Source organism: Cloacibacillus sp. (genome assembly GCA_036655895.1).
In the GTDB taxonomy this organism is placed as follows: Bacteria; Synergistota; Synergistia; order Synergistales; family Synergistaceae; genus JAVVPF01.
The window spans coordinates 1-52,830 of sequence record JAVVPF010000022.1 but is presented as its reverse complement, the minus strand read 5'-3'; the positions used below and the strand labels follow the sequence as shown (position 1 = coordinate 52,830).

Genomic DNA, 52,830 nt, shown 5'->3' with positions numbered 1-52,830 from the left:
GGAGAGTAGATCGGCGCCGAGATTAATTAAAAAAAGAGAGTTGAGACTTCGGTCTTGGCTCTCTTTTTTGTTGGCAGACAGTCTGCGCGTTTAGAAGTTTTGAAAGCCGCCGCACTTAAATAGCATTCATCTTGCGCTCAAAAAGTCTTGCAAAATGATGGGGTTGCTGATACACTTACTTCGTGAACAATAGTATTTAAAAATATTATGATGTAGTCTGTATGGTGCATAGTCAGGTGACGTGAGTTTTATGGGATATTTGGGCAGTGTAAAATTTTTCAGGCATCTTATTTTAACGATATTACTAGTGGCTGCGAGCGTTTTATGTTATTTTAGCGTTCGTGTTTATTTTTATAAAGGGGACGACCGGGCTCCCGCAAAAGAGGCGCCTATACAAAAACGTACCGACGCTGTAGATACGCCGTCTGATACACAGAAGCCTGCCGCGTCCAAAGCAACCTATTTTCCATACAAAAATAAATATGCAAAGCTTTATGCGGTTCCCGATGAGGAAAAGGAACTTGACAACAACGACGTGTATTTGACCTTTGACGATGGTCCGTCAAAGCATACCGGAGCGTTTCTTGATATTTTGAAAAAGCATAACATCCACGCCACCTTTTTCGTAGTGGGGACGAACGTTGAAAAATATCCGGACATTATCCGCAGGATGCACAAAGAGGGGCATACTATAGCGGTTCATACGTACAGCCACCGCTATAAGGAGATATATTCGAGCGTTGACGCTTATTTGAGCGACTTTGCCAAGGTAAATAACGCAATTTATTCGCTGACTGGCAAACAAAGCGGGCTTTTCCGTTTCCCGGGAGGCAGTATCAATGTATTCAATTACAGGATATACGAGGAGCTTACGGCTGAAATGCTGCGCAGGGGGTTCCGGTTTTTCGACTGGAACGTATCCGCGGGAGATGCCGCAAAGAGGGTGCTACGCGCCAATATTGTCTCGAATGTAGCGGATAATGTCAGCCGAAGGCATCCGAACGTCGTATTGATGCACGATACCTCCGAGCTGTCGCTGAGCGCGCTGGACGCTATCGTTGTTTCACTGAAGGCAAAAAACTATGTCTTTAAGCCATTGAAATCAAGTTGCAGGCCTCTTACTTTTACAAAATAAAGGAGTAGTTATTATGGATTATATGCGGAATTTCAAAACGGCGCTGGGAGAGATCTTCCCTTTAAAAAAGAATGACGACGAGCAGTCGGTACAGCCGATGGTGATCGAAGAAAGAACGGTTGCAGAACCTGTTATAATACCTCGTCCGGAGAGAAAAGAGGTCCGCAAGTCGGAGGTTTCCGTAATATCAGAGGGGACCTGCATCGTGGGAGAGCTTCTTTCAAGCGGCGATATCGACATGAGGGGCGAGATCACAGGAAATATCTCCACCAAGGGCAACGTCGTGCTCGCCGGCAACATCAAGGGCAACGTCTCAGGTGAGAACATAGAACTGAGATCCTGCACTGTAAGCGGCGACCTTACCGCGAACGGAACGATAAAGGTCAACAAGGGAACAGAGGTCATAGGCTCTCTCTCCGCGAAGGAGCTTTTTATAGACGGCAAGGTCAAGGGCGACATTTTCTCCGCGACGGACGTCTATTTCAAGCAGAGCGCGTTCGTTCTCGGCAATGTTACGACTAACACGATCGCAATCGAAAAGGGCGGCATCATCTGCGGCGAGGTCTGCATCAGCAAGGTCGAAAAGGCTGAGGGTATGTTCTCCGACTGCGCGCGAGCCGGCAACCAGAAATTTGCTAAAGCTGCAAACGAGGGTTAAGTCTTTAAAGTATGGACCACAACAAGCATAAAGAAGTATTTTTTAAAATTTTCAATAGGATAATAAAAGAGGGATGGCGGGCAGACAAAGCCGCCTCCTTCTTTGCTTTTGCAATGAGGACGACGGGGTTGCGCCAAGACGTCTCGCGTAGAAACATAGAACTTATTTTTCCAACAAAGCCTAAATTTAGGAAAAAACAGATACTCCGGCGTTCGTATGACAATCTTGTCTGGAATCTGCTGGAGTACGCGGCGTGGCAGAACGACCCTGGGCTTTTAGACAGCATGGCCGTAGATATAAAAATGCGCGAAGAGCTGGACGCGGCGCTTGCCTCGGGCAGAAAGGTGATCGCCGTCTCCGCTCGTATGGGCAACTGGGCTTTTCTCAGCGCCTGGCTCAAAAGAAATTACGGCGCGGGCTGCTCGTTCCACCGACACGGCGAGATAGAAAAATATACGCCGCAAGGGCTGGCCGCCTATCTGGAAAAAGAGCTGGAGGGCCGTGAGATACTGCTGGTCGCCGGAGACAGACGCGCGGTGCGCGAAGGGGCGAAAGTCTCCTTCCTGGGGCAAGAGACATCTACTACGACGCTGCCGGCGCGCTGCGCGCTGGCGGCCGACGCATCGGTGGTTCCCGTCACCTGCACGCGGGCGGCGCCTTACAAGGCTAAGATATCTTTTGGCTGTGCGATGGAGCCGCCGCGTGAAAATACTCCAGAGGCGGCGCTTGAACTGACTCAGGCGATATGCCTCGAACTTGAAAAACGAATAATATTGGAGCCGGAACAGTGGCTATGGCAGCAGAATCGTTTTGAAGAGATAATAAAGGCGTACCGGCAGTAGCGGTACGCCTTTTTAAGTTATCGCATGCGCGGTGTGAGGCGCGGGCCGGTCTTTATGCCAGCCTGCGCCATTTGTATTGGGCGAAGGCGGCTCCCGCGAGCACGAAGAGGACGACGGCGCGAAAACCGACGACGGGGGTGGTGAAGGCGCTTATGTATGACGTTGCAAGGGGCACCAGCGCGAAGTCAAGCGCCGTGAAAAACCACATCAGAGCTATCGCCTGAGGCTGCACTCTTTTTGGCGCGTTGTCCGAGACGAGCGCCAGATGCAGCGGGAAACCAAATCCCATGCCGACGCCGAAGAGAAGGCCTAGGGCCATCAGCGAGGCGCGGCTGGGGTGGATGGAGGCAAAGAGCAGCATCAGCGACATTCCCGCTATTATCGGCACGGAGAGTTTTTTGCGCGGGTAGCGGTCGAGTACTTTGCCGAAAAAGAGGCGCACGGCAACGCCTATGACGGCGTTTGTCGAGAGAAAGTATGAGGCCATGAGGCCGTAGCTGCTGGTCATTGAGGCCATAAAGGCGGAGGCCGCGTCCGTCAGCGAAAAGAGAAACATCGAAAAGAGCGCAAGCGACAGCCCCGGTATCTTGAAGCAGTCGGCGATGCCCTTGAAGATGTTGCCGTTGTTTTTTGGAGTTTCAAGCGCGACGTCTTCCGTCTTCAGCACAAAGACGGTTAGGAGGGCCATTGCGGCCGCAAGGGACATAGGAATCAGGATATAGGATGTGAAATGCCCGTGCGATAAAAGCCAGTCCGCAAGCGGCACTACGGTCATCATCGGAGCGAGGCCGCCCGCCATGATGAGGGAAAAGGCAAAGCCGCGCTCTTTCTCATCGAAGGCGAGCGACTGATAGGTGGCAAGCGCTATCTGAGAGAAGGCGGTGCCTGCGCCGAGCATAAAACGGGCGGCAAAGGCGCAGACGAACGAGTTGCCGGCAAATACTATCCAAAGCGAGGCCGCCACCGTAAGTACGCCTCCTATTGCGAAAAGCCGTTTGAATCCGCTGCGCACCAGAAGGTTTCCTAAAAGCAGGCGGAAAATGAGCGTGGCAAAATAAAAGGCAGAGACGAGCAGCCCGGACTGAGCCTGCGTGAAACCTGCGTTTGCGTAATAGATGGGCAGCAGGTAGGAGACGTTGGAGTAGCCGAACATAAAGAAAAATCCCAGGGCGAGCAGCACTATTTTTTTGCGTTTGCTCTGTCTTCCAGAATCGCTGTCAATCACGGCACCACCCCTGCGGCTGCGGCCGTATAAAAGGTTCGTCATCATTGATGCGGGCGCCTCGCCTTCCAGTCGTTGACGGCGGTGAGGAAGGCGTCACCATAGCGCTCCAGCTTTGCCGCGCCGACGCCGGGAACCTCGAGAAATTCCTGGTCGGTCGAAGGCAGCATGTCACAGATGGCGGTGAGCGTCCTGTCGGAGAAGACGACATAGGGCGGCACGGAGTCCTCGTCCGCTATCGCCTTGCGAAGCTGGCGCAGCTCCTCAAAGAGATCGCTGTTTATCACTTCCGCGCTCTTTGTGTGTTTTTTGAGCTTTTCTTCCTTTGCCGCCTTTTCTTCTGTGCGGCGCATGACAAGCGGCGCAGCGTTGCGAAGAAATGGCATTGTGCGTTCCGTGAAGGCGAGCACGGGGAAGTCTCCGTTTTCAGTTTGCAGATAATCTTCGGCCACGAGGAAATTCACCATGTCGCGGACGTTCTGCTGGCTTCTGTCCTTCAACAGGCCGTAGGTGGAGATGGCGTTGAAGCCGAGTTTTTTAATATCTTCGCGTTTTGAGCCGCGCAGCACGTTCACCAGCATGGAGGCGCCGTATTTGCCGCCTCCCGTGGCCTCCGCCATCCTGTAGACGCAGGAGAGTATCTTCTGGGCCTCCACAGTGACGTCAACCATCTCGCGCGTCTCGGTGCAGTTGCCGCAGGCGGCGCATTTTTCTGGTACGTCGCTCTCTCCGAAATATTTTAATATATACCCCCGAAGGCAATCAGCCGTATGACAGTAATCGACCATCGCCTGAAGCTTGCGCCGCGCGGCTGGCCGTGCCTCCTCCGGGCTCTGCTGAATAAAAAAGCGCGCCGTCATGACGTCCTTCTGGCTGAAAAAAAGTATGCAGTCCGAGGGCAGCCCGTCGCGCCCTGCGCGCCCCGCCTCCTGATAATAGGCGTCTATGTTCGACGGCATGTTGTAATGCAGCACGTAGCGCACGTTGGACTTGTCTATGCCCATTCCAAAGGCGTTCGTGGCCACTATCACGGAGGCTTTGTCGTAGATGAATTTTTCCTGGTTTATACGGCGCTCCTCGTCGGCAAGACCTGCGTGGTAGCGCACCGCGTTTATCTTGTGCGCGCGAAGCCGTTCGCAGACGGCCTCAACGTTTTTGCGCGTCGAGCAATAGATTATGCCCGATACGTTCGGGTACTGCGATACGTACTGCATCATTGCCGAGTTTTTGTCCGCGGGGTGGTCGACGTGGAAGAATAAGTTTTCGCGGTCAAACCCGGTAGTGAGCAGAAAAGGGTCGCGCAGCGCAAGCTGACGCACTATGTCCAGGCTCACCTCAGGAGTCGCTGTTGCAGTGAAGGCGGCGACCGGCGGCCTTTTGGGAAGCGAGGCTATCACAGGCGCGATGTTCAGGTATGAGGGCCGGAAGTCGTGTCCCCACTGCGAGACGCAGTGCGCCTCGTCCACTATGATGAGGCTTATCGAAATGGAGCGCAGAAACTCGCCGAAGCCCTCTCCCTCAAGACGTTCCGGCGCTACGTACAGAAGGCGTATCTCGCCCGCGCGGACGCGGCGGAAGATGTCGGCCGACTGCTCCCATTCCATAGAACTGTTTATTGAGGCTGCGCGCACGCCGTTTTGCAGCAGCGCGTCTACCTGATCCTTCATGAGCGAGATGAGCGGGGAGATGACGACGGAGAGGCCTCCCGCCATTATAGCGGGGATCTGATAACAGAGCGACTTTCCAGCTCCGGTGGGCATGACGCCCAACGCGTCGCGTCCGCCGGCCACCGCTTCTATTATCTCTGCCTGGCCTTTTCGAAAAAAGCTGTAGCCGAATACTTTTTTTAAAACTATAAGCGGATCTGCTGCCATAAAAACATTCCCTTCCCGTCATACACGGAAAAAGTATAACATGTCCGCCGTTTCGTGAATCAAAATTCGCGCGGGCGCGGGTAAATAGAGCTTTACAGTTGGGGCGAAAGAGCCGACGTTCGTCTAACGGTTGTTTTCAAAAAGGTCGAGCAGCGAGAAGCCGTCTATGTTGTCTATGCCGACGTCGCCGTGGTGTACGCGCAGACGTTTGTACCGCGCCTCCGCGCCGTCCGGCGTCACGTCTGCCGCGTAGAATGTAAGGCCGCCCTCTTTTGCGAGGCAGAGTATCGCGCTGTTGCGCGCCTCTTTGCGCCATTTGAGCTTATCTGAGTTTTTTGCCATGAGGAAGTTTGAAAGGCCAAGGCCGTTTTCGGTTTTGAAGCTGGGCGAGGCCGTCTCTATTTCAAAGACCTTGCCGTTCATGAAGATTATTTTAAATTCGCGCGAGGGGTCGTTTATGTTGTAGCTCCATATCTCAACAGGATTTTCCGCTATTATAGATTTTCCGCCGACATGGCCGAACTCCTTGCGGTCGGGGCCGCGGCTTTCCATTGCGGCCTTCACTTCGTCTTTTGTTGAATCAAGCAGCACCGAACCAAGCGATTTGCCGGGCACGATCACGAGCCGCGGGTTCGTCGGCGCGCCAAGCATCACCTTCGCGGCGTGTATGGCGTGCAGAGGCGCCTTGTCGTCGGGCGCGAGCTTCGCCGCGAGCGAAAATGCGTCTATCGCCTCTTTATAGGCGCCTATGCGAAGCAGCTCTTTGCCGCTTGCCATTTTCTTTTCAGGCTCTTTATATATCTGCGAGAGGCGCGACAAGGCATGAGCCGCTTCGGGGATGTCGCCCGCCTTTTCCGCGGCTTGCGCAGTGAGGTTCCATATCTCGGCGTCTTTGTTGCGGCGTTTCGCCGCCTCTTTGAGCCATTTCAGCGCCTTTTCATATTCGCCGTTTTCCATGTAGAGCCAGCCTACGCGCGTCATCGCCTTGACGTCGTTTTTCGCGGTCTTTAGATGCTCTTCGTAATAGGAGATGGCGGCGCGCCTGTCTCCGCGCTCTTCGCGGCAGTTTCCTATCTTGAAGAGGATGTCGCGGCGCTCGGGGCGTATGCGCATTATTTTTTTGTAGAGCTCCTCCGCCTTCGCGTATTCCTTTTGGTTGAAGAGCGCTTCGGCGCGCAGATAATATTTTTCCGGCAGCACGTTGACACGGTAATACCACCAGCCGCCGCCGCCGAAGGCGGCAAGCAGCGCTATGGCTATGCCTATGAAGACGCAGCGCGGCACCTTGCGGCGCGGCGGCGTTTTTGCGCTCCACTCGCGTTCCTCGTCCGTCATTCCCTGCTGGTCGTGGGGGACGGTCTCGGGGCATTTTATCTCTCCGACGTTGTTGTCGGTAGTTTCATCTATTGTTTTTATTTCTTTATCGTCATTACTCATGAAAACAGGCCCTCTTCGCTGATCTATTTATAATTGCCTTACGGCATCATATCTCACTATAGAATTTTATCAGATATATGCCTTTTTGCTATGGCCGATTTTCAAAAAAAAGTATATCCTTATACGGTAACGTCAATCTAGAATATTTTTATATAAAACGATACGGTATATAGAAAGCACGGAGGGAATGTGCGTGGAATTGAATTTTCAGGAAATAACATTAGCGGAGGCGCCCAGATATGTAAAACACTGGGAGATGTGTTCGCAGCTCGCGTCGGATTACTGTTTCCCCGTTATATGGAGCCTCGGGGCCGATTTCGGCACACAGTTGGCCTATGACGAGACGACGGATCTATATTGGCTGCACCAGAGCAAGGTAGGGCTTTCAGACCTGGCTCCCGTCGGCAACTGGATGCGCGACGACTGGCCGCGTATACTCCGCGAGCGCTACGGGCATGAGATAACGCTGTCGCTGGTGCCGGAGGAGCTCGCCAATATATGGAGCGCGGAGCTTGCGGACTGCGCCACAGTTCAGGTCGTGGATGACCGCGGCACGTGGGAATACCTCTATGACATCAGGCAGCTCGCCTCTCTCGCCGGCAATAAATATATGAAGAAGCGCAACCGCGTCAACCAGTTCCGCAAAAACTACGATTATATCTATCAGCCGATTACGGAACAGCTCCTTCCCGAGATAGTCGACTTTCAGTACTCGTGGTGTCAGGTGAACCACTGCGGGACGACGATGGGGCTGATGCAGGAAAACCACGGCATACAAAAGATACTGCAAAACTGGTACCGGATACCGAACCTCTGCGGCGGCGCGATAACGCTTGACGGCAATATAATCGCATATACGATAGGAGAGCTTGCCGGCAGCACGCTCGTCGTGCATTACGAAAAGGCGAGCCTCGAATACGGCGCCGCCTATCAGGTGATAAACAAGGAATTTCTCTCGCACATGGTGGAGGAGCACCCGGAGCTTCAAATCGTAAACAGGGAGGAGGACATGAACGACGCCGGGCTGCGCGCGGCTAAAATGTCCTACATGCCGGTAGGCTTCATCAAAGAGTGTCAGGTGAGGATAATTTTCGACAGTTGAGCGAGTGTCATAGCGCGTAAAATATGTTAGAATCACAAAGATAAAAACTTTAATAAAAACGGAGGATTAACATGATGAAAATGTTGGCGCTTAGCGCAATGGTTGCGGCCGCGGTGATCATGCCGCTCGCCTCTCCCCAGACGGACGGAGCGGAGCCCGCGGAAGCGGCTGCAAAACGCGAAGTGGCGGTCTTTGATACAAACTACGGCACATTCAAGATCGAACTTTACAACGACCTCGCCCCCAAGACGGTGAAGAACTTCGTAGACCTTGCGAAGAAGGGCTATTACAACGGTCTTTCATTCCACCGCGTCATCGACCAGTTCATGATCCAGGGCGGCGACCCCAAGGGCAACGGAACCGGCGGCCCCGGATATGTCATTCCCGACGAGTTTGGCAAGGGCCTCAAACACGACAAGCCCGGCATACTCTCAATGGCGAACGCAGGCCCGAACACAGGCGGCTCGCAGTTCTTCATCACGCTTGTCCCCACGCCGTGGCTTGACGGCAAGCACGCCATCTTCGGCCATGTCGTCTCCGGCATGGACGTAGTTGAGAAAATCGGCAAAGTGGACACCGACTCGATGGACAGGCCCCTCAAAAAGGTAATCGTAGAGAAGGTCGTCATAAACTAACACAATAAAGCGGCAGCGTTTTTTAAAAAAGCCGGTGGCGGGGGAGTGATGCACAGCGTGCACATCCCCCGCCTTTGTGTTAAAATGACAAGATGAAGTTTAATGTCTGCCACTTTACACGAAATGGGGTAAATAACTTGAGTATAGAGATACGATTCAAAGAGATGCTCCCATACAGGACAGAAAAACCCATCACCGCGAAAAATCTGCTTCAGCGGGTAGATTTCCCCAACAAGGGAGATGTAATGGCCTGCCGCGTCAACAGGGTGCAGCGCCCGCTTTCGTGGGAGATAGTGATGGATTCGTTTGTGGAATTTATAACCATCGAAAGCATCGAGGGCATAGAAGTCTACCTCAAAACATTATCGTTCATGCTGACGTCGTCTGCGTCGCTGCTTAAAAAAATAAGGCTGAACCTCACTCAGTCCATGCTCTATTCATATTTTTACGAGTCCCCGGACGGAGAGATATCAAGCGAGGAATGTGAAGAGCTGGCGGCCGAGATGCGCCGTATGGTGGAGGGCGCAGTGCCGATAACGCGCGAGGTCTTCCCGATAGACGTAGCGCGCGCTATAATGCACGAGCAGGGCTATTTCGACAAAGAAGAGCTGCTGCGCTGGGTCGGCAACGACCCCGTGATCCTTTACAACTGCTGCGGCATCTATGATTTTTTTGGAGGGGCGCTCGCCGACAACACGGCGCTTGCTCCCACCTTTGAACTCCACTCTTATCACGGAGGGATATTCCTCTCCGGCCCCAGCTTTGGGAACCCTAAAAAAGTGATGCCCTTTGAGGAGTCGCCGAAAATATTCCACCTCATACAGGAACACACTCGGTGGCTAGAGCGCCTTAAAATAAGCACTATGGCCGGCATCCACAGCCACGTCTCCGCTGGCCGTTCGCGTGACCTGGTGATGGTCTGCGAGGCGCTGCACACGAGGCTGCTCAGCGACATCGCGCGCCAGATAGAGGAACGCCCAAACGTGCGGCTGCTCTGCCTCGCTGGGCCGTCAAGCTCCGGCAAGACCACCTCGTCGCGCCGTCTGCGCGTGCAGCTGCTCTCATCAGGCATAAACTCCGCGACGCTTGAGCTTGACAATTATTTTGTGAACCGCGCGCAGACGCCGCTTGACCGCTCCGGCAAGCCGGACTTCGAGGCGCTGGAGGCGCTTGACCTTGAACTCGTCAACGAGCACATATCGGCGCTGCTTGCGGGAGAAGAGGTCGATGTGCCGAAGTTCGACTTCATAACAGGAAGCCGCACGAAGGGCTTCAAAATGCGCCTGGCGCCAGACGAGATGCTGGTCATAGAGGGGATACACGGCCTCAATCAGAAACTTACCGCAAGCATCCCCGCTGAAAATAAATACGGCATCTTCATCTGCCCCCTCACTGGGACGAACATAGATTTCCACAACCGCATAGGCACGACCGACACCCGCCTCCTGCGCCGCATGGTGCGCGACGCGCGCACGCGCGGACACGGGGCGGAGGCCACCCTTTCACAGTGGCCCTCTGTCGTTCGCGGCTCCCACAAACACATCTTCCCCTATCAGGAGCGGGCCGACGCCACCTTCAACACCTCTTTAGCCTATGAGATCCCCGTGCTGAAAGGCTACGTGCTGCCGCTGCTTAAGACCGTCCGCGAAAGCTCTCCCGTCTACGGAGAGGCGAACCGTCTGCTTGCGCTGCTTGACTATGTTCCCGTCATACCGTCGGACGACGTGCCGAACCTCTCCATCATAAGGGAGTTCATAGGCGGAAGCTGCTTTGAATGATGCTGCACGCGCGGCGCTTTGCGCGCCGCGCTCGTTTGGTTCAATAAATCGTAATGTTATGTAAAGAGGTTGTTTATGTTAATTCTTCACTGCGGACTTGAAAACGATAAAATATATCTATGGGGCGAGTGCTCCTTTGAACATAGAAAATTCTCGCATATCTCGAATAATGAAACAGAGCGCGCGCCGAGGCATCCGTGGGGCGCGGACTCGCGTGAGCTGCGCGCGGCGCTGAAAGAGGCGGCTATACGCCACGGCAGAAAAAGTTCTTCCGAAGAGACGGCGGAGATATTTCTGCTTCTGCCCTCACGCGGCGGCCTGCCGGTTCCCTCAAACCCGATACTGGGCGACGCGGCAAGCGACGGGCCGATTACCGCCGCTTTATATTCCACGGAGGCCGTCGTGCTCAGCTTTGACGAATTTATGGAGCTCATCCGCCTATACCGCGAAAGCGACGAGCGGCTCAGCATCCCCGGCGTTCTCTTTGGCGACGACATAAAATATCTGTGCCGCGCCGCCGAATACACGGCGGCGCTGGTGCAGCGCGGCTCCTACATGCCAGACATGAAGCGGGAAGAGGCGGGTTACGTCTCGCAATGGCGTCCGATGATACTTGCAAAATATCAGGACGAATTTACCGCGTTCGCTTCGGCGATGCCGGCGCTTCTTTGCGGGCTTTCGGCCTCCGCGCCTTTTACCGCGCCGCGCGGACGGAGGGCCGCTTCCTTCTCCCTGCTTGAATCGCTGCTTGACATGATGATACGCGCCTCGCAGTCTCAGGCCGCGGAACGCGGGCGCAAGGTGAACGCCGGCAACCCGCACGAGATATGGCTTCGTTCGCTTATATGGCAAAAGGCGCCGCTTCTTAAATGGGACGAAGAGATGACCTCGCTCTACCCGCAGATACGAGCCTGGGCCGACTCGCTTAAGGCGGTGACGGCGCAGCCGTGGCGGCTTTTTATGCGCCTCGAAGAGCCGTACGAGCCGGAAGAGGAGCTGGAAGGCGACGCGCCGAAGTCAAAGCGCAAACAAAAGCCCAAAGAAAAGGAATGGATACTCTCGTGGCATCTCCAGTCCACGCAGGACCCGACCTTGATAATCCCCGCCGAACGCGTATGGAGCCCGACTGAGGCCGAACGCCGGTGGTTTGAGCACACACAGACGAACCCTCGCCGCTACATGCTTCAGATACTGGGGCAGACGGCCGCGCGGGTGCCCGCGATAGCGGCGAGCCTCGACGCCCCGTACCCGTGCGAATGCCGGCTCTCGCTCGATGAACTGTTCGATTTTCTTGAAAACCACCTGCCCGCCGTCATGGACGAAGGCATACAGGTGCAGTTCCCAAGCGCGTGGGGCGACCTCTCGGGACGCCCGAAACTATCGCTTAAGGCGACGCTGAGCGACCCCGCCTCCTTCTCCGCGCAGGGGCAGATAAAGCTGACGGACATGCTCGACGTAGACTGGTCCGTCGCGCTCGGCGGAGACACACTGACCGCGGACGAACTTGAGATGCTTACGGAGCTTAAGACGCCGCTTACCAACATACGCGGCCGTTGGGTGATACTTTACCGCGACGAAATAGAAAAAATAACATCCGCGCTCAAAAAATTGCCGGAGAAGATGGAGCGCAAAGAGGCGCTGCTTTCCTCGCTGCGAGAGGAGCACAACGACGCGCCCATCTCCGAAGTGACCGGCTCTCCGTGGCTCGCCTCCGTGCGCTCGATGCTCACGGGAGCCGCGCCGCTGGAAGAGATGGAGCCGCCGGACGGCTTTGTCGGCACGCTTCGGCCCTATCAGGGAAAAGGGCTTGCGTGGCTTGCGCGGCTGGTCAAAATGGGCATGGGCGCCTGTCTTGCAGACGATATGGGACTCGGCAAGACCGTACAGACGCTCGCTTTGATAAAAAAACTGCGCGCGATGGGCGAAAAACGTCCCGTGCTGCTCATCTGCCCCACCTCCGTAATGGAAAACTGGCGCCGCGAGACGCAGAAATTCGTCCCCGGCATGGAGACGCTGCTCCACCACGGCCAGAAACGCAACAAAAAAGAGGCCTTCACGGCGGAGGCGCTCGCCGACACCATTGTAATATCGTCATACTCGCTGCTCTACCGCGACAACACACTCTTTTCAAAGGTAGACTGGGCCGGAGTCATTCTCGACGAGGCGCAGAACATAAAGAACCCCGACACCTGCCAGTCGCGCGCGGCTCGCTCCATACGCGCCGACTGGCATATCGCTCTCACGGGAACGCCGGTGGAGAACCACGTGGGCGACATGTGGTCGCTTATGGAATTTCTGATGCCGGGCCTAATGCCAAACCGCGCGCGCTTCTCGCGCGAAATACTGCGCCCCGTGCAGGCGGGAGAAAAAAAGGCGATGGACAAGGTGCGCCGTCTCACCGCTCCGTTCATCCTGCGCCGCTTGAAGACCGACAAAGAAATAATCAGCGACCTGCCGGAGAAGATAGAGACAAAAGAATTCTGCCCGCTCTCGCGCGAGCAGGCGACGCTTTACAGCACGGTCACAACGGCGCTTGCGCGTTCTCTTTCGGGCGCGGAGGGCATACAGCGCAAAGGCATCGTGCTTGGCGCGATAACGGCGCTCAAACAGATATGCGATCATCCGCTGCTTTACATAAAAGACAAATCGGAATATGACAACCGTTCCGGCAAGATGGCGCGGCTTTCGGAGCTTGCGGAGGAGATGCTCGCCGCCGGCGACCGCGCTCTCATCTTCACTCAGTACGCCGAGATGGGCGCGCTGCTCAAAAAATTCCTTCAGGAGACCTTCGGGCGCGAGGCGCTCTTCCTTCACGGCGGCGTGCCTCGCGAAAAACGCGCGGAGATGGTGCGCCGCTTCCAGGAGGACGAAGACGCGCCGCCATTCTTCGTGCTGTCGCTTAAGGCCGGAGGCACTGGGCTGAACCTCACGCGCGCAAACCACGTCATAATGTTCGACCGCTGGTGGAACCCAGCCGTCGAGCAGCAGGCTGTAGACCGCGCCTACCGCATAGGGCAGGAGAACAACGTTCAGGTGCACTACTTCTGCTGCCGCGGAACGCTTGAAGAAAAAATAGAAAAACTGATAGAGAGTAAAAAAGAACTTGCGCAGATGCTGGTCGGCACAGGCGAAAGCTGGCTCACCGAAATTTCCGACAGCGATCTGCACGAACTGTTCTCATTGGATAAGGACGCGGTGGAGAATCTATAATGGCATTCGATGGCGAAGTGAAATTCTACAAATATAAAAAGCCGCGCGAGACGCGCTGCGGGATAAAATCACGCACGGCGCGCGGGCACAGCTACGGTTCAAACTGGTGGTCGCGCCGCTGGGTCGAGATAATGGAACAGTGCATCGACGCGGGGCGTCTCGCGCGCGGCAAAAGCTACGCGCGCCGCGGACAGGTGGTCAACATACAGATAGAGCCGGGGCTTGTCACAGCCTTCGTACAGGGCACGCGCAAGACTCCCTACCAGATACGGCTGGGCTTTGAGACGATAACTTCCGAGGCGCGGGACCTTATCCTCTTCCGGTGCCGCGAAAGCGCCACCTTTGCCGCGAAACTGCTGGCCGGAGAGATGCCGGCGGAGATGGAAGAGATATTCAAAGAGGCGGGCACGCCGCTCTTTCCGACGCGAAATGCGCTGCGCCGCTTCAAATGCACCTGCCCGGACGACGCCTCTCCCTGCAAACACATAATCGCGGTGCTGCTCATTTTGGCCGAAGAGCTGGAGGACGACCCGTTCATACTGCTGCGGCTGCGCGGCCTTGACAAAGAATCGCTGATAAACCTGCTGACGCTTGAAAGCGCGTCGGACGAGGCGGACGGCGAGTGCGAGCCGGGATACGAATGGGACGAAGAACGCGAAGAGGCGCTGCTTGGCGGCTCCGACGACGAAGAGCCGCCGATGCCTGCCGCAGACGACGTGCCGCGGATAGACGCCGACTGGTATAAATCTGGAGAATTTTCCTTTGAAAGGCCGGAGCCGGACATCCAGCGCCGCGCCGCTGCTTTAGGCGTCATGAACGACTTTCCCTTCTGGCGCGGCGAACACCCGTTCCGCCAGACGCTCGCGCCCTTCTACGAAAACGCCGCCGTCTACGCGGGCGAGATACTTACCGGAGAAAAGAAAAAGCCGGTAGGCCGCCCAAGGAAAATAATCTAAAGACCGCACAAAGGGCGGGGCCTTCCTTAGTCTATTTGCTTACGCCGCGTCTTCCAAAAGCTTTCCAAGCCGCGCCGCAAGCTCGCCGTTTCTGCGAAGGCCCGCCTCCACCGCGCCGCTAAAATCAGCTCCTGCGGCAAGCGCCGCAGTCATCGCCTCCGTGACGCCGCCCTTCGTCGAGACGTTTTTGAGTGCGTCGGGGCGGGCGGCTCCATGCGCTGAGGCGGCCGTTTCCCGTATCCACGGCGCAAGCTTCCCGCAGACAGCGTATCGCTGCGCCATCATTTGCAGCGCCGCCTCCACCTGCTTTGCCGGCGCCGCAACGTTCTGCAATATAGGAGGGATGCAGATGGCGACGGTGAAGGCGTCCAGCTCCTCCTCCAACGCAGCGTCAAAGACCGAAAGCCCCGCCGCTTCAAGCAGAGCGCGCGCCCAGCCGCCCGTTGGAAAGACCGCGCCAACGCCGCGTCCTTCGCCTATCGTCTCCGGCCCGCTGCACATCGCTCTTTTTACCGGCGCGGAAAATACCTTTGAAAGCATCCTGTTCGTCACCCCCGCCATAAACGAAAGCACCCTCGCCTCTTTTTTAAGCGCAAGGCCGGCAAAGGCGCCGAGCTCCTGAGGCCGCGCCGCTAAAATGAGAAAATCAGAACGCAGCGCAAGCTGCTTTGTCGAGTAGACGGCGACGCCAAGCTCACGCGCCGCCGCAAGCGTTCTTTCGCTGCCGGCGCATGATATGGCGATACGCTCAGGCGGCATCCCGTTTGCAATAAACGCCCTGCCGATAGAGCTTCCAAGGTGTCCGAAGCCCGCCATCCCTATAGTTTTTCCGCTTAAAAGATTTTCCGCGCCGTATATTGTGTCAGTCATCATCATTTTCCCCTTCAAAGTAAAAGCCATGCCCCCGTGCGCGCGCAAAAAGGCCCGCGGCCACGGCAGACGGATACATAGATATTCAACTTGCGCAGTGAACGAAGTTTTAAAGGCTGTTAATTGAAGGGACGAGGTCGAAAGCCGGGGGCGGTTTCGCCGTATTTCGTCATGTCTTTTTTCATAGCGTACTCACCCTGCCTTCCTAAAAGTCAGGACATGATATAACACCAAGCCTGTTATGTCAACAGACGACAGCCCGCACGAAGCGGGACCTGGTTACTTGCCATTCTAATTGATGTCCAATATTTTCAAGCTGATATTTAGTTCAGCAAATTAACAGTGTGTGTCGCGTATCACACGAACTCTTGGTGATACAACATCGCGGTATCCGTCCGGGATTCTGTATTCTTATGTGTAGTAAGATGTCTCAGTAAAGCGCGCACGCTGCTTACATAACAGAGTGCGCAGAAACTTTCTCCTGTAAGGGGGCAAAAATAACGGTAGGTTATTATTGGAGGAATGGCAGATGGGTAAACAATATGCGTACATAAGAGTCTCTTCCAAGGAACAAAATGAAGAGAGGCAACGAGCCGCGATGTTGGAATATGGCGTCTCGGTGGAAAATATCATTCTTGATAAACAGTCGGGCAAAGATTTTGAACGGCGCGGCTACAAAAGGTTGATGCGAAAAATAAAACAGGACGACGTTCTAGTGATAAAAAGTATTGACCGGCTAGGGCGTAATTACAACGAAATTCTTGAACAATGGCGGATTCTGACAAAAGAAAAACAGGCTGCAATCGTTGTATTGGATATGCCCCTTCTTAATACTCGACAGAGCCGAGACCTTACGGGCATTTTAATTGCTGACATAGTATTGCAACTGCTTAGCTACGTCGCGGAGACCGAGCGAGATTTCATCCGACAAAGGCAAGCTGAAGGGATCGCCGCAGCAAAAGCGCGAGGCTGCAATCTGGGCCGTAAACCCAAAGAGCGCCCCATGGAATTTGAAGCCCTCAAAAGCGCATGGGAAAGAGGGGAAATCTCTGCCAGATATGCTGCTCAGCGTCTTAAAATCAATCACATGACATTCAAGCGCTGGGTCTCTGGCTGCGGCAAAGAGCAATAACGGCGAAAAAGGTGTATCTTTTACACCACTATAAAAAAGCTAACAATATCGTTCCTCTTTTTTAAACCCTCTACTATTAATACAACGAATCAACATAAAAGTCAATAACTGAGTTAATGCTGTGCGGCGAAAAAGGTACACCTTTTTCGCCGCACAGCATTAGAAAACTTTGAAGAGGTTCGCATAACGTAATGGGAGGGGGATGGCAAAATGATAGGCTTATTTAAACATAACCAAATAGCTTATGAATCAGCGGCTTTAATGTTGAGAGAAAGAGGCAAAGCCGCCGTCATCCATCCTACCGGCACGGGGAAATCTTTTATAGGTTTTAAACTTGCGGAGGATAACCCCGAGGCCACTGTATGCTGGCTCTCTCCAAGCGAAAATATCTTTAAAACACAGATAGAAAACTTGCAGGCCACCGGAGGAGTAACGCCACGGAATATCCGTTTCTTCACCTATGCCAGGCTCATGCTGATGGGAGAGCACGAACTTTCAGCCCTTCGTCCCGCCTATATCATCCTCGACGAATTCCACCGTTGCGGTGCTCAGGCGTGGGGCGTAGGCGTGCGGAAGTTGCTTGACATGTACACAGAGTCGCAAATCTTGGGTTTCTCCGCTACGAACATTCGTTATCTGGACAATCAGCGCGATATGGCTGACGAGCTCTTTGACGGTAACATCGCATCACAAATGACGCTTGGTGAAGTTGTCGTGCGTGGCATCCTAGCCCCGCCAACTTATGTTATATCTCTTTATTCGTGTCAGAAAGATTTAGAAAGATATCAATTCCGCGTCAAGGGAGCGAAAAACAAAGTTGTTCGCGACGAGGCTCAGAAACGTCTTGACGCCCTTCGCCGTCAACTTGAAAAATCAGAGGGCCTAGATGTTATTTTCCAAAAGCATATAACTGATACCAATGGCAAATACATCGTATTCTGTTCCAACGTAGAACATTTGAAAGAGGCAATCTGTCACATACATGAGTGGTTTGGTAAAGTAGACAATAACCCGCGTATATACAAAGTATACGCCGACGATCCTGCAACGAGTAAATCATTTGCGGCTTTCAAGACGGATAAGAGCGCAGGATTAAAGCTCCTGCTATGCATTGACATGCTCAACGAAGGCGTCCATATAGATGATATTTCTGGCGTGATTCTATTTCGTCCCACGGTGTCTCCTATTATTTACAAACAGCAGATAGGACGTGCGTTGTCTGCGGGAAGTCCCCAAAAAACCGTCATCATTGATGTCGTGAACAATATCGAAAACCTTTACAGCATCTCCGTGCTACAAGAGGAGATGTGTTTTGCCATAGAATCATACAACGCTTTGGGAGAAAATTCGCTTGTCGTCAATGACAGCTTCACCATTATCGATGAGGCGCGCGACAGCAGGTTGCTCTTCAACGAACTAGAAGAGATGCTGTCCACCTCATGGGAAATTATGTTCAGCTACGCAAGGGCTTATTATAACGAACATGGCCATCTTGATGTTCCCAAACGTTATAGGACCCCGGAGGGGTGCTCCCTTGGTTCATGGCTCAACACGCAGCGCCTTGTGCGTTCCGGTAAGATTCCAGGCATTCTTGGAAATGATAGGATCGCCCAACTGGACAGTATTGCAATGCGCTGGAAGAATCGCTACGAGTACTTATGGGAAAGATACTATGATGCGCTCTGCCGATATCGCTCAAAGAACGGCAATATCGATATTTGCGCTGATTATGTGACCCCGGATGGACTTGAGCTTGGGAAATATCTTTGCAACCTCCGCCAGTCTAAAAACAACGGTAGGCGTGGTTGCTATCTTACGGACGAGCGTATCGCGGTTTTGAACAAACTGGGCATGATATGGGACAAACTTGACTATATATGGGAGAAGAACTACCTTGCCTGCGCGGAATATTACCTAATACACCATCATCTCAACATACCGGCAGGATATATAGATCCTAATGGGATGCGTATTGGGGCATGGGTAAGCAGAATGAGAAAGATAAGAAGCGGGAGGCTGTACGGCTCTGCCCCGCTCACTGCCTCCCAAATAGAACGACTTGATGCCATTCAGATGGACTGGGTTGACGCGTACACTCGCAGATGGGCATACGGCTATGAACAGGCCGTAGCCTACTATAGAGAGTTCGGTTCTTTAGACGTCCCACTGTCTTATGTCAATAAAAACGGATTTCCCCTGGGCGGGTGGTTAAAGAATCATGTCGATGTCAATTCTAAAACAGGTAGAACTTCGATCAAAGTCACGCCGGAACGCCGCGCGAAGCTGGACGAACTTGGTTTTAAATGGACAGCGGAAGATTCATGGCAGACACGCATCACGGCCTGCAGAGAGTACTTAATGGAGCATGGCGATTTGGCGATTCCAGCCCACTATGTGGTTGGTGGAATCTGGCTTGGAAAATGGCTCTATGAATGCCGGCGGATGTACCGAGGTGAACTAAAGGGCAAAAAATTGACCAATAGACAGATACAGCAGCTAGAGGAGTTGGGTGTTGACTGGCGCACACCGTTTGAACGGGCATGGTGCGAGAAATATAAGACAGCAGAGCGTCTACTTGAGGCAAGGGGCAATATCAATGTTGCAAACTGCTGCAAGGCCGAAGATGAAATCCGCATAGAACAATGGATGGCCAGACAAAAGATATTGTGCAAACATGGCAAACTATCGCGAGAGCAGATAGAGAAACTGAATGCTCTGAATATTACAAAAACGGCAACGCATAATAATCCGGAAAGGATGGTGTGGGGAGTTGAACAATAACCTACTTATCCTCGGAGCCGGAGTATACGGCATGATGGCAAAAGAAATTGCCATATCCATGAAATATTTCGACAAGATAGATTTGTTGGACGATAACAGTGCTCTGGCAATAGGGTGTCTTACTGACTACAAAAAATACTCCGGAGAATATGCATATACCGCCGTTGCTATCGGTGACGCTGATATTCGTCTGCGGTGGATAGAAAAACTGAGCAAAACCTTTTTACATGTCGCAATATTGATAAGCCCGCAAGCCTACGTCAGCCCTTCGGCGGTCGTAAAGAAGGGCAGCATCATTGAACCTATGGCCGTTATACAAACCAATACGGAGCTGTCCGTAGGTGTCATTGTCTCCGCAGGAGCAGTAGTGGGCCATAACGTCTTCATAGGCGACGGATGCCATATCAACTGTGGTTTCGTAGTCAGGCCGAATTCTGTAATCCTTGCCGGGACGAAGATGGGCTTTGGCGAAGTGGCGGGGCAAGATAAACAAAAATTTCTAAAAGATAAAGCGGAGGCAACTGTATGAAGCATATACCATTTAGTCCTCCGGATATCACAGAGGCAGAAATTAACGAAGTTATAAATACGCTGAAATCTGGTTGGATCACCACTGGCCCTAGAACAAAAGAGCTGGAACGTGCGATAGCAAAGCGCTGTCATACGTCAAAGGCTGTCTGCCTAAACTCTAACACGGCATGTTCCGAGATGACACTCCGACTTTTAGGCGTTGGGTCTGGTAGTGAAGTCATTGTCCCTGCTTATACATATACGGCAAGTGCTAGTGTTGTCGAACATGTTGGCGCTAAGATTGTCATGGTTGACTGTGCGCAAGACAAATTTACTATGGACTATGACCAGCTTGAATCCGCCGTAACAGAGAATACCAAAGTGATAATACCGGTGGATTTATTTGGCATCCCAGTCGACTATGACCGCATTAGGGAAATCGTAGAGAAAAAACGCGACATCTTCATTCCATCTAACAACAAAATACAGCAAGCGGTGGGCAGAGTAATAATCTTAGGTGATGCGGCACATTCTTTCGGAGCTTCATACAAAGGAGAACCGATAGGCTCCGTCGCCGATTTTACGGACTTCTCATTCCACGCCGTCAAAAACTTGACCACTGCCGAGGGTGGCGCAGTTACCTGGAACGATATTGCAGGCATAGACAACGAAGAACTCTATCACCGTTACATGTTGCTAAGTCTGCATGGACAAAGCAAAGACGCTTTGGCGAAAACGAAGCTTGGTACATGGGAATACGATGTGGCTGGGCTGTGGTACAAATGCAATATGACCGACATTCACGCGGCCATCGGGCTTGCCCAAATTAAAAGATACGATGCGATTCTTTCGCGCAGGAGAGAAATAGTAGAACGACTGGATGCAGCTTTCGCTGAGTTGCCGGTAGAAACAGCGAGGCATTATGCAAAAGAATATATCTCTTCCGGGCATCTCTATGTCATGCGGTTAAAAGGAAAAGACGTTAAAGAGAGAAACAGTTTCATTGAAAAAATGGCGGAAATGGGAGTGGCGACAAACGTTCATTACAAACCATTGCCAATGCACACAGCCTATCAGAAATTAGGCTTTAACATTGCCGACTACCCCAATGCGTATGAACAGTTCAAAAACGAAGTCACGTTGCCACTTCATACATGCTACACAGATGAAGAGGTAGCCTATGTAATAGAGTGTGTAAAAAGATGTCTGTAAGAAGAATGCTCAAAACATGGGAAGAGCTACCGGATTATATGAGGACTGAAGCTGTGCGTCCTTACTATGATCTTCTAATAGCAAAAAAAGAGGCCTTGCTCTTGAAGCGTGTATTCGACATTGTGTCAGCCAGTTTGATGCTCGTTATCCTTTCGCCGATAATCCTCATCATTTCGCTTGCGATAGTTATTGACGGAAAAGGCGGAGTATTCTTCCGTCAGGAGCGCGTCACGCAGTATGGTAAAAAATTTCGGATATTCAAATTCCGCACAATGATTGCCAATGCGGAAAAACTCGGGGCGCAGGTCACAGTAAAAAATGACGTGCGTGTTACGAAAATCGGCAAAATACTCCGGAAGTATAGGATGGACGAAATTCCCCAGCTCATCAACATCATAGTTGGTGAGATGAGCTTTGTTGGAACGCGGCCTGAGGTAGAAAAATATGTGAATAAATATAACGATGAGATGTACGCCACACTGCTTTTGCCCGCTGGAGTCACCTCGGAAACCAGCATCATATACAAAGACGAGGAAAAGTTGCTTGCCACGGCTGATTTTGTTGATGACGTCTATATAAGCAAAGTTTTACCAGGGAAGATGAAATATAACCTGAACAGTTTGAAAAATTTCAGCTTCTACAAAGATATACAGACAATGGCAAGAACAGTGCTGGCTATGGTGGAATGATGATAGAAACTAAATTCAGCGTTCTAATGTCGCTCTATATCAAAGAAAAGCCGGAATACGTCAGAGCCTGTTTTGAAAGCCTGTTAAGGCAGACTGTTCCAGCCGATGAATGGGTTGTTGTTGAAGACGGTCCATTAACGAACGAGTTATATTTACTACTTGAAGAATATAACAACAAATATCCTAACCTTATTAAACGAGTGCCATTAACTCAAAATCGAGGGCTGGGACTGGCGCTCAGAGAAGGAATAATACAATGTTCCAATGAACTTATTGCCAGAATGGATACGGATGATGTTGCAAGAAATGATCGCTTTGAAAAACAACTGAACGAATTTGTAAAAAATCCCAGTCTAGATATTTGCGGCAGCCATATAAGTGAATTTTATGATACCCCCGAAAAAATTATTGCAAGGCGTATCGTTCCACTTGTGGATAAAGAAATAAAAAAATACGAAAGAAGACGTGACGCATTTAATCATATGAGCGTTATGTATAAAAAAAGCACTGTTCTAAAAGCAGGGAATTATCAACACGCAATGTTGATGGAAGACAGCCTGTTGTGGATCAATATGATTCTGGCCGGGGCAACTTGTTGCAATATTGACGATTCTCTTGTTTTTGTAAGAACGGGAAAAGATATGTATGAACGCAGGGGCGGATTGGGATATTTTAGAAAATACCGCTCTGGCAAGAAAAGGATCCTAGAGACCGGGTACATTTCACAGTTGGACTATCTCTGCACGATATGGCTTCAATTCATCATAGCCACTATGCCTAATTCTTTACGAGAATGGGTATATAAAAGATTTTTAAGAAGCTAAGTAAAAAATAATCTATTAATTGGAGAAAACTGTATGCAAAGACTTAGCGAAAATGAGCTTAAGATACTACATCAAAGGATGCTGGAGTTACTTAATGAATTTGAAAGACTATGTAACATTCTCGAAATTCAATACATTGCCATTGGAGGCACCTTGTTGGGAGCAATTCGCCACCACGGTTTCATCCCATGGGACGATGATATTGATGTTGCGTTGAAACGAGAAGACTACGAAAAATTTCTTAATTTGGCCGCACGCGAACTAGGAAAAGAATTTTTTTTGCAAACATTCGAAACGGATCCTGGGACTACCGCATATCAAGCAAAGTTAAGACTTAATGGTACGTTGTTTATAGAGTCAAGTACGATAAAACGGAATATGCATCAAGGAATCTTTCTTGATATATTCCCGTTGGATGAGATACCACGAAACGGCGATGAATCAAAAAAATTTTGCAGACAATGTTTCTTTTGGGAACAACTATTCGTGGCCAAAAATACTTATAAGACCATGGGGTCGGTTGATGATCTAAAAGGTCTAATGCGCGCAGCCATTAGAGCCGCTTTATTTGTTCTGATGAGGCCAATACATAAAAAATTTATTTATTATAAATTAGATACCACACTGAAACGATATAGAGATTGCGGAAGTGGAAAGTTGACACTGCCAAGTGGTTATGGATATAAAAAGTACCTAACTACATCAGAAATTTACCCCATAACAAGGCAAGAGTTTGAAACCACAACAATATGTGCGCCGCAAGACTATGACGTTTTTTTGCATAGGTTGTTTGGAAATTATACGCAGTTACCACCTGAAAAAAAGCGGTATGGGCATAGGCCTTACAAGATTAAGTTAGATAAGGAGTAAGTTGATGATAATTAACAATGTGTATCCACATCCATACTACTATTTGTTTCTTCAATAAAATACTTTGAATGTTCTCTATCAGCTGCATACATTATAGATACGGGTAATCTAGTAAGGGAAGCAACTAATATTTATATAAATAGGAGGATATGATACATGATTATAGGCTATACAGCAGGCGTGTATGACCTGTTTCACATTGGACATGTAAACCTTCTCAAGAATGCAAAAGGAATGTGCGATAGGCTGATTGTTGCTGTCACAGTTGATGAACTTGTGCTTTATAAAGGTAAAAAGGCTGTAATTCCATTTAGTGAGCGGATGGAGATTGTGAGAAGCATAAAATTTGTTGATGCTGTAGTCCCTCAGTACGATATGAACAAGCTGGAAATGTGCAAAAAGTTAAAAGCAAATATTATGTTTGTGGGTGACGATTGGTATAATACTCAAAAATGGCAAGAATTTGACAAACAATTTTCACAAGAAGGGATTCAAATAATTTATTTCCCCTACACTCAAGGCACAAGTTCAACAATACTAAACCAAACACTGCTGAAACTTCGTAGCAGTTCACTTTAGCAACCGTGAAGCTAGGGCATACTGTCTTATAGTGAAGAGTTTTTTTGCTATATGCACAAATAGCAAATGCTATGAGATGAATAACCGATATGGAAAAGGGAGTGAGTGAAATGAGTGTAGATAAGGATTATTGTATGAGCTCCTACTTAGCCTTTAGGTATATTGAAGATGACATGAAAAATTTCTATATAGGGATGCGTCATGAGAGCATCCCCCCCGTATCGGATTCGGAGAAACTATTTGTACGTAGTGCGAATGACATTAATCGTATGATTGAAAATCAATTTTTAAAAATATGCCACAAGAAACTAGGTATCCTCCTTTCTGGGGGGATGGATTCTGCGATTCTTGCTTCGTACATGCGCGGGTGTGATGCATATACCTTTAGATTTTTGGGAGGCGAATTTCAAAAGGAAGAGTTACAGCGTGCTAAATATTACGCTGAATGTTACGACTTAAATCTACATTATATTGATATTACGTGGGCTACAGTGGAAAAGAATCTAGATGCTGTTATGGAGGCAAAAGCAGCTCCCGTCCATTCTATTGAACCTCAAATTTTACAAGGAGCTATTGAGGCTCAATCGGATGCTATCGAAATGATGATTGTTGGGGAAAGTAGCGATCTTTTGTTTGGGGGCATGGATGGACTACTTGCATGTGATTGGACCTTTGATGCATTTATGCAACGCTATATCTTTACTCAACCGGCAGAGGTTCTAGCAAATCCTGTTGGGGTGGAATATTTGTTTGAACGATATCGTACAAAGGGGCACTGTATAGATTTTTTACTATTTATGAAAGATGTGTTTGCAATTGAGAGTTCTAGTAGTTACTGGAACGCCTTTTCTGCAGCTAATATGCCATATTATGATCCATACGCTCGCCTTGAAATGGTGGACACTCTTGATCTCTTTCGTGTACGTCATGGAGAACCTAAATATCTAATTCGCGAACTTTTTTCTATGAAATATCCTGGGATGCCTATTCCCGATAAGATTCCCATGCCTCGACCTGTAGATATGTACTTTGCAGAATGGCAAGGCCCTAAACGTCCAGAATTTAAGAAAAACCTTGATATAACTAAATTTTCTGGCAACCAAAAATGGCAAATCTGGTGTTTGGAGCAGTTTCTCAACAAGTATGAGCCTAGATAGTGTCCATTGTTGTTGCTGTAGTGAGAGGGCAATAGAATTAATATGGAAAATTATATTTCAATTATAATACCGGTATATAACAGTGAAAATAAAATCAGCCGTTGCTTAGAATCTTTGAAGGCTCAGACATGCCATTCCTTTGAGGTTATTTTTGTTGATGATCAGTCGTCAGACAATACCTTAAGGGTATTATGTCATTTTAAGAATGAAGTTTCTAGTTTATTTGCAGTATCTGTTTTTAGAAATAAACTCAATCTTGGTCCCGGCCCAACGCGGAATTTTGGAGTAAAACAAGCTAAAGGAAATTATATCCTCTTTTTAGATAGCGATGATTATCTGGCTCATAATACTATTGGTCTGTTAATAGACACTATCGCTCGTGTAAAAGCCGAAGCCATTATATTTGATGTTTATTTTGAACGATGCGGGGGTAATAGACAATATATGATAAATAATATTGTCTATAAAGATGAGCCTTCTTGTTACATCTCTATTGAAAATGCCATTAAGCATACCGGTGCTGCGATTCATGGAAAAGCGTTTTTGCGAGATATGCTCATTGAGCATAATATTGAATTTGCTAATCTAATGAGAAATGAAGATTTGGTTTTTACTAAAGTTGCTTTCGCCTTTTGTAATAAAATTTATTACCTACGTAATGCGTTGTATTACTATGTGCAATGCGATCATTCGATAATGCATGACGATAAACTGATTTCAGTTGAATCTTCTATAGTAGCTTATAGAGAAATAGAGAAAAGATTGGCCGGCAGGTTTGATTATGAACTAAAAGTACTCTATGTTAGGGAGGTCATATATTCAAATATTATAAAGAGATTTTATTTAGGAGCCACAATAGATGAAATAAAAAAAGAATTAAATGTTATTAATATAAAGGCTTTGCTTGAGCCAATAAAGAAAGACGCTGTTTTTTTCTCACGGTTCCAGAGGACATATTTATTCTTGGCTAAATATTCGTTTGTCAGTCTCTTGTCATTATTAGCTAAAGTAAAAAAATTTATTAATAGTAGATGAGAACGTTAGACAAACCAGGATGGTGAAAAAATGAAGTTTTCTATAATAATCCCTGTATATAATAAAGCATCAACCGTGGAGCAAACTATAAAAAGCGTATTAAATCAGACGTATACCAACTATGAGTTGGTAGTTGTTAATGATGGTTCTACCGATGGCGTAGAAGATGTTCTTAAACAATATATAAATGAGCAAGTGGTTATTGTGAATCAATCTAATTCAGGAGTTTCGTGCGCTCGCAATACTGGTATAAAAAAGAGCAACGGGGAGTATATCTGTTTTTTAGATGCAGATGATATATGGAGACCAAATCGCCTAGAGACATTAGTTAGGATGATAAAATCCTACCCGGGGGAAAAATTATTTGCAACGCCAGTGGAAATAATCCTTCCTAACGGGAAAAGGGTACATACAGGGCGGTTTCTTAAAGAAAATTTGAAAGATATGGTCTTAATAGAAGATTTTTTTGACTTATATCTAAGATACTCTTCGATTGTATTCAATACAGATACAATTTGTATTCATAAAGATGTGTTTAAGAAAGTGGGGTTATTCGAACCTGGCGAAACAATCGGAGAAGACACGGATATGTGGTTTCGAGCAGCTGCATATTACCCAATTGTCTTTGCTAAAGAGACAACAGCTGTTTATAATCGCATGGAAAGTACTGCCACCAAAAATGATGCTTGGACTTATTCGTGGCGATTTGCGAAAAGGAATGGGGATATATTGAATGATAGTGGAATATCACAGGTGAAAAAAAAGCATATTCTACGTGTGATAGATCGATATCATATGTCTTGTTGTAGAAGGGCACTCTTTGAAGGTAGTAGGTCAGAAGCAATCGTGTTTCTAAAATCCGTCCATTGTAAAAGAAATTGGCGTTACGCAGCTACATTAATGTGCTTTTGTGTCCCACATAGACTACTAAAATTAGCAATTTGCTAGGATGAACAGATAAAGTGACAGTTTATATCGTTTCTTTTGTTATTAATATTGTTGTTGGCGTTTTAGTCTTTTGTGGAGCGCCTACAGGTGCTCAGTGGAGCCTTAGAAAAAAATTTTATGCCTTATTTTCAATACTTCAATTTACTTTTTTGGCAGGATCGCGTGCCGAATCTGTTGGTTGGGATACAGAAACCTACTTTGTTATATTTAAAATCATAGATTCTAGCCCCGGTTTGACAGGCGCTCCTTGGATTGAAAAAGGGTTTGTTGCACTGTGTAAGGGAATCGCTCTTTTGGGGGGAGATGCAAGAACACTGTTGTATGTATGTAGTTTTGTGACAGTATCATCATGTGTATTATTTTTTTATAAATATTCGAATAGTTTGTTGTATAGTATGTTTGTGTTTATTTCTCTGCCCTATTATTACACATCGTTCGATATTTTAAGGCAATATCTAGCATTTTCTATTTTTTTATTTGGGTATAGCCTTGTGAGACAAAGAAGATTTTTTTTCTTTACTTTATTGATAATTCTTGCAAGTTTTTTTCATAAGTCAGCCGTTCTTTTTATCCCTTTGTATTTTATGTATAATATTAAATGGACGCATTTTAAAATTTTATTTATTATAGGGACGTCCATTTTGTTATATTTTTATCTGACCCCCATGGTACTGTGGAGCCTCAATGCAATAAACAGCGCCTCTATATATTCGAAGATAGGGTTTTGGGTAGGTGAATTTAGCGGTGGGGTAAAGACTTGTGTGATGTATTTTGTCATACTGGTGACGTTATGGTTTAATTTAGGGCAGTGTCGTATAAAAATTGGCAATGAATTTTTCGGCTATGCCATACTATTAAGTATGTGTGCGCTTCTCTTTGTTAACATGAGAATGCTTACAAGGATGATGATGTTGTGTATTCCATTTGTCGCCGTCGCTATTCCTCAGATTCTCTTGCCAACTCCTAGACAAGTGTGTAAACAACAATCTCCTCTAATTGTTTTTGATAAAATGGTGTTTAATCTAATTATAATTTTAATATGTACAATTTATCACGCTTTCATGCTAATTACTAATTGGCAAAATATAGTTCCTTACAAATTTCTCTAAACACACGGAGCTATCCTGTATTTTATAGACAATAAATTTATAATCTAAATGCACTGTATAGAGGTGATATTTGTATAGATCAAGCAACAAAATGTCGGTTACAATTTATAAAAATAGCTTGTCAAAAATTAATAACATTTTATGGTTTTGATATTTATATTATGTACGCGAAGGAAGGTATGTTTTGTTGAAAATAGGTATTCTCACATTTCATTGTGCAAAAAATTATGGTGCAATACTTCAAGCCTACGCGTTGCGTTCGCTTTTAACGCATTTGAGTCCGGCAGCGGATACTACCATCATCAATTATCGTCCAGATTCTCTTATCTTGCCTTATATACCACAGCTCATGTTGCCTGCAAAATATGACTTGGGGGTAAAAAATAAACCTAAAGAGTTTTTGAGAAGATTATTGTCAATAAAGAATACGCGGCCGGATTTTCTGTCTTACAGGGGCAACCGCAACATTTATCGGCATATATTAAATTTTTAAAGAATAATAGTCCCGAAAATATAACCATGGGTAATAATGCGCGTCGTCTATATGAAGATAAATATTCAAAGTCTAATAATATAAAAAAATTTACTTGCCTAATAGAGCAAGTGATTAGAGGTATGTAAGATGTCCAAAAATAAAACTCTTTTAATAACCGGCGGCACCGGTTCTTTCGGCCACGCAGTGCTGGACCGTTTTCTCTCAACCGACGTAGCGGAAATTCGTATTTTCTCCCGTGACGAGAAGAAACAGGATGAGATGCGCACTGAATATCAGAACAACGAAAAAATCAAGTTTTATCTAGGCGACGTTCGTGATATCCAAAGTGTCAAGAATGCCATGCACGGCGTAGACTATGTATTTCATGCGGCGGCTCTGAAGCAGGTACCCTCGTGCGAATTTTTTCCGCTTGAGGCTGTAAAGACCAACGTCATTGGTACGGAAAACGTTCTTACCGCATGTATTGAATTCGGCGTAAAAAAGGTGATTTGCCTTTCTACGGATAAAGCCGCATACCCTATAAACGCCATGGGAACTTCAAAAGCAATGATGGAAAAGGTCGTAGTGGCTAAATCCCGCACCATATCTCAGGAGAAGACACTTATCTGCTGCACTCGTTACGGCAACGTCATGGCCTCTCGCGGCTCTGTCATCCCGCGCTTTGTTGAGCAGATAAAAGCAGGGCAGCCCCTTACACTTACCGAGCCTGCCATGACTCGTTTCATCATGAGCCTTGCCGAGGCAGTCGAACTTGTTGTCTTTGCGTACGAACATGCGAACAGCGGCGACATCATGGTCCAAAAGGCCCCGGCCTGCACAATAGAGGTGTTGGCTCAGGCAATAAAAGAACTCTTCGCCCCGGAGACGGAAACACGCGTCATAGGTATACGACACGGGGAAAAAATGTACGAGACTCTGCTCACCAAAGAAGAAGCCGCTCACGCGGAAGACATGGGAAACTTCTTCCGCGTCCCTTGCGATAAGCGCGACCTGAATTATGAGAAATATTTTGACAATGGCAGTAAAAAGGCCGTAACTGTCACTGAATTCAACTCTGAAAATACCGAGATACTCAACGTGGAAACAGTCAAGCGCAAGTTACTCGCATTAGATTATGTAAAAACAGAGTTAAACTCATGGAGAAACAGATAATGAAAATACTAGTGACCGGCGCTAACGGATTCATAGGCAGAAATCTCATTACAGAGCTTCGCAGCCACGGCTATACGGATATATATGAATATGATATAGACAATACCGAAGACGAGCTTGACGCCTTCACGGCCGACTGCGGCTTCATCTTCCATTTGGCCGGAATCAACCGCCCCCAAAATCAGGAAGAGTTTATGCAGGGCAACTTCGGCTTCACAAGCGTCTTATTAAATAAACTGAAACGTTACAACAACAAATCTCCAATAATGCTCTCTTCCTCGATACAGGCGGAGCTTGATAATCCCTATGGTAAAAGCAAAAAGGCTGGCGAAGAGCTTCTTTTTGAATATGCGAAAGAAAACGGCACGCAAGCTTATATATACCGTTTTCCCAACGTATTCGGTAAATGGTGCCGCCCAAACTACAACAGCGCTGTAGCAACCTTCTGTCACAATATAGCAAATGGGCTGCCAATAAAAGTAAATGACAGAAATACGGCCGTAAACCTCGTATATATAGATGACATACTGAAAGAACTGCGTGACCTTCTTAATGGCAAAGCCAATATAGACGCCGCGGGTCGTTGCTACGTACCCATCACCTACACCGCTACATTAGGGCAGATAGCCGACCTGCTTTACTCTTTTAAAGATACGCGCGCACTTTTGTCTATCCCGGATATGTCCGACAACTTTACGAAAAAACTTTACAGCACCTACCTCAGTTACATCCCCACAGACCAGTTTGCCTACCCTCTGAAAATGAATATTGACAGCAGAGGGAGCTTTACAGAAATGATAAGAACAACCGACAGAGGACAATTCTCCGTCAATATAACCAAACCCGGAATAACCAAAGGCAACCACTGGCATCATACTAAGAATGAAAAATTCGCCGTAGTAAGCGGAAATGCCAAAATATCATTCCGCAGGCTGGGGACAAACGAGATAATAGATTATAATGTCTCTGGAGATAAAATTGAAATAGTTGATATTCCGACTGGTTATACCCACAGCATCACAAACACTGGTACTTCTGACCTGATAACGTTTATGTGGGTAAATGAACCGTATGATCCAGACAGACCGGATACCTATATCGAGCTGGTATGTCTATAAGAAATGAGAGATGAGCATCCAATGACCAGCAAGTTAAAATTGATGACAATACTGGGTACAAGGCCAGAGATAATAAGACTCTCTGAAGTGCTAAAAAAGTGTGACCAATACTTTGACCACATCTTAGTTCATACTGGACAGAACTGGGACTATGCATTAAATCAAATTTTCTTTGACGATCTTGAGCTTCGTGCCCCTGATTACTACTTGGAATCAGTTGGAGAGACGCTTGGTGATACAATAGGTAATATTATTTCCAAATCCTATAAATTAATGTCGCAGGTCAGGCCTGATGCCCTTTTGATACTGGGTGATACGAATTCGGCCTTGTCGGCCATTGCGGCGAAGAGATTAAAAATCCCTATCTTTCATATGGAAGCTGGAAACAGATGCTTTGACGAAAACCTTCCGGAAGAAATGAACCGGAGGATCGTGGATCACATTGCCGATGTCAATATGTGCTATAGCGAGCATGCAAGAAGATACCTCAACGCGGAGGGACGCCCTAAGGAAAGGACATTTGTAACGGGCTCTCCTATGGCTGAAGTATTGGCGGCAAACCTACACAAAATAGAATCAAGCTCAATCCTAGAAACACTAGGATTAGAAAAACAAAAATACATACTTCTTTCTGCCCATAGGGAAGAGAATATAGATATCGAAAAAAATTTTTTCGCCCTCATGAATGCGGTGAACGCTATGGCAGAAAGGTATGACATGCCTGTGATTTACAGCACGCATCCTAGAAGTGCTAAATTTATAGATTTACGCAACTTTAGATTTCATCCCAATGTAAGAAGCCTTACGCCATTTGGTTTCTCCGACTATAACTGTTTGCAAAAAAATGCTTTTTGCGTTGTCTCTGATAGCGGGACGCTCCCGGAAGAATCGTCCTACTTCAGATGTTTTCCTGCCGTTTGTATAAGAACAAGCACCGAAAGGCCAGAGGCTTTAGATAAGGGGAACTTTATTCTTGGCTCAATAACTGAAGAAAATGTTTTACAAGCGGTAAATGTCGCAGTTGAAATGCAAGATAATTGTGATTTAGGGGCAGCCGTTCCAGATTACGTGGAAGAGAATGTTAGCGTAAAAGTTGTGAAAATCATCCAAAGCTACACAAGTGTTGTGGATAAGGTGGTGTGGAGGAAAGCCTAACGTAAATGCACATAAGCAAGTTATGAGGATGAAACAAAACTTTGCATATTGGAGAACATAAGAAATGAAGATATTATGGGTAACAAATGATTTAAAACCGTATACAAATGCGAATTCAGCAATTGTTTATAAAATCTCACGTTATTTGTATCACAAGTACGGGATAAAAGTTGTCTTGTTGGGCTACCAGTCGGCCTCTATTGTGGAGTCTAAGCAAAATGAGGAATTTACGACCTACTACATAAAGGAGCAATATAATTATAAAAAATTGATACCTCCTTCTCTCCCCACTTATTTGAAAATTTTATATTTAATATTTCACCCGTCATGTCTGATTCGTAGGATATTACGTACTCTTACAAGATATCCACAATGTCGAGAGTACCAAAGACATATAAGAACAGTTTTACTGAAGGAGCCAGATATTGATTGTATTCTGTGTGTAGCTAGCCCCTACGATACAATTTGTGCTGGTGTCAAAGAACATGGTAGCATTCCGTTAATTAGTTATAAGTTGGACCCTTGGGGGTCTCACTATTTACACAAAAATGATATTCGCTATAAAAAGGATGAAGATTTGGCTGATTCTCAATGTGCTTATATTCTTGTTACGCCCCAAATCTATCAAGAATATAAATCGCTTAAGCAACCTAATTTGTTATTACATAAAATTCGATCATGCGAGTTTCCAAATATTGAGAAACCGAATGGAATAGTAGAGAAAGAGGCGTGGTGTTCTCAAAATATGAGAAACTGTGTTTTTGTTGGCCAATTATACGATGATATTAGAAGTCCAGCTTTTTTATTTAATCTCTTTAATAAATTGAATATTAATCAGATCCCTGTCTTATTACATATAGTTGGCAATTCAAAAACGCAAAAATATCAATCTACTCTATCTCCTAATGTTATCTTACACGGGAGGGTGTCCCCTAAAAAAGCAAGTGCATATATACAGCATGCGGACATCCTAGTAAACATTGGAAACACTATTCCAAATCAAATGCCTAGTAAGGTGATAGAATATATTGCATCCGGAAAACCGATTCTTAATATATGTAAAATAGCTCAATGTCCCACATTACGTTATTTAGAAAAATATCCTGCTTCACTAACAATTATGGAGGCCGAGGGCATAAATGATAAAACATTATCAAAAGTCACAGATTTTTGTATGACTAACAAACATAAGGACATTTCTTTTGAAGAAATTAAAAATCTATATCCTAAATGCACGCCTGAATATGTTGGAGATACAATTTTTCATATCATAACTAGCATAATAAAAAATAAGCGTAAGTGTGGCTGAAAATATGACTAGAACGAAGAAAACTTTTATCTCTGCGTTGGCTTCTATTTTGAATTTTGCGATATCTGCCATGTCGGCATTAATTCTTGCCAGAATTATGATGTTACGGCTAGGCTCTGATTATAATGGATTAAATGCGATTGTTACTCAATTTTTATCAATAATTACACTGATAGAAGGTGGTTTTACAACGGCTTCTTTAGTCGCCTTATTTTCACCTTTTACGCAGGGTAATATTAAACGTATGAATGAGATACTTGCAGAAAGCTCTTATAAATTTAAAAAAATAGCTCTATGGTCGTTACTAGTGGGTACTGTCGGGGCAATTGTCTATGGGGCTTTTATACAAACTAAAATTTCTTACGTTACCATTGTGGCAGTCTTACTCATTTCATTATTATCTACAGTTTTCCAGCTTTTTTATACCACGCGCTTTCGCCTTCTATTTCAAGTTGCGCAAGATGAATATGTATATACATTTGTCATGATGTGTACAAATCTAATATGCCAAATCTCTATGATTGTTTTATTATATAATACAGGAAACATTATTCTGATACGGTGTGTTTATTTACTATTTACGTGTGTTGCAGGATGGGCTACTAAAATGTGTTACAATCGTTTATATCCGTATGCCACCCAACTTGAGAAATGGGATGGAGTATCATATATATTTGGAACGACAGATGTAATGGTTGGCAAAATTGTTAGTGTTGTGTATTCCTCCTCTTCCATTTTATTTATATCGATTTTTTCTAATACGGCAATGGCTAGTGTTTATTCAGTTTATTTTTCAATAATAAGCATGCCATCATCAATAATCAATATATTTATATCAGCGCCACAAAACGCGCTTGGGCAGATTCTTCATGAAGGAAACCCCGCGAAAATTATTTTGATAATGAATGAGTTTGAATTTTTAGTTATTTTATTGTTAACCATATTATTTGCTCCGCTAGGAGCTGTTATCTTACCTTTTATGTCCGTTTATACCCAAGGAATAACAGATGTTCAATATCTTAATACCAGGCTAGCACTACTATTAATATTAATAGCCTATACACAACTTATACATATTCCAAGTGGGTTGTGCCTCATTATGGGAGGCCATTTTAAAACGGCCAGAAATATTCAATTAATAACACTAATTATTTTGACTGTTGGGAATATTACCTGTGGCATAACTTGGAGTTTTTATGGGATTTTGACGAATACTTTATTTTGCAATTTGATGCTAGCTTCAATGGAAATTGTATATGTGCATGTTAAATTATTACCTGGGACACTGAAATGTTTTTCTACAATGTTTATTCCTAATATGTTTTTAACTCTATTTTTAAGTATATTATTCTCTCCTGTTGCATTGAGATATATTCATGGATATTTATCATTCTGTATTGTAAGTTCTTTGCTGACAGGGATAGCTTGTTTGATAGTTTTATTTTTTAACTTTGTGTTTATGAGAAGTCAATTGCTTGGTATTTATAAACGCTTATGCTCTGTGTTCTAGAGGTAAGGTAAGGGGGTGCGGACAAAACCCTGGACTCCACCTAGGGGGTGCAATAGATGTATTCGGAAAAACAGGTAAACGCAGCATTATCGCTTTATGATCAACTGGGCGCAATTACGGCGGTGATCAGAAGTCTTGGCTATCCATAGTCAGAGGAGTGTATTTCCAATGCAGGGGCGCTTTTAAAGGCCCTGTACCTTGCAACCTTTGAAGCAACTAAAAAATGGAGTCTGCCAGTTTGCAATTGGCGAAGCATTCTTGGAGAATTGACCGTAAGGGACGAAGAGCGGATGCCAGAATAGCTCTCATTACGCAAAAGACGTCCAGTGTCTTATTGATACTGAACGTCAAATTGGTTAATAATTTTCTTGGGACTGAAGACTAACTTTAGCCCAGATTATCTGGGATTTCGGCAGAAGGATATAGTTACAGAGTTTGATTCCGAGGCTCGCTTGTGCGCGTTTTGTATGTTATTTTTTCTTCTTCGCACTCCACTGGGCCTCTAGTTTTTCAAGCTCTTCGGCGGTCACTTTTTTGTAACTTTTTGGCTCTACGAAGAACGACGGGTTCTGCGGGCCCATCTTGATTTTTTTGTATTCGTAAGAGACTGTCCCGCTTGGGTTTGCCGTCTTTACCGGGACGGGGAAGTCGGAGCGACGCCACTCGTAATATTTGTCCTGCGTCTCGCCCTTGTTGTATTTTACCGTAACGAGGTATTTGCGCAGCCTGTAGCTGTCCACCTCTTCAAAGCCGAGGTCTTCGCGCGACAGGTCGCCCGTGTTTTTTGGAAGCGCGGCGGTGCCGGAGCCTATGCTTACGGGGCCTGCGAATGCTTCTTCGACGTAGACTCTGTGCTTCGGAAAGACTATCCACATCACCTTTTTGTCGGCGCGCGTCACCTGTATGGCCTCGCTGCCGTCCACCTCGTAGCGCGACATTTCGCCTGAGATGTATATTTTCCCCTTCTGTATCTCGGCTCCGTCCTTTTCAACAAACTCCGCGCTGAAATCGTAGGCAAAGGCCCGGCCCGCGAAGACAAGAAGCAGCATGGCCGCGCAGCACGCCAGTTTTCTATAATTTTTACACTTCATCCACAGTTACCTCGCTTATCAAAATTTCCGCGCGCGCCGAAGCTGCGCGCTGAGCATTATTATATATGAGAACGGCGCGCGCGGCCTCATTTTTCTCGCACGACCGCCGTAAATGGAGACGGTATTGCGGGCGTATTGATAGCGTGCAGATTTAAGAGTAATATATAAATAGATGTGCGTTAAATCATGCGTGGCTATCGGCTTAATAATAAACAGCATCTGGGAAACGAAGGCCCGGCTTTGCGGCGGAACGTTCCAGCGCCATAAATGTTCCCGCGCGCCGTTTGTGAAAAAATCAGAGGGTGGGGAAACAGTATGGGTAGGGAATATTTAGACGAAGACCGTTACCGAATAGCGGCGGAGGAAACGGGCGCTGCGGTCTTTGAGTGGGATCTGAAGACAGGCGCCTTCTACCGCTCCGATTCCTATCTGCGCTACGCGCTGAGCGACGTAGGCGCGGACGACATTCTCCATAATCGCGGGCCGCTTGAGATGGTGCACCCGCAGGATACTCCCGCGCTTTTTCGTTTTTTTGATGAAATAAAGGGCGGCGTCGCAAGAGCCGAGGCTGTGATGCGCCTTAAGATGAAGGACGGCTCCTACCGGTGGAGCCGCCTTGTTGGAATTTTTTGCAAAGACGCACAGGGCGCACCTTCAAGGACTATCGGCACTATTATTGATATAAACGACAATTACGAAAAAAATATGATGATAGAGGGGCTGCTCAACGCTATCCCCGGAGGCATCGCCGTCTATAAGGTCGGCGCTAAGCTTTCGTGCCTCTATTACAGCGACGGGCTGCCCGCTTTGAGCCACAGAACGAGAGAGGAATTTGACGCGATAAACGGCTCTCCCGACGCGCTGGAACGTCTTATCGCGCCGGAGGACATCGACCGTTTTCGCGCAGTCGCCGTGGAGAGCGTCACAAAACGCAAGCCTATAATATTGAATTTCCGCTGCATAGACGCCGACGGTTCTTCGTTCTGGCTCCACCTGTCGGCCACGCCGATACGCGAGGAGGAGGGCTGCCCGCTCTATTACGCCGTCTTCACCGCTCCCGAGCAGGAGAGCTCGATGTATCAGGGGCTGGTGGCCGACTCCCGAACGGCTGTGCTTGTCGCGGAGCGCGACACGCGCACAGTGCTCTACATCAACAACGCGCTTTTGAGATTTTTCCCCGGTGCGGAAAAGACGAAGCTCTCTGGAATGAAGACGGCGGAAATTTTCCCCGATAAAAGGATGCTTATGACGAATGAACAGATGGCGTCGCTTTCAGAGACTGAATATAGCGAGTACAGCCTCAAAATAAACGACGGGCGTTATTTCTGCCTGCGCTGCCGCGCTCTGACGTGGCTGGGGCGGCCCGCCTACATCCAGTACATCTCCGACGAGACGGAGGCGCATCGGCAGGAGGCGGAGCTGCAGGAGCTTGTAGACCGCATACCGAGCGGCATCGGCATCTATGACCTGCGAGGAGACCAAGTGACGCTGCGCTATCTGAACGACGGCTATTTCAGGATGACGGATTCGACGCGCGAGGAGCGCCGCGTCTACGAGCGCGAGAAATTCTTTTCGGCGGTCCACCCGGATGATGTGCCTCGCGTGCTTGCGGCCTTACATAAGGCGCGAGAGAATATGGAAAAAATAGACGTCACCCTGCGCGTGCTGAACGGCAAAAAACGGTATCTCTGGGTGCGGCTGAGCGCGATACTGACCCCGACGGGAAAAGATACCGCCGTTATTTACGGATGTTTCACCGACGTGGACGAACAGGTGCGCCAACAGGAGGAGCTGACGCGCAAATTCGAGGAGCGCACGAATTACGGGAAGGCGCTTGCCAGAGGCTCAAAGGCCTCGCTGCTGCTGAACGTCACGCGCAACACCGTATCCGAGGTGGAGAGCGAAGAGGAGCCGTTCTCCGCCTTCTGCCTCTCTCACGACGGAGACACCATTTTCAACTATATAACGGCGCATATCCCGTATGAGGCGGAGCGCGCGCGCTACCGCGCGATATTCACGCGCCGCGCAATACGCGAAGCCTTCGAGCGCGGAGAGACGCGCTGCGTCATACGCCACCATTACGCGAGCGCCTCGTTTTGGGTTGAGAGCGTCTGCGAAGCGATGCAGAACCCCTACACGGGAGACCTTGAGGCCTATTGCTTCTCGCGTGACGTAAGCGACGAAAAAAGGGCCGAGGACGTCGTAAACAGGCTGGTCGCCACGGAATACGACTCAATATTCACCTTCGACGCGGAAAGCGGCGTGCCGCGCCCCTTTATGAACAGTAGCCTCGACGAAGTTGTAAAGGAACAAAAAAAGATGGGCGACGTAAGCGCCGGCGTAGCGGAATACCTGCGCAGGCACTCTATAGACGTCGACGTGGAACGCGTGGTGCGCGACCACTCCCTTTGCCGTGTCAAAGAGGCGCTTGAAAAGGTGCAAAGCTACTCCACATTTTTCACCGTGCGCGACGATGATGGAAGGCCGTGCTACAAACGCGCCGCCTACAGCTATATGAACGAGGATAAAAAGAACGTCGTCTGTTCCGTGCGCGACGTCACAGCCGAGTACGAGGCCGAGCTGAACCAGAGGGAGCGCCTGAATAAAGCGCTCGCTGAGGCTACGCGGGCCAACGCCGCAAAGACGGACTTTCTTTCAAACATGAGCCACGAGATACGCACGCCGATGAACGCTATAATCGGAATGACGAAGCTGGCGCGCGAGGAACTTTCCAACGCGGCGGCGGCCGACGAATATCTTGCGCAGATAGACGCCTCCGGCCAGTACCTTCTTGGAGTCATAAACGACATACTGGACATGAGCCGCATCGAAAGCGGAAAATTCACGCTGAGCCGCGAGTGGGCGTCGCCCTCCGCGATAGCGCTTTCCTGCGTGGAGATGATGATGCCGATGGCGCATGAGAAAAATATAACCTTCGTCTACCCGCAAAACCTTTCCTGCGTTGGCCGCTACGAATTTTTCGTAGACGTCCTGAAGACGAAGCAGATGCTGATGAACCTGCTGAACAACGCCTTCAAATTTACGAAGGCGGGCGGTCGCGTGACGCTTGCGATGCGCCACGTGAGCCACGACGAAAGCAGCGCGGTGGACGAAATCATCATCGAGGACGACGGCTGCGGCATGAGCCAGGAATTTTTAACGCGCGCATTCACGCCCTTTGAACAGGAACGCAACATTTATTCCGGCGCGGTGCGGGGAACGGGCCTCGGCCTTGCGCTCGCAAAGCGAATAGCTATGGAGATGGGCGGGGATATAAAGGTCGAAAGCGAGCTGGGCCTCGGTTCAAAATTCACCGTAAGCATCAGTTATCTGTACCGCGAAAAAGAAAGCGCGGCGCCGGCGGGAGAAGAAACAATGACCGACCTCTTCGGCAAAAAAATACTGCTTGCGGAAGATCAGCCGCTCAACTCGATCATCGCAAAAAAACTCCTTGAAAAACGCGGCATGACCGTCCATACCGCCGAAAACGGCAAAGAGGCGCTTCGCCTCTTTGCGGAATCGGCCAGCGGAGACTTCGACGCGATACTGATGGACGTGCGTATGCCGGTGATGGACGGCCTTGCCGCCACGCGGGCCATACGCGCTCTGCCGCGCGCCGACGCAAAAAGCATAGCCATAATCGCGATGACCGCAAACGCCTTTGAGGAGGACAGAAAAGCCTCCCTCGATGCCGGAATGAACGCCCACCTCACCAAACCTGTGAACCCGAAACTGCTCTACGAAACTATCGCCGGAATACTCAAATAAAAAAGCGCGGCGCGCTCGGGAGTTTGTCCGAACGCGCCGCGCTTTTTATTTTTCCTTGATTTAGAACGCGGGTACGATGCCTTTGGGTACGAGGTTCTTTGTGATGTATTCTTTTACTTCCTTGGAGTTGGCCGCCTTTTTCAGCGCCTTCGCCGCGGGGGTGTCTTTGTCTGCGCCGCGTATTACGAGGACGTTCGCGTAGGGAGATTCTTTGCCCTCTATGACGATCGCGTCCTTCGCGGGCACGAGGCCGGCTTCGACTGCGAAATTCGTGTTGATGACGGCGGCGTCCACATCCTGCAATGTGCGGGGCAGCTGGGCCGCGTCAAGTTCGCGGATTTTGAGGTTCTTCGGGTTCGCGGTGATGTCCTTCGCCGTTACAAGCTCTCCGGCCTTTACCTTGATGAGGCCGTTCTTTTCAAGCAGGCGAAGCGCGCGGGCGCAGTTCGTCGCGTCGTTGGGGATGGCCACCTGCGAACCGTTTTTCAGCTCGCCGATCTTTTTTATCTTCTTTGAGTAGAGGCCGAGCGGTTCGATGTGTATCTTCGCTATCCAGACGAGGTTGTAGCCTTTTTCCTTGTTTGTGTTGTCAAGGTAGGGGACGTGCTGGAAGAAGTTCGCGTCGAGCGCCTTTTCGGCAAGCGCTGTGTTCGGCGTCACGTAATCGGTGAACTCAACTATCTTCAGGTCGTAGCCGTCCTTGGCCACGAGCTGCTTCACTACGTTCATGATGTCCTTGTGCGGGAACGGCGTTACGCCTACTTTGATTTCTTTGCCGGCCGCAAATGCCGCGGCGGGGATGAGAAGGGCTGCTATCAGTGCGAGTGCGATCTTTTTCATTGTAGATTCTCTCCTTATGAGTTAAATAAAAATTTCGTATCCTGTGCGGTCTTCGGGGCGCGGGGTCTCATATCGTATTCTATAAAGCTCAGCCCCCTTTACCTTATCTTCTCGTAGACGTAATTTCCTGCGTACTGTATCACCTGTACGATGACTATCAGTATCGCTACGGAGTAGACCATGACGTCCGTCTGAAAACGGTTGTAACCGTATTTTATCGCAAGGTCGCCCAGGCCGCCGCCGCCCACCACTCCCGCCATCGCGGAGTAGCCGAGCAGGTTTATCGCGACTATGGCCCAGTTGAGCACTATTGAAGGCATCGCCTCTTTTATCATGACGCCGAATATTATCTGGCAGGTGGAGGCTCCGAACGAGCGCGCGGCTTCTACCACCCCGCGGTCCACCTCAAGCAGGCTTCCCTCCATGAGGCGCGCTACGAAGGGCGTCGCCGCTATCGTAAGCGGCACGATGGAGGCGGTGCTGCCTATCGAAGTGCCGGCTATGATGCGCGTAAGCGGGATTATCGCGATGAGCAGTATTATGAAGGGAAAGGAGCGCAGAAGGTTCACGGCGATGTCGAGCACTCCGTAGACCGCCTTGTTCGGCTTAAGTCCGTTCGGCCCGGTGATTATCATCAACACCGCGACGCCGGAGCCGAAAATCCCCGAAAAAAAGGTGGAGACCGCCACCATATACAAAGTTTCCCAAAGCGCCGCCGTAAGCTCACTGCCCATCGTCCAATACCTCCCAGAACATTCCTTTTTCTTTCAGCCATTTTTCAACATTCGCCACGTCTTTGTCGGCGGTGTTTATTATAAGAAAGCCCATCACCGTGTCGCGGTAACGTTCAATGCGGCCTCCGACGACGGAGAAGTCTATGTTGAGCTCGCGCGCCATGCCTGTGATTATCGCCTCGTTCGCTATCTCGCGCGGGAACATCAGGCGGATGTTCGTCCCGGAGGGCACCACCGCGTAGTCGTCCGTGATGAGCTTGCGCAGCTCTTTGCCGGGCGCCAAAAACAGTTTGTCCGTGTCGCCGGAGGCTACGATCTTGCCGCCGTCCAAGATGATGACTTTGTTGCAGACCATCTTGACCACTTCCATCTGATGCGTGACTACGACGATGGTGACGTTGAGCTTTTTGTTTATGTCCATCAGCAGCTCGAGTATGGAGATGGTCGTCTTCGGGTCGAGCGCGGAGGTGGCCTCGTCGCAGAGCAGTATCTCCGGGTTCAGCGCAAGCGCGCGCGCTATGCCCACGCGCTGCTTCTGGCCGCCGCTTAGGCTGCGCACCTTTTCATGTTTTTTGCCTGTGAGCCCGACAAGTTCAAGCAGCTCGTCGGCGCGTTTTTCCGCCTCGGCGCGCGGCGTGCCCCACACCTTTAGCGGAAAGAGGATATTTTCATAGACGTCCTTGCGGTTCATGAGGTTGAAATTCTGAAAGATCATCCCCATGTCGCGGCGCAGCAGCTTAAGCTCCTGCTCCGAAAGCGCCTTCACCTCTTTGCCGTTCACCTTCACGCTGCCCTCGGTGTAGCCTTCAAGGCCGTTCAGACAGCGCAGCAGCGTAGACTTGCCCGCGCCGGAGTGCCCCACGATGCCGAAGACGTCTCCCTTTTCGACCTTCATGGAAATATCCGAGAGGACCTTTTGCTCTCCGAAATATTTTCCAAGCTTTTCGATCTCAATCATAAAATCATCCTTTGCTGTAACGCTTTTTAAAGTGCATAAAAAAAGACCGGGCCGTCGTCAGGCTCGGTCTCATGATTTTCACGCGCGGCGCTCTAGGCGTCCGTTGAATCATAAGAGGAGCCGTCAGAGTAGATGCACATCATCATGTTGTTTGCAAAATACTGAGTATTCAATTTCATATCCGCTCCTCCTTTTCAAAGTATGGGTCACATTGTAGTCAGCAATTCCCACATTGTCAACCCCGTAATCAAAAAAGCGGATGGGCGCGGCAAACTGGCCCTTGTTATCGCTTTGCAGCCGCGGCAGAGAGGCACTGCATGCGATAAACGGGGTAATATTTTCTTATTCTGCCATAAATTATCGCAGACTAATAAATTATCGTTGCGAAAACTGCTTAATTCATAAAATTTATAGGTATTTTTGCGTTTAAAAAGAGACAAAAGAATTATAGATTATATAATCGTTGCAGGGGATATTATTACTAAGCGAAGGGTCAGCATGATATGCTCCTATTGATATATCAGCTTAGTATTTTCCCTTACATCAGACCTATTGCGGGGAGCGATCGCATGAAAGAGCGTCCTGACTGGAATACATATTTTTTGCTTATGGCGCGCGTGGCGGCAAGCCGCAGCACCTGCCTGCGCCGCAAAGTGGGCGCGGTGCTCGTGCGTGACCGCCAGATATTGAGCACCGGCTACAACGGCGCACCGCGTGGAGTGACGCACTGCGACGAGGCGGGCTGTCTGCGTGAGACGCTTGGCATCGCCTCCGGCTGCCGCCATGAGATCTGCCGCGGCTCTCACGCGGAGATAAACGCGATAGCCCAGGCCGCCATCGCTGGCACCTCTACAGCGGATTCGTGGCTTTACTGCACGCACGAGCCGTGCGTCTACTGCACGAAGGCGCTGATAAACGCCGGGTGCAGAAAAGTTTTCTTCTTACATCCGTATCCTGACGAACTGGCGCGCGCCATCATGGCGGAATCCGGCGTCGAGTGCGTCTATGTCGACCCCGCGGAACTTCCCGCGGATATTTTTACAGAGTGATTTTTACCGCAATATTTGTTGCAAACTAATACTATAATATAAAACTGAAGGGAGCACCAACGATATGTCTATTTCGATAATTCTTGCTGACGACCATCCGCTTACAAGAGAGGGCATCAAAGGGTATCTTTCAAAGGAGCCGGACTTCACCATTGTGGGCGAGTACGCCGACGGAAACGCGACATGGGCCGGCATCCAGACGCACAGGCCCCAGATAGCGCTGCTTGACATCAGGATGCCGGGGCTTGACGGCATCGCTCTTGCGCGCAAGGTCAAGGAAGCCGGCATACCGACGGCCTCCCTCATGCTCACCTCATACGACTCAAATCAGTACGTTATGGCGGCTCTGCGCGCCGGCGCGCGCGGCTATGTGCTGAAGACCGCGACGATGGACACTCTCTCCCGCGCCATCCGCATCGCGGCACGCGGCGGTTTTTATCTTGACAGCGATGTTGCGAACGCCGTAGAGGACGGCGAAGATTTCGTTCCAGAACCAGTCTCGGTGCGCGAGCGCGAAGTGCTTCTGCTTGCGGCGCGCGGACTTTCCGGCAAGGAGATAGCGACGCAGCTCTTTATCAGCGAACGCACGGTGCAGACGCATCTTGCCTCCATCTACGACAAGCTCGGCGCGAAAAATAAGACGGAAGCGATGCTGCTTTCATTGAAATACGGCATAGTGACCATGGAGGAGCTTCTTGATTAAATGAAAAAAAAGGGACTCCTGTACAAGCTGATATTCGCTCTTCTGACGCCTACTATGATGGCGCTGTTTTTCGCGTGGATCATATACGACCAGTTTGAGAGCAGCATGGAGTCCATTTCGGGCAGCTACGTTCAAAACCTTGTAGACAGCGTGGCCGCCCGGCTCGATTCAAAAAAGTGGAGCATCGTCAAAGCCGGCGCAAAAAAGGTGCCTGTCGCGCGCGATATAAACACGATGGCCTCGCTGCTCAGCGAAATGAACCTTCCCGGGATCTTCGTCGTCGTTCAGGACGACGGAGACCTCGTCTACGGCACTCCCGGGCAGGTGAATCTTTTGATGGAGCACGCCGCCGACTTCAACGCGCTTGCGCCCGTCAAGATACGCGTCTCCGGCGGCAACTACCTGACAGGCATGACCTACCGCATCCCATCGGAACGTTTATATATCGTAGCGGCCGTGCAGTGGCAGAAGCTGTTCGGCCCTATGGTGCTGCTCGTAAGCGTCTGGCCGTTCGTCATGGGGCTGATGGCGGTCTTTATGATACTTGCCATCTATCTTCTTTATGAAAAAGTCATATTGCCGCTCAGAGATTTTGACGACGAGGTCTCTTCGCTGCGCCTCGGATACGAGCTGCCAGCCGAAGAGGCTCCGGAGGCGGTGCCGGAGCTCCAGCAGCTTCGTTCTACCTTTGTAGTGCTCGCTCAGTCTGCGATAGACAAGGAGCAGCTTTCTCGCGATTACGTCACGGATATCATCAAGGCCCAGGAAGAGGAACGCGAGCGCATCTCGCGCGAGATACACGACGGGCCGCTCCAGGACGTGACGGCGCTCGTGCAGCGCCTGCGTCTGCTCGAGCTTGAAGTGGACGGCAACCAGCAGATAATGGCGAGCCTCGACAACGCTGAAAAGGTCGCGATGATAGGCGTGAAGGAGCTGCGCGAGTTCTGCAACAACCTGACGCCGCCGTGGCTCGACTTGGGCCTCGCCCATTCATTGCAGGAGCTTTGCAACCGGATGTCGGTGCAGCTTGGCGTAAAGATAGATCTGGAGATAGTGGACGACCTTGAATATGAAGAAAACATCCTGCCGCTGCCGCTCTGCCTCGCCTTTTACCGCGTGGCGCAGGAGTCGATAAATAATTCCGTGCATCACGGCAATTCAACGCTTATCTCGGTGCTTCTTGAGCGAAGGAACAACGCTATCTTGATGCGCATCGAGGACAACGGCTCAGGCTTCACGATGCCGGAGGATGTAAAGGAACTCCGCATCCACGGGCACAGAGGCCTCTCAAATATGAAAGAGCGCATCAGGCTTGCGGGGGGGACTCTGATAATTGATTCAAAGCCTGGATTTGGCACAATTACAAGTTGTGAAGTACCGTCACAAAGTGTAGAATAGAGATGTATTTGTGCTACTATTTGATGCTTTGAAAGGTGGGAGCCTCCGGGCGGAAAAATGAGACTTCGAATATTCGGCGCTGCCGGTGAAGTTACCGGATCCAATTATATGATAGAAACATCCGGTTACAAGGTGCTTGTCGACTGCGGCGCACATCAAGGCGCTGACGAAGATAGGCACGAAAGCGAGCAATTGCCTTACAATCCAGCGGAGATAGACGCACTTCTTCTCACCCACGCGCACATCGACCACAGCGGAAGGATACCGCTTCTGGTCAAACAGGGCTTCAAAGGAAAAGTTTACTGCACGGACGCCACGTCGCAGCTCATTGAGATACTGCTTCGCGACTCCGCGCACATCATGCAGGAGGACGCCGAATGGCGCACGCGCAAAAACGCGCGCAAGGGCCTGCCTCCGGTCGTCGCGCTCTACACTGAACAAGACGTTGAAGATACTTTAGGCCATCGCTCCGCAATGCATTACGACGAGATAACGCAGATACTCCCCGGGCTTAAGGTGCGTTTTCGCGAGGCGGGCCATATACTGGGAAGCGCCATAATAGAAACATGGATAACGGATAAGGTCGACGGCCCGGAAAATATGCCGGAAAAAACGGTCAAGGTCGTCTTTTCGGGAGACCTCGGCCCGTTTGACGGCGTAATAGAAAAACCACCCGTCATCCTCGAAGAGGCTGACTACGTTCTAATAGAATCCACATACGGCGACCGCCTCCATAAATCCCTTGAGGATACGCGCGCCGAATTTCAGAGCGCCATGGAAGAGGCGATACGGTACGGCGGCAAAGTGCTCGTGCCGACCTTCGTCGTGGACCGCGCGCAGCGGATGCTCTATGAATTTACGCTGCTCCAGAAAAAACTCCCCGGCCTGCGCATGGGCCCCATCTATCTCGACTCTCCGATGGGCGTCAAGACGACGGAGATATATTCTAAATATGTGGGCCTGCTCTCGCGCGAATTAAAAGACATGCTGAACAACAATGAAGATCCGTTCGAGCCCCGCGGCTTCAGCTACGTGCGCACTCCCGAACAGTCGCGCGCCATCAACGAAAAGGCCGAAGGCATAGTCCTTGCCGGAAGCGGCATGTGTTCCGGCGGCCGCATAATGCACCACTTAAAACACAACCTTTTTAAAAACGACACTCACGTATTCTTCGTGGGCTATCAGGCCTACGGCACGCTGGGCCGCCGTCTCGTCGACGGAGCGAAGACCGTCCGCATAGCGGGCGAGGAGATCTCCGTCAAGGCGCAGTTCCACACGCTGAACGGATTTTCCGCGCACGCCGACCGCGACGACCTGCTTGAATGGGCCGGACATTTTCCGAAGAAGGCGCGTTTTATCGTGGTCCACGGCGAACCGAAGTCCGCGCAGTCCCTCGCACTGGGCTTGAAGGACAAAGGCTACGCGGCGCAGGTGCCGGCGATAGGCGACACGATAGAGCTTGGCGTGGCGGCTGCACCTTCGGCAAAGACGGCGATGCCGATAATCTCGCAGCGCATCCTGGACCGCATCCATATAGACCCGCAGGATGTGGAACGCACGCTTGGGGCCATATCGGCGCGTACTCTTGAAATGGAAGAAGTGCTTATAAAGAACGAAGAGCAGTATAATAACATAATGCCGCTGCTCGTTTCTGCAAGAATACTGCTTGAAACGGCCGCGGCTGTGAGCGAAAATAGAATAATAAAACGACAGTAAGGCGCAATAGAGGGCCGGGGCCGGAGGACGGCCGCCGGAATAAAGACGGTAACGACGCCTGAGCGGCGCGAAAAAGATAAGGATGGATGCGGCATGAATACCAAGGTTAAAATTGCCTGTGGGGCAGGAGCCGCGGCGGTCATTTTAATTGCCGCCGTACTGACTTGGTGCTTCTGGAGTTCGTCTGGCGTCCTTTCCGCGATACCAAAGCCGGACGATACGAAGCCCTATCTGGTCATAGAGACAAAAGAATACAGCTATCCTAAGCCGGTCTCCGCGATGCTCACAGACGGTATCTATGCGCTGCTCAAAGAAGGGACGCCTCGCAACGCGCTGCTTGCCGCCGCCTCCTACGCGAAGGAGGTCGGGATGCTGGTGCAGAACGGCGCAGATGAGACCACTGAGGTCTTCTGTTCGTTCCGCTTCCCGGACGCGGAGACGTCGAAGCTCAAAAAGGGCGAGCTGCCCAAAAGCCTCGCCGCAGTTTTTCGCGGAGCGAGGGTGCGCCGTGAGAACGATTCAAAAATAATGGCGATCGAGTCCGGCTCTATGAGCTCTCCGGTCTATTACACCGTGGCCGGCAAAAACGTCCTCATGGCGGCGGAGCTTGGAGTGCTGGAGCGCATGATCGCGGTAGGCAAAAATTCGTCCGACGGGCTGGGCGGCAAGAAATGGTCCGACGAACGGAGCTGGCCGGGGCACATAGAAATATCCGACGGAGGGGCGGCTACTGTCAACTCGCAATACAAGTTCCCGATCACGGTCGAGGCGGCATGGCGCGATACCGACAAGAAAAACGCGAGCGACCCTGCGGGCGAGGTGCGCTGGCGCCTGGTCAAACTGCCGAGCCTCGTCGAAAGCTACCTCAAATCCAACATGAAGGTCAAAAAATGGGACACGGCAAACAGCATAATCCCCGAGCCGCTTTTGCTTTCAATGGGAATAGTGCTGCCGCCGCTTGACGGCGCGCCACAGGACTGGCCGTTCCCGTTCAGCTCGCTGGGCGAGATAGCCGAAAACCTTGAAATGAACGACGCAGAGATACGCGAGATACTCTCAGGGGAAACGATATTTTCCCTGGGCGGTCAGAATAGAATACTGTGGTTCTCCCTTCCCGGCTTCCTTGTGGAACTTTCGGGAAAGCCCGACCTGATGAACAGGCTGATCTCCTCTTTCTGGAAGAACCTGTTTTTCGGCGCGGAGCCTAAGCCTCTTGCCGGCTTCACCGCGGGCGGCGCTACAAATCTGCCCTTCTCGGTCATCGGCGCGGGCCGTGACAACATCGCGGTCTTCGGCCTCACGACGCCTTCGTCGCTGAACATGAAGGACGGCCTGGGCCGTTTCCTGAAAGACGACGAGGCTGTAGTAGGCTGGATGCTGGCCGACCTGCCGCGCATCGGAGGCGCGTTATCTGAGATGACGAAGATGAGCAGCTTCCTGAACGACGAGGACTCAGAGGACGCGGGCATAGCCGACGGTGCGGAAGGAACTTACGACGAAAACTATCCGGAGCAGCCTGAGGCCGACGCGGAACAGCCGGAGCCTATACAGCCGGAGATGAAGCTGACGCCATTCGACCAGGGCATAACAGACTCCTTCGGAAGCGTGCTCAAAAAAATGGGCCGCGTGCTCATCGTATGGGAAGAGCCGCTTTCAGGCCGCATCAACTGGTATAAATCGTCCAAATAGCGCAAGCGGCGATAATTTGTCAATATTCCGCCGGCCTAAGGCGCAGCAGCGACGCTGCGTTACGGTCGGCGGTTCAATAAATCTGGAGGGTTTTTAGATGTACACAAACGCACTACAGGTCTTGAGAGAGCGCGGCTTCGTAGAATGGAGCAGCCACGATGAAGAGCTTCAGCAGCACTTCAAAAACAATATGGTGACGGGCTACATCGGATTTGACCCAAGCGCGGACAGCCTGCATGTCGGCAACCTCGTGGCCATCATGGGGCTTGCGTGGCTCCAGCGGCTGGGACACCGCCCCATCGCGATAGCGGGCGGCGGCACGGGACGCATCGGCGACCCGTCCGGCAAAAACTCGGAGAGGAACCTGCTCTCGGAGGATCTTATCGCGCACAACGTCTCCTGCATAGCGGGCCAGCTGCGCCACTTCCTGAACTTTGACAGCGGCGAAAACAGCGCGATGCTGGTCAACAACAACGACTGGCTCAAAAACGAAAGATTCATAGAGTTCCTGCGCGACACAGGAAAATTCTTCCCTGTCAGCTTCCTCGTCAACCGCGAATATGTGAGAAGCCGCGTGCTTGACCCGGACAAATCAATAACATACACGGAACTTTCATACATACTGCTTCAGGCCTTCGACTTCAACCACCTCTACAACGAATACGGCTGCACGCTGCAAATGGGCGGCAACGACCAGCAGGTGAACATCATAGCCGGCATGGATCTTACGCGCAAAAAATCCGGCGGCCAGTGCTACGGCATGACCTTCCCGCTGCTGCTCAACTCGCAGGGTCAGAAGTTCGGCAAGTCCGAGAGCGGAGCGGTCTACCTCTCCTCAAAGCGCACAAGCGTCTACAAGTTCTACCAGTTCTGGATAAACGTCGATGACAAAGATCTCGAAAAACTTTACAAGCTGTTTACCTTCAGGGAGCTTGACGAAATAAAAGCTCTGCTTGAAGAACACGAAAAGGCTCCCCATCTGCGCCGCGCCCAGCAGGAGCTTGCCTGGGAGATGACCTGCCGCGTCCATGGAGAGGCGGCGGCCGAGCGCGTGCGCGAGGCAAGCGCCGTGCTCTTTGGCGAGATGAACATCAAAGAGGCGGCGGCCGAGGTGCTGGACACCCTCTCCGAAGAGATACCCTGCGCCGAAGCGGACATAGCGGAGACGAACGGCGTCACAGACTTGCTCGTCCTCTGCGGAGCCTGCGACTCAAAGGGCAACGCGAAGAAAAAGATAAAAGAGGGCGGCGCCTACCTCAACGGCGAAAAACTGACGGACGCCGGACGTGTGGTGACGGAGGCGGACCTTCTTTCGGGCCGTTATCTTCAGCTCAACGTAGGCAAGAAGGACTTCCGTCTGCTGAAAGTGAAATAAAACAAAAGGCGGCCCAGTCACGGGCCGCTTTTTGTTATTCACAGATCATGGATAAAAAAGTAAAGGCCTTTCTCGCATTCGCACACAAAATAAAGCCGGGCTGGAGCGCAAACGCTCTGGCCGGGCTCATCATACCCATTCTCAGGCTCTCCGGCGTCAGAAAAGACATCGCGCTTCGGAACATCGCGCTCTGCTTTCCAGAAAAAAGCAGACAGGAGCGCGCGGCGATATTTTCGTCCTCATGCGAGAGCATGATATGGACCGGCGTCGAGATGCTCGCGTGGCAGAAAGACCCATCGCTCATCGACCGCATGGCCGTCGAATGCGAGCACATGGAGCGCATCGACGAAGCGCTTGCGGCGGGCCGGGGCGCAGTCGTTTTTTCGGCCCACCTTGGGAGCTGGGAATTTTCCGCGGCCTGGCTCGCCCGTCATTACCCTTTTTACGGCATCGTGCGTCATTCCGACAGCCCGTTCATGAAGGAGCTTATCGAGACGCTGCGCGGAAGCTCCGGCCTGCGCACCATCTCAAAAGAAGAAAACATGATGCGCGTAGTCTCGCTTTTGCGGCGCAATAACATATTCGGCGCTTTAGGAGACCAGCACGGCGGCGGAGAGGGCGAAATGATCCCGTTCTTTGGAGAGCCAACCTCCACGGTATGCGGCCCCGCGGCCTTTTCTGTGCTCACCGGAGCGCCTATGATCCCGTTCTTTACACAGCGGCTTGCGCCCTTTAAATTCAAAATACGCGCCGAAGAGCCAATAGCCCATCCCGTCGGCATGAAGCGCGACGACGCGATACTATATCTCACAAAGAAAATGAACGAAGCCTACGAAAAAATGATAAGGGAAAACCCCGGACAGTGGCTCTGGCAGCACAGGCGGTTTCGCGAAATAATAACGGACTAGAGCGGACGCCCCTTTCATAAAATAATAGCTCCATCATTTATGTGTATTGCACATTGCCATTTAACCCCAATAACTGCTAAACTGTTATTAAGAAAATAAGAACGAGGTTAATAATTATGGCAGAAAAAAGATACGCTTTAGATATGAACTGCGACGAGTGGAAGGAATACCTTGAAAAGGGCCTTCAGGAACCCAAATTCAGAGCGGACCAGATATGTCAGTGGCTCTGGCAGAAGCACACAGACGACACAGAGGGCATGACGAACCTTTCAAAAGAACTTCGCGCGAAGCTTGACGAAAAGGTCAACGTCCACTATCCGTCAATCGTGCGCGAGCAGCGCTCCTCGGACGGCACGCGCAAGTTCCTCTTGCAGCTCGCCGACGGCAACTCCGTCGAATCCGTGCTCATGAAATACGGCGAACGCCTCACCGCCTGCATCTCCACGCAGGTAGGCTGCCCCCTCCAGTGCACATTCTGCGCAACGGGCCTCTCAGGCTTCGTGCGCAATCTTACCGCAGGCGAGATAGCGGGGCAGGTGCTCGCTATCGAAAAAAGGGCCGGACGCGAGGTCAACAACGTCGTCTACATGGGAATGGGCGAACCGTTCATGAACACCGACGCCGTTCTGAAATCCGTCAGAATGCTGAACGACCCGAAGATGAGAAATCTGGGCATTCGTCACATCACGATCTCAACCTCCGGCGTCATCCCCGGCATCAAGGCTCTCGCCCAGTCCGGCCTTGGAGTGCGCCTCGCCGTTTCGCTGCACGCAGCGGACGACGAACTGCGCAGCTTCCTCATGCCGGTCAACCAGAGCTACCCGGTAGACCAGCTCCGCACGGCGATGCAGGAATACCAGGACGCGACCGGCGACCGCATATCAATAGAATACACGCTCTTTGGCGGCGTGAACGACAGCCTCGACCACGCGCGCGCTCTCGTGCGTTATTTGAAGGGCATACATTCCTTCGTCAACCTCATCCCCTACAACTCAGTCGACGGCCGTTATGAAAAACCTAAGTCCGAAGACGTGCTGAAATTCCGCAGCGTGCTTCAGACCGCGGGCTTTGAGACGGAGATACGCTCGGAGCAGGGCGCCGATATAGACGCGGCCTGCGGGCAGCTTCGCAGAAAGACGATAGAGGGAGATTCCGCACCCTTTGACGAACCGGCCTATTCGCTGACTAAAACGGACATGGCGCCGGAAAAACGCCGCGAGGAGCCGCCGGTGCTGCCGGCAAAGGCGAAATCGACTCCACGCCGCGCGGACACGGGCGCGAATTCAAAAAGATACC

General features: G+C 49.8%; 42 protein-coding genes. 34 read left to right on the top strand and 8 right to left on the bottom strand.

The window, feature by feature from the left end; translation table 11 throughout:
- The first annotated feature begins 250 nt into the window (after positions 1–250).
- From RRY12_08340 to RRY12_08330, 3 genes are read left to right on the top strand one after another with little or no spacing between them, the layout of a single operon-like run.
- Positions 251–1,135: a polysaccharide deacetylase family protein gene (locus tag RRY12_08340; protein MEG2184670.1), complete on the top strand. Its 885-nt coding sequence runs from the start codon at positions 251–253 to the stop codon at positions 1,133–1,135.
- 13 nt (positions 1,136–1,148) lie between these two features.
- The gene (locus RRY12_08335; protein ID MEG2184669.1) at positions 1,149–1,793 is read left to right on the top strand and encodes a polymer-forming cytoskeletal protein; all 645 of its coding nucleotides are present in this window, start codon (positions 1,149–1,151) and stop codon (positions 1,791–1,793) included.
- Between the two features lie 11 nt (positions 1,794–1,804).
- Positions 1,805–2,635, top strand: a complete 831-nt coding sequence (locus RRY12_08330; protein MEG2184668.1) for a hypothetical protein — start codon at positions 1,805–1,807, stop codon at positions 2,633–2,635.
- Positions 2,636–2,687: 52 nt separating this feature from the next.
- Here the strand turns inward: RRY12_08330 and RRY12_08325 are convergent, their stop codons facing one another.
- From RRY12_08325 to RRY12_08315, 3 genes are all read right to left on the bottom strand, one after another.
- Positions 2,688–3,905: an MFS transporter gene (locus RRY12_08325; GenBank protein ID MEG2184667.1), complete on the bottom strand. Its 1,218-nt coding sequence runs from the start codon at positions 3,903–3,905 to the stop codon at positions 2,688–2,690.
- A complete protein-coding gene (recQ, locus tag RRY12_08320) occupies positions 3,902–5,731 on the bottom strand; it encodes a DNA helicase RecQ (protein MEG2184666.1) in 1,830 nt (609 codons plus the stop codon). The genes RRY12_08325 and recQ overlap by 4 nt, the downstream gene beginning before the upstream one ends.
- A 123-nt stretch (positions 5,732–5,854) precedes the next feature.
- On the bottom strand, positions 5,855–7,168 hold the full coding sequence (locus tag RRY12_08315) for a tetratricopeptide repeat protein (protein MEG2184665.1): 1,314 nt from the start codon (positions 7,166–7,168) through the stop codon (positions 5,855–5,857).
- Positions 7,169–7,361: 193 nt separating this feature from the next.
- On the opposite strand from RRY12_08315, the gene RRY12_08310 reads away from it, so the two are divergent.
- From RRY12_08310 to RRY12_08290, 5 genes are all read left to right on the top strand, one after another.
- Positions 7,362–8,270 carry a phosphatidylglycerol lysyltransferase domain-containing protein gene (locus RRY12_08310; protein MEG2184664.1) on the top strand — a complete coding sequence of 303 codons (909 nt, stop codon included), beginning with the start codon at positions 7,362–7,364 and terminating at the stop codon, positions 8,268–8,270.
- Between the two features lie 71 nt (positions 8,271–8,341).
- A complete protein-coding gene (locus RRY12_08305) occupies positions 8,342–8,905 on the top strand; it encodes a peptidylprolyl isomerase (GenBank protein ID MEG2184663.1) in 564 nt (187 codons plus the stop codon).
- Positions 8,906–9,042: 137 nt separating this feature from the next.
- Positions 9,043–10,683 (top strand): nucleoside kinase, encoded by a 1,641-nt coding sequence (locus RRY12_08300; GenBank protein ID MEG2184662.1) that lies wholly within the window; start codon positions 9,043–9,045, stop codon positions 10,681–10,683.
- Between the two features lie 75 nt (positions 10,684–10,758).
- A complete protein-coding gene (locus RRY12_08295) occupies positions 10,759–13,893 on the top strand; it encodes a DEAD/DEAH box helicase (protein ID MEG2184661.1) in 3,135 nt (1,044 codons plus the stop codon).
- Positions 13,893–14,849 (top strand): SWIM zinc finger family protein, encoded by a 957-nt coding sequence (locus RRY12_08290; GenBank protein MEG2184660.1) that lies wholly within the window; start codon positions 13,893–13,895, stop codon positions 14,847–14,849. The genes RRY12_08295 and RRY12_08290 overlap by 1 nt, the downstream gene beginning before the upstream one ends.
- A gap of 39 nt (positions 14,850–14,888) precedes the next feature.
- On the opposite strand, the gene RRY12_08285 is transcribed toward RRY12_08290, so the two are convergent.
- Positions 14,889–15,719, bottom strand: coding sequence for an NAD(P)-binding domain-containing protein (locus RRY12_08285; GenBank protein ID MEG2184659.1), 831 nt, complete (start codon positions 15,717–15,719; stop codon positions 14,889–14,891).
- A gap of 529 nt (positions 15,720–16,248) precedes the next feature.
- On the opposite strand from RRY12_08285, the gene RRY12_08280 reads away from it, so the two are divergent.
- From RRY12_08280 to RRY12_08200, 17 genes are all read left to right on the top strand, one after another.
- Positions 16,249–16,851, top strand: a complete 603-nt coding sequence (locus RRY12_08280) for a recombinase family protein (GenBank protein ID MEG2184658.1) — start codon at positions 16,249–16,251, stop codon at positions 16,849–16,851.
- 210 nt (positions 16,852–17,061) lie between these two features.
- A complete protein-coding gene (locus RRY12_08275) occupies positions 17,062–19,632 on the top strand; it encodes a Helicase associated domain protein (GenBank protein ID MEG2184657.1) in 2,571 nt (856 codons plus the stop codon).
- A complete protein-coding gene (locus tag RRY12_08270) occupies positions 19,622–20,161 on the top strand; it encodes a hypothetical protein (GenBank protein MEG2184656.1) in 540 nt (179 codons plus the stop codon). The genes RRY12_08275 and RRY12_08270 overlap by 11 nt, the downstream gene beginning before the upstream one ends.
- Positions 20,158–21,354, top strand: coding sequence for a DegT/DnrJ/EryC1/StrS family aminotransferase (locus tag RRY12_08265; GenBank protein MEG2184655.1), 1,197 nt, complete (start codon positions 20,158–20,160; stop codon positions 21,352–21,354). Before RRY12_08270 ends, RRY12_08265 begins: the two co-directional genes overlap by 4 nt.
- Positions 21,345–22,043 (top strand): sugar transferase, encoded by a 699-nt coding sequence (locus tag RRY12_08260; GenBank protein ID MEG2184654.1) that lies wholly within the window; start codon positions 21,345–21,347, stop codon positions 22,041–22,043. The genes RRY12_08265 and RRY12_08260 overlap by 10 nt, the downstream gene beginning before the upstream one ends.
- The gene (locus tag RRY12_08255; protein MEG2184653.1) at positions 22,040–22,867 is read left to right on the top strand and encodes a glycosyltransferase; all 828 of its coding nucleotides are present in this window, start codon (positions 22,040–22,042) and stop codon (positions 22,865–22,867) included. The genes RRY12_08260 and RRY12_08255 overlap by 4 nt, the downstream gene beginning before the upstream one ends.
- 33 nt (positions 22,868–22,900) lie before the next feature.
- A complete protein-coding gene (locus RRY12_08250) occupies positions 22,901–23,737 on the top strand; it encodes a LicD family protein (GenBank protein ID MEG2184652.1) in 837 nt (278 codons plus the stop codon).
- A gap of 156 nt (positions 23,738–23,893) precedes the next feature.
- Positions 23,894–24,316, top strand: a complete 423-nt coding sequence (locus tag RRY12_08245; GenBank protein MEG2184651.1) for an adenylyltransferase/cytidyltransferase family protein — start codon at positions 23,894–23,896, stop codon at positions 24,314–24,316.
- 110 nt (positions 24,317–24,426) lie between these two features.
- Positions 24,427–25,473: an asparagine synthase-related protein gene (locus tag RRY12_08240; GenBank protein MEG2184650.1), complete on the top strand. Its 1,047-nt coding sequence runs from the start codon at positions 24,427–24,429 to the stop codon at positions 25,471–25,473.
- Positions 25,474–25,515: 42 nt separating this feature from the next.
- The gene (locus tag RRY12_08235; protein MEG2184649.1) at positions 25,516–26,508 is read left to right on the top strand and encodes a glycosyltransferase family 2 protein; all 993 of its coding nucleotides are present in this window, start codon (positions 25,516–25,518) and stop codon (positions 26,506–26,508) included.
- Between the two features lie 30 nt (positions 26,509–26,538).
- A complete protein-coding gene (locus RRY12_08230; protein MEG2184648.1) occupies positions 26,539–27,456 on the top strand; it encodes a glycosyltransferase family A protein in 918 nt (305 codons plus the stop codon).
- Positions 27,457–27,470: 14 nt separating this feature from the next.
- Positions 27,471–28,565 (top strand): EpsG family protein, encoded by a 1,095-nt coding sequence (locus tag RRY12_08225; protein ID MEG2184647.1) that lies wholly within the window; start codon positions 27,471–27,473, stop codon positions 28,563–28,565.
- A 622-nt stretch (positions 28,566–29,187) separates the two neighbouring features.
- Positions 29,188–30,213, top strand: a complete 1,026-nt coding sequence (locus tag RRY12_08220) for a polysaccharide biosynthesis protein (protein MEG2184646.1) — start codon at positions 29,188–29,190, stop codon at positions 30,211–30,213.
- Entirely contained in the window at positions 30,213–31,331 is a 1,119-nt protein-coding gene (locus RRY12_08215) for a capsular polysaccharide biosynthesis protein CapF (protein ID MEG2184645.1), read from the top strand. Before RRY12_08220 ends, RRY12_08215 begins: the two co-directional genes overlap by 1 nt.
- 21 nt (positions 31,332–31,352) lie before the next feature.
- The gene (gene wecB / locus RRY12_08210; protein ID MEG2184644.1) at positions 31,353–32,486 is read left to right on the top strand and encodes a UDP-N-acetylglucosamine 2-epimerase (non-hydrolyzing); all 1,134 of its coding nucleotides are present in this window, start codon (positions 31,353–31,355) and stop codon (positions 32,484–32,486) included.
- A gap of 64 nt (positions 32,487–32,550) precedes the next feature.
- Positions 32,551–33,795 carry a glycosyltransferase gene (locus RRY12_08205; protein ID MEG2184643.1) on the top strand — a complete coding sequence of 415 codons (1,245 nt, stop codon included), beginning with the start codon at positions 32,551–32,553 and terminating at the stop codon, positions 33,793–33,795.
- A 4-nt stretch (positions 33,796–33,799) separates the two neighbouring features.
- Complete coding sequence (locus RRY12_08200; protein MEG2184642.1) at positions 33,800–35,305, top strand: hypothetical protein; 1,506 nt, start codon at positions 33,800–33,802, stop codon at positions 35,303–35,305.
- A gap of 470 nt (positions 35,306–35,775) precedes the next feature.
- Here the strand turns inward: RRY12_08200 and RRY12_08195 are convergent, their stop codons facing one another.
- Positions 35,776–36,396, bottom strand: a complete 621-nt coding sequence (locus RRY12_08195; GenBank protein MEG2184641.1) for a hypothetical protein — start codon at positions 36,394–36,396, stop codon at positions 35,776–35,778.
- Between the two features lie 315 nt (positions 36,397–36,711).
- On the opposite strand from RRY12_08195, the gene RRY12_08190 reads away from it, so the two are divergent.
- Positions 36,712–40,164 carry a PAS domain-containing protein gene (locus RRY12_08190; GenBank protein MEG2184640.1) on the top strand — a complete coding sequence of 1,151 codons (3,453 nt, stop codon included), beginning with the start codon at positions 36,712–36,714 and terminating at the stop codon, positions 40,162–40,164.
- 60 nt (positions 40,165–40,224) lie between these two features.
- Here the strand turns inward: RRY12_08190 and RRY12_08185 are convergent, their stop codons facing one another.
- The 3 genes from RRY12_08185 to RRY12_08175 form a co-directional block, all read right to left on the bottom strand.
- Positions 40,225–41,004, bottom strand: coding sequence for a MetQ/NlpA family ABC transporter substrate-binding protein (locus RRY12_08185; GenBank protein MEG2184639.1), 780 nt, complete (start codon positions 41,002–41,004; stop codon positions 40,225–40,227).
- 98 nt (positions 41,005–41,102) lie between these two features.
- Positions 41,103–41,738 (bottom strand): methionine ABC transporter permease, encoded by a 636-nt coding sequence (locus RRY12_08180; protein ID MEG2184638.1) that lies wholly within the window; start codon positions 41,736–41,738, stop codon positions 41,103–41,105.
- Positions 41,728–42,696, bottom strand: a complete 969-nt coding sequence (locus tag RRY12_08175) for a methionine ABC transporter ATP-binding protein (protein MEG2184637.1) — start codon at positions 42,694–42,696, stop codon at positions 41,728–41,730. Before RRY12_08175 ends, RRY12_08180 begins: the two co-directional genes overlap by 11 nt.
- Positions 42,697–43,265: 569 nt before the next feature.
- Here RRY12_08175 and RRY12_08170 point away from each other — a divergent pair.
- The 8 genes from RRY12_08170 to rlmN all read left to right on the top strand — a co-directional run.
- Positions 43,266–43,745: a cytidine/deoxycytidylate deaminase family protein gene (locus RRY12_08170; GenBank protein MEG2184636.1), complete on the top strand. Its 480-nt coding sequence runs from the start codon at positions 43,266–43,268 to the stop codon at positions 43,743–43,745.
- 64 nt (positions 43,746–43,809) lie between these two features.
- Positions 43,810–44,448 (top strand): response regulator transcription factor, encoded by a 639-nt coding sequence (locus RRY12_08165; GenBank protein MEG2184635.1) that lies wholly within the window; start codon positions 43,810–43,812, stop codon positions 44,446–44,448.
- Positions 44,449–45,846, top strand: coding sequence for a histidine kinase (locus RRY12_08160; protein ID MEG2184634.1), 1,398 nt, complete (start codon positions 44,449–44,451; stop codon positions 45,844–45,846).
- A gap of 57 nt (positions 45,847–45,903) precedes the next feature.
- Positions 45,904–47,562, top strand: coding sequence for an MBL fold metallo-hydrolase (locus tag RRY12_08155; protein MEG2184633.1), 1,659 nt, complete (start codon positions 45,904–45,906; stop codon positions 47,560–47,562).
- Between the two features lie 93 nt (positions 47,563–47,655).
- Positions 47,656–49,251 carry a hypothetical protein gene (locus tag RRY12_08150; protein MEG2184632.1) on the top strand — a complete coding sequence of 532 codons (1,596 nt, stop codon included), beginning with the start codon at positions 47,656–47,658 and terminating at the stop codon, positions 49,249–49,251.
- A 97-nt stretch (positions 49,252–49,348) separates the two neighbouring features.
- Entirely contained in the window at positions 49,349–50,626 is a 1,278-nt protein-coding gene (tyrS, locus tag RRY12_08145) for a tyrosine--tRNA ligase (GenBank protein MEG2184631.1), read from the top strand.
- A gap of 47 nt (positions 50,627–50,673) precedes the next feature.
- Positions 50,674–51,534 carry a lysophospholipid acyltransferase family protein gene (locus tag RRY12_08140; GenBank protein MEG2184630.1) on the top strand — a complete coding sequence of 287 codons (861 nt, stop codon included), beginning with the start codon at positions 50,674–50,676 and terminating at the stop codon, positions 51,532–51,534.
- 116 nt (positions 51,535–51,650) lie between these two features.
- A partial coding sequence (gene rlmN, locus RRY12_08135; GenBank protein ID MEG2184629.1) for a 23S rRNA (adenine(2503)-C(2))-methyltransferase RlmN occupies positions 51,651–52,830 on the top strand: 1,180 nt, incomplete at its 3' end.

What these genes read in the sequence shown, in the direction of transcription:
- RRY12_08340 (MEG2184670.1), top strand. Translation starts at nt 251, where the DNA reads ATGGGATATTTGGGCAGTGTAAAATTTTTCAGGCATCTTATTTTAACG.
- RRY12_08335 (MEG2184669.1), top strand. Translation starts at nt 1,149, where the DNA reads ATGGATTATATGCGGAATTTCAAAACGGCGCTGGGAGAGATCTTCCCT.
- RRY12_08330 (MEG2184668.1), top strand. Translation starts at nt 1,805, where the DNA reads ATGGACCACAACAAGCATAAAGAAGTATTTTTTAAAATTTTCAATAGG.
- RRY12_08325 (MEG2184667.1), bottom strand. Translation starts at nt 3,905, where the DNA reads ATGATGACGAACCTTTTATACGGCCGCAGCCGCAGGGGTGGTGCCGTG.
- recQ (MEG2184666.1), bottom strand. Translation starts at nt 5,731, where the DNA reads ATGGCAGCAGATCCGCTTATAGTTTTAAAAAAAGTATTCGGCTACAGC.
- RRY12_08315 (MEG2184665.1), bottom strand. Translation starts at nt 7,168, where the DNA reads ATGAGTAATGACGATAAAGAAATAAAAACAATAGATGAAACTACCGAC.
- RRY12_08305 (MEG2184663.1), top strand. Translation starts at nt 8,342, where the DNA reads ATGATGAAAATGTTGGCGCTTAGCGCAATGGTTGCGGCCGCGGTGATC.
- RRY12_08295 (MEG2184661.1), top strand. Translation starts at nt 10,759, where the DNA reads ATGTTAATTCTTCACTGCGGACTTGAAAACGATAAAATATATCTATGG.
- RRY12_08290 (MEG2184660.1), top strand. Translation starts at nt 13,893, where the DNA reads ATGGCATTCGATGGCGAAGTGAAATTCTACAAATATAAAAAGCCGCGC.
- RRY12_08285 (MEG2184659.1), bottom strand. Translation starts at nt 15,719, where the DNA reads ATGACTGACACAATATACGGCGCGGAAAATCTTTTAAGCGGAAAAACT.
- RRY12_08280 (MEG2184658.1), top strand. Translation starts at nt 16,249, where the DNA reads ATGGGTAAACAATATGCGTACATAAGAGTCTCTTCCAAGGAACAAAAT.
- RRY12_08275 (MEG2184657.1), top strand. Translation starts at nt 17,062, where the DNA reads ATGATAGGCTTATTTAAACATAACCAAATAGCTTATGAATCAGCGGCT.
- RRY12_08265 (MEG2184655.1), top strand. Translation starts at nt 20,158, where the DNA reads ATGAAGCATATACCATTTAGTCCTCCGGATATCACAGAGGCAGAAATT.
- RRY12_08260 (MEG2184654.1), top strand. Translation starts at nt 21,345, where the DNA reads ATGTCTGTAAGAAGAATGCTCAAAACATGGGAAGAGCTACCGGATTAT.
- RRY12_08255 (MEG2184653.1), top strand. Translation starts at nt 22,040, where the DNA reads ATGATGATAGAAACTAAATTCAGCGTTCTAATGTCGCTCTATATCAAA.
- RRY12_08250 (MEG2184652.1), top strand. Translation starts at nt 22,901, where the DNA reads ATGCAAAGACTTAGCGAAAATGAGCTTAAGATACTACATCAAAGGATG.
- RRY12_08245 (MEG2184651.1), top strand. Translation starts at nt 23,894, where the DNA reads ATGATTATAGGCTATACAGCAGGCGTGTATGACCTGTTTCACATTGGA.
- RRY12_08240 (MEG2184650.1), top strand. Translation starts at nt 24,427, where the DNA reads ATGAGTGTAGATAAGGATTATTGTATGAGCTCCTACTTAGCCTTTAGG.
- RRY12_08235 (MEG2184649.1), top strand. Translation starts at nt 25,516, where the DNA reads ATGGAAAATTATATTTCAATTATAATACCGGTATATAACAGTGAAAAT.
- RRY12_08230 (MEG2184648.1), top strand. Translation starts at nt 26,539, where the DNA reads ATGAAGTTTTCTATAATAATCCCTGTATATAATAAAGCATCAACCGTG.
- RRY12_08220 (MEG2184646.1), top strand. Translation starts at nt 29,188, where the DNA reads ATGTCCAAAAATAAAACTCTTTTAATAACCGGCGGCACCGGTTCTTTC.
- RRY12_08215 (MEG2184645.1), top strand. Translation starts at nt 30,213, where the DNA reads ATGAAAATACTAGTGACCGGCGCTAACGGATTCATAGGCAGAAATCTC.
- wecB (MEG2184644.1), top strand. Translation starts at nt 31,353, where the DNA reads ATGACCAGCAAGTTAAAATTGATGACAATACTGGGTACAAGGCCAGAG.
- RRY12_08205 (MEG2184643.1), top strand. Translation starts at nt 32,551, where the DNA reads ATGAAGATATTATGGGTAACAAATGATTTAAAACCGTATACAAATGCG.
- RRY12_08200 (MEG2184642.1), top strand. Translation starts at nt 33,800, where the DNA reads ATGACTAGAACGAAGAAAACTTTTATCTCTGCGTTGGCTTCTATTTTG.
- RRY12_08195 (MEG2184641.1), bottom strand. Translation starts at nt 36,396, where the DNA reads ATGAAGTGTAAAAATTATAGAAAACTGGCGTGCTGCGCGGCCATGCTG.
- RRY12_08190 (MEG2184640.1), top strand. Translation starts at nt 36,712, where the DNA reads ATGGGTAGGGAATATTTAGACGAAGACCGTTACCGAATAGCGGCGGAG.
- RRY12_08185 (MEG2184639.1), bottom strand. Translation starts at nt 41,004, where the DNA reads ATGAAAAAGATCGCACTCGCACTGATAGCAGCCCTTCTCATCCCCGCC.
- RRY12_08180 (MEG2184638.1), bottom strand. Translation starts at nt 41,738, where the DNA reads ATGGGCAGTGAGCTTACGGCGGCGCTTTGGGAAACTTTGTATATGGTG.
- RRY12_08175 (MEG2184637.1), bottom strand. Translation starts at nt 42,696, where the DNA reads ATGATTGAGATCGAAAAGCTTGGAAAATATTTCGGAGAGCAAAAGGTC.
- RRY12_08170 (MEG2184636.1), top strand. Translation starts at nt 43,266, where the DNA reads ATGAAAGAGCGTCCTGACTGGAATACATATTTTTTGCTTATGGCGCGC.
- RRY12_08165 (MEG2184635.1), top strand. Translation starts at nt 43,810, where the DNA reads ATGTCTATTTCGATAATTCTTGCTGACGACCATCCGCTTACAAGAGAG.
- RRY12_08160 (MEG2184634.1), top strand. Translation starts at nt 44,449, where the DNA reads ATGAAAAAAAAGGGACTCCTGTACAAGCTGATATTCGCTCTTCTGACG.
- RRY12_08155 (MEG2184633.1), top strand. Translation starts at nt 45,904, where the DNA reads ATGAGACTTCGAATATTCGGCGCTGCCGGTGAAGTTACCGGATCCAAT.
- RRY12_08150 (MEG2184632.1), top strand. Translation starts at nt 47,656, where the DNA reads ATGAATACCAAGGTTAAAATTGCCTGTGGGGCAGGAGCCGCGGCGGTC.
- tyrS (MEG2184631.1), top strand. Translation starts at nt 49,349, where the DNA reads ATGTACACAAACGCACTACAGGTCTTGAGAGAGCGCGGCTTCGTAGAA.
- RRY12_08140 (MEG2184630.1), top strand. Translation starts at nt 50,674, where the DNA reads ATGGATAAAAAAGTAAAGGCCTTTCTCGCATTCGCACACAAAATAAAG.